The 53,789-nt window shown below is 68.0% G+C and carries 58 protein-coding genes (1 of these 58 running past the window's edge); 28 read left to right on the top strand and 30 right to left on the bottom strand.

Going from position 1 to position 53,789, the window contains the following annotated elements:
• A protein-coding gene (gene tesB / locus Q8S38_RS17295) for an acyl-CoA thioesterase II (protein ID WP_305681620.1) crosses the window boundary here: on the bottom strand, positions 1-658 show its 5' portion. Its footprint begins 212 nt before the window's first position; 658 of the gene's 870 nt are visible here — the first part of the coding sequence; the start codon lies at positions 656-658; its stop codon lies off the left edge, out of view.
• A gap of 155 nt (positions 659-813) precedes the next feature.
• Here tesB and Q8S38_RS17290 point away from each other — a divergent pair, with 155 nt between their 5' ends.
• Positions 814-2,061 carry a ubiquinone biosynthesis hydroxylase gene (locus Q8S38_RS17290; RefSeq protein WP_305681619.1) on the top strand — a complete coding sequence of 416 codons (1,248 nt, stop codon included), beginning with the start codon at positions 814-816 and terminating at the stop codon, positions 2,059-2,061.
• Positions 2,062-2,227: 166 nt separating this feature from the next.
• Here the strand turns inward: Q8S38_RS17290 and Q8S38_RS17285 are convergent, their stop codons facing one another.
• Together Q8S38_RS17285 and Q8S38_RS17280 are read right to left on the bottom strand one after the other, a co-directional pair.
• Positions 2,228-2,428, bottom strand: a complete 201-nt coding sequence (locus Q8S38_RS17285; RefSeq protein ID WP_305681618.1) for a Trm112 family protein — start codon at positions 2,426-2,428, stop codon at positions 2,228-2,230.
• A 41-nt stretch (positions 2,429-2,469) separates the two neighbouring features.
• Positions 2,470-7,317 carry an NAD-glutamate dehydrogenase gene (locus tag Q8S38_RS17280; protein WP_305681617.1) on the bottom strand — a complete coding sequence of 1,616 codons (4,848 nt, stop codon included), beginning with the start codon at positions 7,315-7,317 and terminating at the stop codon, positions 2,470-2,472.
• Between the two features lie 171 nt (positions 7,318-7,488).
• Between Q8S38_RS17280 and Q8S38_RS17275 the strand changes: the two genes are divergently transcribed.
• Entirely contained in the window at positions 7,489-8,037 is a 549-nt protein-coding gene (locus tag Q8S38_RS17275; protein WP_305681630.1) for a peroxidase-related enzyme, read from the top strand.
• Positions 8,038-8,402: 365 nt separating this feature from the next.
• A complete protein-coding gene (locus tag Q8S38_RS17270; RefSeq protein ID WP_371125910.1) occupies positions 8,403-8,771 on the top strand; it encodes a DUF2794 domain-containing protein in 369 nt (122 codons plus the stop codon).
• A 99-nt stretch (positions 8,772-8,870) separates the two neighbouring features.
• Here the strand turns inward: Q8S38_RS17270 and Q8S38_RS17265 are convergent, their stop codons facing one another.
• The 4 genes from Q8S38_RS17265 to Q8S38_RS17250 form a co-directional block, all read right to left on the bottom strand.
• Positions 8,871-9,401 carry a GNAT family N-acetyltransferase gene (locus tag Q8S38_RS17265; RefSeq protein ID WP_305681616.1) on the bottom strand — a complete coding sequence of 177 codons (531 nt, stop codon included), beginning with the start codon at positions 9,399-9,401 and terminating at the stop codon, positions 8,871-8,873.
• Positions 9,402-9,503: 102 nt separating this feature from the next.
• Positions 9,504-10,280, bottom strand: a complete 777-nt coding sequence (locus Q8S38_RS17260) for a Bax inhibitor-1/YccA family protein (RefSeq protein WP_305681615.1) — start codon at positions 10,278-10,280, stop codon at positions 9,504-9,506.
• Positions 10,281-10,500: 220 nt separating this feature from the next.
• Complete coding sequence (locus Q8S38_RS17255; RefSeq protein ID WP_305681614.1) at positions 10,501-13,086, bottom strand: ABC transporter permease; 2,586 nt, start codon at positions 13,084-13,086, stop codon at positions 10,501-10,503.
• 2 nt (positions 13,087-13,088) lie between these two features.
• Positions 13,089-13,817 (bottom strand): ABC transporter ATP-binding protein, encoded by a 729-nt coding sequence (locus Q8S38_RS17250; protein ID WP_305681613.1) that lies wholly within the window; start codon positions 13,815-13,817, stop codon positions 13,089-13,091.
• Between the two features lie 177 nt (positions 13,818-13,994).
• Between Q8S38_RS17250 and Q8S38_RS17245 the strand changes: the two genes are divergently transcribed.
• The 4 genes from Q8S38_RS17245 (at position 13,995) to Q8S38_RS17230 (ending at position 16,712) form a co-directional block, all read left to right on the top strand.
• Positions 13,995-14,603: an arylesterase gene (locus Q8S38_RS17245; protein WP_305681612.1), complete on the top strand. Its 609-nt coding sequence runs from the start codon at positions 13,995-13,997 to the stop codon at positions 14,601-14,603.
• 90 nt (positions 14,604-14,693) lie between these two features.
• Positions 14,694-15,749, top strand: coding sequence for an aldo/keto reductase (locus Q8S38_RS17240; RefSeq protein WP_305681611.1), 1,056 nt, complete (start codon positions 14,694-14,696; stop codon positions 15,747-15,749).
• Positions 15,750-15,840: 91 nt separating this feature from the next.
• Complete coding sequence (gene thpR / locus Q8S38_RS17235) at positions 15,841-16,419, top strand: RNA 2',3'-cyclic phosphodiesterase (RefSeq protein ID WP_305681610.1); 579 nt, start codon at positions 15,841-15,843, stop codon at positions 16,417-16,419.
• A 2-nt stretch (positions 16,420-16,421) separates the two neighbouring features.
• Positions 16,422-16,712 carry a 4a-hydroxytetrahydrobiopterin dehydratase gene (locus Q8S38_RS17230; RefSeq protein ID WP_305681609.1) on the top strand — a complete coding sequence of 97 codons (291 nt, stop codon included), beginning with the start codon at positions 16,422-16,424 and terminating at the stop codon, positions 16,710-16,712.
• Positions 16,713-16,721: 9 nt separating this feature from the next.
• Here the strand turns inward: Q8S38_RS17230 and Q8S38_RS17225 are convergent, their stop codons facing one another.
• A complete protein-coding gene (locus Q8S38_RS17225) occupies positions 16,722-17,396 on the bottom strand; it encodes an RluA family pseudouridine synthase (protein ID WP_305681628.1) in 675 nt (224 codons plus the stop codon).
• Between the two features lie 183 nt (positions 17,397-17,579).
• Here Q8S38_RS17225 and ftsY point away from each other — a divergent pair, with 183 nt between their 5' ends.
• From ftsY to Q8S38_RS17205, 4 genes are all read left to right on the top strand, one after another.
• A complete protein-coding gene (gene ftsY, locus Q8S38_RS17220) occupies positions 17,580-18,764 on the top strand; it encodes a signal recognition particle-docking protein FtsY (RefSeq protein WP_305681608.1) in 1,185 nt (394 codons plus the stop codon).
• A 44-nt stretch (positions 18,765-18,808) separates the two neighbouring features.
• Entirely contained in the window at positions 18,809-19,426 is a 618-nt protein-coding gene (locus Q8S38_RS17215; RefSeq protein WP_305681627.1) for a septation protein A, read from the top strand.
• 71 nt (positions 19,427-19,497) lie between these two features.
• A complete protein-coding gene (locus Q8S38_RS17210; protein WP_305681607.1) occupies positions 19,498-19,908 on the top strand; it encodes an MbcA/ParS/Xre antitoxin family protein in 411 nt (136 codons plus the stop codon).
• Positions 19,902-20,624 (top strand): RES family NAD+ phosphorylase, encoded by a 723-nt coding sequence (locus Q8S38_RS17205; RefSeq protein WP_371125911.1) that lies wholly within the window; start codon positions 19,902-19,904, stop codon positions 20,622-20,624. Before Q8S38_RS17210 ends, Q8S38_RS17205 begins: the two co-directional genes overlap by 7 nt.
• Positions 20,625-20,636: 12 nt before the next feature.
• On the opposite strand, the gene Q8S38_RS17200 is transcribed toward Q8S38_RS17205, so the two are convergent.
• Positions 20,637-20,864 (bottom strand): toxin-antitoxin system YwqK family antitoxin, encoded by a 228-nt coding sequence (locus tag Q8S38_RS17200; protein WP_305681605.1) that lies wholly within the window; start codon positions 20,862-20,864, stop codon positions 20,637-20,639.
• A gap of 11 nt (positions 20,865-20,875) precedes the next feature.
• Positions 20,876-21,661, bottom strand: a complete 786-nt coding sequence (locus Q8S38_RS17195) for an SDR family NAD(P)-dependent oxidoreductase (protein WP_305681604.1) — start codon at positions 21,659-21,661, stop codon at positions 20,876-20,878.
• Between the two features lie 197 nt (positions 21,662-21,858).
• Between Q8S38_RS17195 and Q8S38_RS17190 the strand changes: the two genes are divergently transcribed.
• Positions 21,859-22,233, top strand: a complete 375-nt coding sequence (locus Q8S38_RS17190) for a YkvA family protein (RefSeq protein WP_305681603.1) — start codon at positions 21,859-21,861, stop codon at positions 22,231-22,233.
• A gap of 7 nt (positions 22,234-22,240) precedes the next feature.
• Here the strand turns inward: Q8S38_RS17190 and Q8S38_RS17185 are convergent, their stop codons facing one another.
• Positions 22,241-23,215 carry an NADPH:quinone oxidoreductase family protein gene (locus Q8S38_RS17185; RefSeq protein WP_305681602.1) on the bottom strand — a complete coding sequence of 325 codons (975 nt, stop codon included), beginning with the start codon at positions 23,213-23,215 and terminating at the stop codon, positions 22,241-22,243.
• A 215-nt stretch (positions 23,216-23,430) separates the two neighbouring features.
• Between Q8S38_RS17185 and Q8S38_RS17180 the strand changes: the two genes are divergently transcribed.
• From Q8S38_RS17180 to Q8S38_RS17160, 5 genes are all read left to right on the top strand, one after another.
• Positions 23,431-24,042, top strand: coding sequence for a hypothetical protein (locus tag Q8S38_RS17180; RefSeq protein ID WP_305681601.1), 612 nt, complete (start codon positions 23,431-23,433; stop codon positions 24,040-24,042).
• Between the two features lie 173 nt (positions 24,043-24,215).
• A complete protein-coding gene (gene rlmN, locus Q8S38_RS17175; protein ID WP_305681600.1) occupies positions 24,216-25,439 on the top strand; it encodes a dual-specificity RNA methyltransferase RlmN in 1,224 nt (407 codons plus the stop codon).
• Between the two features lie 6 nt (positions 25,440-25,445).
• The gene (locus Q8S38_RS17170; RefSeq protein ID WP_305681599.1) at positions 25,446-25,934 is read left to right on the top strand and encodes a hypothetical protein; all 489 of its coding nucleotides are present in this window, start codon (positions 25,446-25,448) and stop codon (positions 25,932-25,934) included.
• Entirely contained in the window at positions 25,927-26,271 is a 345-nt protein-coding gene (locus Q8S38_RS17165) for a nucleotidyltransferase family protein (RefSeq protein WP_305681598.1), read from the top strand. The genes Q8S38_RS17170 and Q8S38_RS17165 overlap by 8 nt, the downstream gene beginning before the upstream one ends.
• Positions 26,271-26,630, top strand: coding sequence for a HepT-like ribonuclease domain-containing protein (locus tag Q8S38_RS17160; RefSeq protein ID WP_305681597.1), 360 nt, complete (start codon positions 26,271-26,273; stop codon positions 26,628-26,630). The genes Q8S38_RS17165 and Q8S38_RS17160 overlap by 1 nt, the downstream gene beginning before the upstream one ends.
• A gap of 2 nt (positions 26,631-26,632) precedes the next feature.
• Here the strand turns inward: Q8S38_RS17160 and ggt are convergent, their stop codons facing one another.
• Positions 26,633-28,387 (bottom strand): gamma-glutamyltransferase, encoded by a 1,755-nt coding sequence (ggt, locus tag Q8S38_RS17155; protein WP_305681596.1) that lies wholly within the window; start codon positions 28,385-28,387, stop codon positions 26,633-26,635.
• A 195-nt stretch (positions 28,388-28,582) separates the two neighbouring features.
• Between ggt and Q8S38_RS17150 the strand changes: the two genes are divergently transcribed.
• From Q8S38_RS17150 to Q8S38_RS17140, 3 genes are all read left to right on the top strand, one after another.
• A complete protein-coding gene (locus Q8S38_RS17150; RefSeq protein ID WP_305681626.1) occupies positions 28,583-29,140 on the top strand; it encodes a LemA family protein in 558 nt (185 codons plus the stop codon).
• 109 nt (positions 29,141-29,249) lie between these two features.
• The gene (locus Q8S38_RS17145) at positions 29,250-30,041 is read left to right on the top strand and encodes a TPM domain-containing protein (RefSeq protein WP_305681595.1); all 792 of its coding nucleotides are present in this window, start codon (positions 29,250-29,252) and stop codon (positions 30,039-30,041) included.
• Positions 30,041-30,646 carry a TPM domain-containing protein gene (locus Q8S38_RS17140; protein ID WP_305681594.1) on the top strand — a complete coding sequence of 202 codons (606 nt, stop codon included), beginning with the start codon at positions 30,041-30,043 and terminating at the stop codon, positions 30,644-30,646. The genes Q8S38_RS17145 and Q8S38_RS17140 overlap by 1 nt, the downstream gene beginning before the upstream one ends.
• A gap of 10 nt (positions 30,647-30,656) precedes the next feature.
• Here the strand turns inward: Q8S38_RS17140 and Q8S38_RS17135 are convergent, their stop codons facing one another.
• The 11 genes from Q8S38_RS17135 to acnA form a co-directional block, all read right to left on the bottom strand.
• Positions 30,657-31,412 (bottom strand): DUF1223 domain-containing protein, encoded by a 756-nt coding sequence (locus Q8S38_RS17135; protein WP_305681593.1) that lies wholly within the window; start codon positions 31,410-31,412, stop codon positions 30,657-30,659.
• Between the two features lie 67 nt (positions 31,413-31,479).
• Positions 31,480-32,484, bottom strand: a complete 1,005-nt coding sequence (locus Q8S38_RS17130) for a lipid A biosynthesis lauroyl acyltransferase (protein WP_305681592.1) — start codon at positions 32,482-32,484, stop codon at positions 31,480-31,482.
• 100 nt (positions 32,485-32,584) lie between these two features.
• Positions 32,585-33,607: a zinc-binding dehydrogenase gene (locus Q8S38_RS17125; RefSeq protein WP_305681591.1), complete on the bottom strand. Its 1,023-nt coding sequence runs from the start codon at positions 33,605-33,607 to the stop codon at positions 32,585-32,587.
• Positions 33,608-33,622: 15 nt separating this feature from the next.
• The gene (locus tag Q8S38_RS17120; RefSeq protein WP_305681590.1) at positions 33,623-33,907 is read right to left on the bottom strand and encodes a type II toxin-antitoxin system RelE/ParE family toxin; all 285 of its coding nucleotides are present in this window, start codon (positions 33,905-33,907) and stop codon (positions 33,623-33,625) included.
• Entirely contained in the window at positions 33,904-34,146 is a 243-nt protein-coding gene (locus Q8S38_RS17115) for a CopG family ribbon-helix-helix protein (RefSeq protein WP_305681589.1), read from the bottom strand. The genes Q8S38_RS17120 and Q8S38_RS17115 overlap by 4 nt, the downstream gene beginning before the upstream one ends.
• A 60-nt stretch (positions 34,147-34,206) precedes the next feature.
• A complete protein-coding gene (locus Q8S38_RS17110; protein ID WP_305681588.1) occupies positions 34,207-34,953 on the bottom strand; it encodes an SDR family oxidoreductase in 747 nt (248 codons plus the stop codon).
• On the bottom strand, positions 34,950-36,233 hold the full coding sequence (locus Q8S38_RS17105) for a beta-ketoacyl-ACP synthase (protein ID WP_305681587.1): 1,284 nt from the start codon (positions 36,231-36,233) through the stop codon (positions 34,950-34,952). Before Q8S38_RS17105 ends, Q8S38_RS17110 begins: the two co-directional genes overlap by 4 nt.
• 10 nt (positions 36,234-36,243) lie before the next feature.
• On the bottom strand, positions 36,244-37,371 hold the full coding sequence (locus Q8S38_RS17100) for a beta-ketoacyl-ACP synthase (RefSeq protein ID WP_305681586.1): 1,128 nt from the start codon (positions 37,369-37,371) through the stop codon (positions 36,244-36,246).
• Between the two features lie 2 nt (positions 37,372-37,373).
• Complete coding sequence (locus Q8S38_RS17095; protein WP_305681585.1) at positions 37,374-37,841, bottom strand: 3-hydroxyacyl-ACP dehydratase FabZ family protein; 468 nt, start codon at positions 37,839-37,841, stop codon at positions 37,374-37,376.
• A 180-nt stretch (positions 37,842-38,021) separates the two neighbouring features.
• The gene (locus tag Q8S38_RS17090; protein WP_305681584.1) at positions 38,022-38,303 is read right to left on the bottom strand and encodes an acyl carrier protein; all 282 of its coding nucleotides are present in this window, start codon (positions 38,301-38,303) and stop codon (positions 38,022-38,024) included.
• A 249-nt stretch (positions 38,304-38,552) separates the two neighbouring features.
• Positions 38,553-41,252: an aconitate hydratase AcnA gene (gene acnA / locus Q8S38_RS17085; RefSeq protein WP_305681583.1), complete on the bottom strand. Its 2,700-nt coding sequence runs from the start codon at positions 41,250-41,252 to the stop codon at positions 38,553-38,555.
• A 256-nt stretch (positions 41,253-41,508) separates the two neighbouring features.
• Here acnA and ccmA point away from each other — a divergent pair, with 256 nt between their 5' ends.
• From ccmA to Q8S38_RS17060, 5 genes are all read left to right on the top strand, one after another.
• Entirely contained in the window at positions 41,509-42,105 is a 597-nt protein-coding gene (ccmA, locus tag Q8S38_RS17080) for a heme ABC exporter ATP-binding protein CcmA (RefSeq protein WP_305681625.1), read from the top strand.
• Positions 42,102-42,770: a heme exporter protein CcmB gene (gene ccmB / locus Q8S38_RS17075; protein WP_305681582.1), complete on the top strand. Its 669-nt coding sequence runs from the start codon at positions 42,102-42,104 to the stop codon at positions 42,768-42,770. The genes ccmA and ccmB overlap by 4 nt, the downstream gene beginning before the upstream one ends.
• A gap of 108 nt (positions 42,771-42,878) precedes the next feature.
• Positions 42,879-43,640, top strand: coding sequence for a heme ABC transporter permease (locus tag Q8S38_RS17070; protein ID WP_305681581.1), 762 nt, complete (start codon positions 42,879-42,881; stop codon positions 43,638-43,640).
• 13 nt (positions 43,641-43,653) lie between these two features.
• Positions 43,654-43,827, top strand: a complete 174-nt coding sequence (ccmD, locus tag Q8S38_RS17065) for a heme exporter protein CcmD (RefSeq protein WP_371125909.1) — start codon at positions 43,654-43,656, stop codon at positions 43,825-43,827.
• Positions 43,824-44,444, top strand: a complete 621-nt coding sequence (locus Q8S38_RS17060) for a DsbE family thiol:disulfide interchange protein (protein ID WP_305681580.1) — start codon at positions 43,824-43,826, stop codon at positions 44,442-44,444. The genes ccmD and Q8S38_RS17060 overlap by 4 nt, the downstream gene beginning before the upstream one ends.
• 116 nt (positions 44,445-44,560) lie before the next feature.
• On the opposite strand, the gene purQ is transcribed toward Q8S38_RS17060, so the two are convergent.
• The 4 genes from purQ to purC form a co-directional block, all read right to left on the bottom strand.
• Positions 44,561-45,256 carry a phosphoribosylformylglycinamidine synthase subunit PurQ gene (gene purQ, locus Q8S38_RS17055; RefSeq protein WP_305681579.1) on the bottom strand — a complete coding sequence of 232 codons (696 nt, stop codon included), beginning with the start codon at positions 45,254-45,256 and terminating at the stop codon, positions 44,561-44,563.
• Between the two features lie 4 nt (positions 45,257-45,260).
• Positions 45,261-45,503 carry a phosphoribosylformylglycinamidine synthase subunit PurS gene (gene purS / locus Q8S38_RS17050; RefSeq protein WP_305681578.1) on the bottom strand — a complete coding sequence of 81 codons (243 nt, stop codon included), beginning with the start codon at positions 45,501-45,503 and terminating at the stop codon, positions 45,261-45,263.
• Positions 45,504-45,585: 82 nt separating this feature from the next.
• Positions 45,586-46,194, bottom strand: a complete 609-nt coding sequence (locus Q8S38_RS17045; protein WP_305681577.1) for a hypothetical protein — start codon at positions 46,192-46,194, stop codon at positions 45,586-45,588.
• Between the two features lie 13 nt (positions 46,195-46,207).
• Positions 46,208-47,002: a phosphoribosylaminoimidazolesuccinocarboxamide synthase gene (gene purC / locus Q8S38_RS17040; RefSeq protein ID WP_305681576.1), complete on the bottom strand. Its 795-nt coding sequence runs from the start codon at positions 47,000-47,002 to the stop codon at positions 46,208-46,210.
• 344 nt (positions 47,003-47,346) lie between these two features.
• Here purC and Q8S38_RS17035 point away from each other — a divergent pair, with 344 nt between their 5' ends.
• A complete protein-coding gene (locus Q8S38_RS17035) occupies positions 47,347-47,670 on the top strand; it encodes a DUF1476 domain-containing protein (RefSeq protein ID WP_305681575.1) in 324 nt (107 codons plus the stop codon).
• A 175-nt stretch (positions 47,671-47,845) separates the two neighbouring features.
• Positions 47,846-48,625: an HpcH/HpaI aldolase family protein gene (locus Q8S38_RS17030; protein WP_305681574.1), complete on the top strand. Its 780-nt coding sequence runs from the start codon at positions 47,846-47,848 to the stop codon at positions 48,623-48,625.
• A gap of 15 nt (positions 48,626-48,640) precedes the next feature.
• Here the strand turns inward: Q8S38_RS17030 and Q8S38_RS17025 are convergent, their stop codons facing one another.
• Positions 48,641-49,282, bottom strand: a complete 642-nt coding sequence (locus Q8S38_RS17025; protein WP_305681623.1) for a DNA-3-methyladenine glycosylase family protein — start codon at positions 49,280-49,282, stop codon at positions 48,641-48,643.
• A gap of 105 nt (positions 49,283-49,387) precedes the next feature.
• Here Q8S38_RS17025 and gluQRS point away from each other — a divergent pair, with 105 nt between their 5' ends.
• Positions 49,388-50,284, top strand: a complete 897-nt coding sequence (gluQRS, locus tag Q8S38_RS17020) for a tRNA glutamyl-Q(34) synthetase GluQRS (RefSeq protein WP_305681573.1) — start codon at positions 49,388-49,390, stop codon at positions 50,282-50,284.
• 9 nt (positions 50,285-50,293) lie between these two features.
• Here gluQRS and Q8S38_RS17015 read toward each other — a convergent pair whose 3' ends face one another.
• Entirely contained in the window at positions 50,294-51,211 is a 918-nt protein-coding gene (locus Q8S38_RS17015) for an AEC family transporter (RefSeq protein ID WP_305681572.1), read from the bottom strand.
• A 112-nt stretch (positions 51,212-51,323) separates the two neighbouring features.
• Complete coding sequence (locus Q8S38_RS17010) at positions 51,324-53,348, bottom strand: M23 family metallopeptidase (protein ID WP_305681571.1); 2,025 nt, start codon at positions 53,346-53,348, stop codon at positions 51,324-51,326.
• Positions 53,349-53,789 lie beyond the last annotated feature (441 nt).

Below are 53,789 nucleotides of genomic sequence, written 5' to 3'. Positions count from 1 at the left end.
ACACGGTCGTGCCATGGGCGATCAGGCTCGAATCCAGCAGCATCAGATCCGAGGCATAGGCCAGCACCGCCTGATGCACGGCCGGGTCGTCGGGCAAGGGCTGCATCGCCCTGATCCAGACGTGGAACCTGGGCTCCATCGCCTCGCCGGTGCCGGCATAACGGGCGACCTCGACCGGGCGGATCTCGATGGGCCGTTCGCGCTCGTAATAGGCGCGCACGGCCTTGGGCATGTTGGGGAGGATGCCGCGGTTCATCGCATCGCGATCGGGCAGATCCTCCGGCATCGGCACGTTGGGCATCGGCATTTGATGGTCATAGCCCGCCTCCTCGACCTGGAAGGACGCCGACATGGCGAAGATCGCCTCCCCCTTCTGGATCGCCAGCACGCGCCGGGTGGTGAAGGAGCGGCCGTCGCGCAGGCGGTCGACCTCGTAGATGATCGGAATCTCGGGGTCGCCGCCGAGCAGGAAATAGGCGTGCAGGGAATGAGGCTGGCGCCCCTCCACGGTCTTGCAGGCGGCATAGAGCGATTGCGCGATGACCTGGCCGCCGAAGACCCGCGGCCAGCCCACCTTGGGGCTGCGACCCCGGAACAGATTGCGTTCGAGCGGCTCGAGGTCGAGGATCGACATCAAGGAGTCGCTGATCTGGGACATGGTCGAAACGGCTCTGCTGACGGACGGGTTGACGGTCGAGCCGGCTTGGGCACACAGGACCGGCCGGTTTCCGCCGCATCAGCACCGACCCGTCCCGGATCGTCAAGCGGGGTGCGCGCCTCAGGTCACGCATCGCCGAGGAGGACAGAAACAGCATGGCCGTTCAAACGCAGCCGCGCGAGGCGATCGTCATTGCCGGTGGCGGCATTGCCGGGTTGACGCTCGCGCTCGCCCTCAAGCGGGCGATGGGTCCGAGCTTTGCGATCACCGTTGCCGATCCGGCCCTGGCTGGCCCCGAGCGCGCCGACAACCGGGCCTATGCGGTCGCCGCGGCGGCGCAGGCGATGCTGCAGACGCTCGGGATCTGGGATGCGATCGCCGCCAGCGCGCAGCCGATGACGGAGATGGTCATTTCCGACAGCCGCAGCGGCGACGTCGTGCGCCCGGTGTTCCTGACCTTCGACGGGGAGGTCGAGCCCGGCCAGCCCTTCGCGCATATGGTGGAGAGCGCGGCGCTTATCGCGGCTCTGACCGAGGCCTGTCGGGAGACGGGCGTCGCGCTGCGCGGCGAGGGCGTCGTGCAATACGCTGCCGACGACGGCGGCGGCACCGCCACCCTGACGAGCGGCGCGGTGATGGCGGTCCGGCTTCTGGTCGCGGCCGACGGCGCGCGCTCGAAACTGCGCGAGCAGGCCGGGATTGGCTGGGTCGGCTGGGATTACCGGCAAGCGGGGCTCGTCGCCACGATCGGGCATGAGAGGCCCCATGACGGCCGCGCCGTCGAGCATTTCCTGCCCTCGGGGCCGTTCGCGATCCTGCCGCTGCGCGATGGCGGCCGCCTCGGGTACCGCTCCTCGATCGTCTGGAGCGAGCGCACCGAGAACCTGCAGGCGCTGCTTTCGCTCGACGAGGACGGCATGCTGGCCGAGATCGAGCGCCGCTTCGGCCTCGAACTCGGCGAGATCGCACTGGAGAGCCCGGTTTCGGCGCATCCGCTCAGCTTCGGTGTCGCCAGGCGGTTCGTGGCCCCGCGGCTGGCGCTGCTCGGCGACGCCGCCCATGTGATCCATCCGATCGCGGGCCAGGGCCTCAACCTCGGCCTGAAGGACGTTGCCGCGCTGGCCGAAACGATCGTCGATGCGGCGCGCCTCGGGCTCGATCCGGGGAGCGAGGACGTGCTGGACGGCTATGAGCGGGCGCGCCGCTTCGATACGGTGGCGATGGGGGCCGTCACCGACGGCCTGAACCGGCTGTTTTCGAACGATGCCACGCCGATCCGGCTGGCGCGCGACCTCGGGCTCGGGCTCGTCGACCGCCTGCCGGGGCTGAAGCGCTTCTTCATCCGCGAGGCGGCGGGCATGGCGGGCGCGCCGCCACGGCTGCTGCGGGGCGAGGGGCTTTGAGCCAACTCGTACCGGGCAGGAAACGCGCGGTCATCCCGGGCTTGGCCCGGGATCCAACATCGAGCGCCGTCGAGCCTTAGGATGGATCCCGGATCAGCGCGGCTTCGCCGCTTGTCCGGGATGACGGTCGTGTTTCCCGTGAAACATGGTTGGGTCCAAGCGCTGCTCATCCCTCCAGCGGGCGCGCCTCTTCCGGCAGCATGATCGGGATGCCGTCGCGGATCGGGTATGCGAGCCTGGCAGCGCGGCTGACCAGCTCCTGCCGCGCGGCGTCGTATTCGAGCGTCGTCTTGGTCAGCGGGCAGACCAGGATTTCCAGCAGCTTGGGGTCGATGCGCGTGGTGGTTTCGGTGGCGAGTTCGGTCATCGGGTTTCCATGGGCTGTGCCGGTTCGGTGGATTTGAGCGTTCAGGTCGTCTTGCGGGGCAGGTCGGCCAGCATCCCGGCCGCCACCATCAGTTTCGGGAGCGACAGGCCCGAGGCGGTGATCGCCTGGACCGTGCTGCGGGTGCGATCGACATCGCTCTTTCGCTCTTCGAGCCAGCTGTCCAGCCGGCCGGTCGCGCCCTGGCCGGACGCGATCTCCCGCGTCAGGCCCGCTTGCGCGTCGGACAGGGTCTCGATCGCGCGTTCGCGGGCGAGGCGCTCATAATCATCCGTCGCCGGCACCGCGGCGGCGGCCGCGGCCAGCGCGGAGAGGCCGAATACCGCGTCGACGCCGAAATGGATCGATGCGACCTCGGCGAGGTCGCGTTTCGCCTGGTCGGCGATATCGACGATGTCGGTGGCCTGGGCCAGCGCCGGCAGGCTGGCGATGCGTGTCGCCAGAGCGGCCGGCACGCCCTCCGAGGTCAGCACGGCGATGCGCGCGTGCTGCGCCTGCGCCGCGGCGTCGGGCAACAGCCCGTCGAGCGCCGAAGCCAGCGTCGCGACGCCGGCCTTGTAATGGGCGACGGTCGGCTCGATCGTTCCCGGCTTCGCCACGCCGCGGCGGAGAAACCAGCGCATGCGATCGCTGACCAGCTCCTGGACGGCGGCGTAGAGGCCGAGCTGGATCTTGCCGGGCAGCTTCGCATCGAGCGCGTCGATCTCGCCGTTGAGCGCCATCAGGTCGAAGGAATCGCGGGCGATGGCATAGGCTGCGGCGATCGCGGGCACCTCCGCATGGGTCAGGGCCGAGAGCACGGGCACGAGCGCCGGGCCGCCGCGGTTGACGATGGCGTTGGCGAGCTGCGTCGCGACGATTTCGCGGCGCAGCTTGTGGCCGGCGATCTCGGGCGCATAGCGCTCGCGGAGCGCAGCCGGGAAATACCGGATCAGTTCGCTGTTGAGGTAGCGGTCGTCGGGCACGTCCGATTCCAGCAGCGCGTCGTGCAAGGCGAGCTTGGCATAGGCGATGAGCACCGCCATTTCCGGGCGCGTCAGGCCTTCGCCACGCTTTTCGCGCTCGGCCAGCACGGCATCGCTGGGCAGATATTCGACGCTGCGGTCGAGCCGCCCTTGGGTCTCGAGCGTCTGCATCAGATAGCGCAGCCCTGGCGTCGCGGCCTGGCCCTGGGCCTCCGTCAGCGAAAGGGCGAGCGTCTGCAGATAGTTGTTGCGCAGGACGAGCAGGCCGACCTCGTCGGTCATCTGAGCCAGCAGCGCATTGCGCGCCTCTTCCGGCAGGCGGCCATCCTTCACCGGCGCGGCCAGCGCGATCTTGATGTTGACCTCGACGTCGGAGGTGTTGACGCCGGCGGAGTTGTCGATCGCATCGGTGTTGAGACGCACGCCAGCCCGTGCCGCCTCGATGCGGCCACGCTGGGTCGCGCCGAGATTGGCACCCTCGCCGATCACGCGCGCGCCGATCTCACCGCCGCTGATGCGAATCGCGTCATTGGCGCGGTCACCGACCTGCGCATCGCTCTCGTCGGAGGCGCGGATATAGGTGCCGATGCCGCCGAACCAGAGCAGATCGACCTTCGCCTTCAGGATCGCGGTCATCAGCTCCGGGGGGGAGACCTCGGCCTTTGACAGACCCAGGAGGGTCTGGACGGCTGCTGAGAGCGGAATGCTCTTGGCCTGGCGGGAGAACACCCCGCCGCCGGCCGAGATCAGGCTCTTGTCGTAGTCCTGCCAGGAGGAGCGGGGCAGGTCGAACAGGCGCTGCCGCTCGGCCAGCGACTTTGCCGTGTCGGGATCGGGATCGAGAAAGATGTCGCGGTGGTCGAAAGCGGCGACCAGCTTGATCGTCGGCGAGAGCAGCATGCCGTTGCCGAAGACGTCTCCCGACATGTCGCCGACGCCCGCCACGGTGAAGGGCGTGGTCTGGATGTCGATGTCGATCTCGCGGAAATGCCGCTTCACCGCCTCCCAGGCGCCGCGGGCGGTGATGCCCATCTTCTTGTGGTCGTAGCCCTGGCTTCCACCCGAGGCGAAGGCGTCGCCGAGCCAGTGGTGCTTTTCCAGCGAGAGCGCGTTGGCGGTGTCGGAGAAGGTTGCGGTGCCCTTGTCGGCGGCGACGACGAGATAGGGGTCGTCGCCGTCATGGCGCACGGTGTCGGCCGGCGGAATCACCGTCTCGCCATCGAGATTGTCTGTGAGCTCCAGCAAGGTGCGCACGAAGATGCGGTAGCTCTCGGTCCCTTCCGCGAACCAGGCCGCCCGGTCCGAGGCCGGCGGCAGATGCTTGGGCACGAAGCCGCCCTTGGCGCCGACGGGCACGATCACCGCGTTCTTGACCTGCTGCGCCTTGACCAGCCCGAGCACCTCGGTGCGGAAATCCTGTGGCCGGTCGGACCAGCGCAGGCCGCCACGGGCGACCTTGCCGAAGCGCAGATGGATGCCCTCGACGCGGGGCGAATAGACGAAGATCTCGTAGAGCGGGCGCGGCAGCGGCAGCGAATCGACCCTCGCGCAGTCGTATTTGATCGAGATCGTGCCGCGCGGCTGCCCGTCGGGGCCGATCTGGAAGAAGTTGGTCCGCAGGGCGGCATCGATCAGGTTGACGAGGCGGCGCAGGATGCGGTCCTCGTCGAGGCTGGTGACCGCGTCGAGCGCGGTCTCGATCGCCCGGCGCTCGGCGTCGCTCTTCGCGGTACGCTCGGCTTCGCTCAGGCGCGGATCGAATTTGGCGACGAAGAGGGCGACAAGCCGCGAGGCGATGCCGGCATGGCGCGTCAGCGCATCGGCGATGTAACCCTGCGCATAGGGCGCGCCGATCTGGCGCAGATAGCGCCCGAGCGCGCGCAGGAGCGAGGCCTCCCGCCAGGCGAGGCCCGCCGCCAGCACGAGCTGATCGAAGCGGTCGGATTCGGCGAGCCCCCGGAACTGCGCCATCAGCGCGGCCTCGATCAGCGGATCGAGCCGTGCGAGGTCGATCTCGCCGTCGTCGGCGCGTTCGAGCGTCATGTCGTGGAGCCAGACGCGCGTCGTATCCGTGGCCTCGCCGGCGGCCGGCTGCGGCGTGATGTTGTAGGTCCGCTCGTTGACGACGCGGAAACCCATGTTTTCCAGTACGGGGACGCGGGCCGAGAGCGAGATCGCGACGCCGCGCGAAAACACCTTGAGGTTGGCGCGGGTCGCGGGATCGCCCTCGCGGCGGTAGAGGTTGACGGCGCGGGCGCGCTCCGGCGTCAGCTTCTGGAGGACGTCGATGTCGCGAAGCGTCTCGGCGGGCGAGAAGCGATCACGATAGGCCGCGCCGAAAGCCTCGGCATAGCGCTCCGCCAGGGCGCGGGCGGCGGGGCCGGAGCGCTCGCTGTCGAGAGCGTCCTTCAGCCCGTCGCTCCAGGTGCGGACGATCGCGGTGATGCCGGCTTCGAGCGTGGCGCGGTCGACCTTGGGCGTTTTGCCCTCGTCGCGGCCGATGATGTAATGGGTGCGGGCGAGCGGCCCCTCGGGATATGCCGGATAGGCCGCCGAGATGCGGCCCTGATAGAGGCCGGCCAGGAATTCGCCGACGCGACGGCGCACGCGGGTGTCGTAGCGATCCTTGGGAATGAAGACGAGGATCGAGACGAAGCGGTCGAATTCATCGACGCGTGCCAGCGCGCGGATCCGCGGCCTCTCGGTGAGCTGGAGGATCGACAGCGCGAAACTCTCCAGCGTGGCGGCGTCGATCTGGAAGAGTTCGTCGCGCGGATAGGCGTCGAGCACATTGTAAAGCGCCCGGCCGGAATAGCTCGCGGGATCGAAGCCGATGTTACGGGCGACGCGGGCGACCTTCAAACGCAGATAGGGAATCTCGAGCGCGCTGCCGGTATAGGCGTTCGCAGTCAGGAGCCCGACGATGCGCAACTCGCCGTCGAGCCGCCCCTCGGGGGTGAAGAGCTTGACGCCGACATAGTCGAGATGGACGCGGCGGTGGACGCGGCTCTTGACGTTGGCCTTGGTGATGATCAGGGCCTGCGGCTTGGCGAGGAAGGCCCGAATCTCGGGCGTGACGGCGACCATCTCGCGGTTCTTGCGCAGGATCTTGACCGCGGGGTCGCGCAGGATGCCGAGGCCCGAGCCCTCGATCGGATCGGCGGCGGCATCGCCATTGGGGAAGCGGTAGGCGCGGATACCGAGCAGGGTGAAGTTGTCGCCGGCGATCCATTCGAGGAACTGCAGCGCCTCGGTGACTTCATCCTCCGGCAAGGGGGGCGGGTTGCCGCGATAGGCTTGGATCACCTCGGTGATTCGGCCGCGCATCGCCGCCCAATCCTCGACCGCCAGCCCGACATCGGCATAGACGCGTTCCAGCCCGGCGCAGAGCCGGTCGCGGGCCTCGGGCGAATCAATTCGCTCGAGATGGATCTGGATCAGGCTCTCGCGGCGGGTGCCTTCCGGAGCGCGGCCGGCGGCTTCGCCGGCCAGTGACAAAAACGCACCGTCGGCGCCGCGCGCGACCGCGAGGATCGGATGCGCCACGAGGCGGGGCTCGTAGCCCTGCTCGGCCAGTTCGGCGAGCGTCGAATCGAGCAGGAACGGCTTGTTCTCGTTGACGACCTCGAGGATCGTGAGTTGGTGCTCGCGGTCCAGGCTGCTGAAGGCGTCGTCCCGGAAGCGGAGATTGATGGCTTGGGGGCTGCGGGGCGCCTGAAGATGCTCGTAGGCGGAGGCCGCAGCGCGAGCCAGCATGTCGGCCGGCAGGGCCTCGAGGTCCTCGGCGACGGCACGTCCGTAAAGCAGGCGGGGAAAGTCGGGCGGCATCGCCCCGGGCAGGCCTGCGGCGGCGGTCTCGATTGCGGAAACAGCCGCAGCCGTCGCATTGGTCACGCGCTTGCCCATGGTCCACCCCTGTTATTTTGCCCCAGCGATGACATAGGCTGGGACGCCTTTCAATTGCGGCGCGCAGCGGGGCGAAGACCCGGGCGACACGACAGGACATCCATGATGGTCAAACATGACAAACCGAAGCCCGGAGAGAGGCCAGCGCCGCAGGATGTCGATCCGCCGGCCATGGCGCTCGATCTCCCGCAAGGGCTTCTCTCGGCCGAGAACCAGGCCTATTTCGACAAATGTCTTGAAAAGCTCGGCTTCGTCCCGAACGTGCTGGTCGCCTATGCCCATGACGACGCCAAGCTCTCGGCCTTCGCCGCCTTCTACAACGACCTGATGCTGGCCCCGTCGGGCCTGTCGAAGCTGGAACGCGAGATGATCGCGGTCGCGGTCTCCAGTGTGAACCGCTGCTATTACTGCCTGACGGCCCATGGCGCGGCCGTGCGCCAGCTCTCGCAGGACCCCGTGCTGGGCGAGCTGATGGCGATGAATCATCGCGCGGCCGACCTGTCGGTTCGCCACCGCGCCATGCTGGACTTCGCGGTCAAGCTGACCGAGACGCCGCATCTGGTTGGCGAGGACGACCGGGCCAGGCTGCGGGGCGCCGGTTTCGGGGAGCGCGACCTGTGGGACGTCGCGGCGGTCGCGGCCTTCTTCAACATGTCGAACCGCATGGCCTCGGCGGTCGATATGCGTCCCAATGTCGAGTACCACCGACAGGCACGCTGAGGCGTGCGGGCACAAAGAAAAACGGCCGGCGCAGGGCGCCAGCCGCTGAGTTGGCCTCGACTGAGTGGCCCAGCCTCACCAGATCCACGGGGGGCTGGGGGGCTGACAAACCGAAGACCGATAAGACCGGGCCGTCGAGACAACTTCGCTATTTAACCCAAGCAACGGGGCGGTCGCTTGGCCGGATCGCGGCGAGAATGCGGCGGCTTTGACGAAGCCGTGATGTCCGTCCGGACGGCGGCGTGTTCGCCTGCCGGACCGGGAAAGCGACCTCGCCCGGATTGCTTGCCAGCACAGCATCGCGAGCGCATCATCGCGTGCCAAACAGCAAGGCGGCCCCGCGCGGTCGCCGGTCGGGAGGCATCATGAGCGAGAGCGACACGCCGCCATCGCAGCCGATGGGCGGGATCATTCCCTTCCCCGGTGCGGTCAAGCCGGCTGCGGTCACCTTCGACCGTCGTGAATTGTCGGAGCTGCTCAATCTCTACGGCCGCATGGTGGCCGCCGGTGAATGGCGCGACTACGCCATCGACTTCCTCAAGGATCAGGCACAGTTCTCGGTCTATCGCCGCTCGTCGGAGGTGCCGCTCTACCGAATCGTCAAGACACCGGCGCTGGCCAAGCGGCAGGGCGCCTATTCGGTGGTCGCCGCGACGGGGCTGGTGCTGAAGCGCGGCGCCGAGTTGTCCCGCGTGCTGCGCGTGCTCGACAAGAAGCTGAGCGTCGTCGGCTGAATTTTCCGACATTGCGAGCGCAGCGAAGAAATCCAGAAGGACTCGCTCTACGGCTCTGGATTGCTTCGCTGCGCTCGCAATGACGAGTCGGGCTCACGTTCATGGTGGCGTCGCGCTGCCCTCTCCCAAATCCTTCTGCATCAGCATCTGGTCGAGCCAGCGGCCATGCTTGAAGCCGACTTTTTCCGCGACGCCGATCAGGCGGAAGCCGGCCCGCTCGTGCAGCCGCCGCGAGCCGACGGAGGCGCCGGTCCCGTCGCCGATCACCGCGATTATCTGGCGGAAGCCCTCGGCCGTGCAGGCCTCTATCAGCGCGGCCAGCAAGGCACTGCCGATGCCGGCGCCCTGGGCGTCCGGCGCAATGTAGATCGAGTTCTCGACCGTCGAGCGATAGGCCGGACGGGGCCGGTAGGCGCTGGCATAGGCATAACCGAGCAACAGGTCGTCGCGCTGCGCCACGAGATAGGGATACCCGCCGGCCAGGATCGCTTCAAGCCGTCGCAGCATCTCGGCCTCGTCGGGCGCGTCGAGCTCCCAGGAGGCGGTGCCGTTGCGCACGGCGTCGCCATAGATCGCCGCGATGGCAGGAATGTCGGCGGGGGTGGCCGGGCGGATTGACGGCAGCATCATGCGCCGATCATCGCCATTCACACCCAAAAGAAAAGCCCCGGCCTTGCGACCGGGGCTCGTTGTCTGTGCATGTCCCACCCGGGTGAGGGGTGGGACCGCTGATCACTCCTGCTTGCTGCCGAACAGCGAGAGCAGCATCTGGAACATGTTGATGAAGTTCAGGTAGAGCGACAGAGCGCCGTTCACCGAGAGCTTCGCGGCCTCCTCCGGGTTCATGTCGGAGTAGAGGTACATCTCCTTCAGACGCTGGGTGTCCCAGGCGGTCAGGCCGGCGAAGACCAGCACGCCGATCGCCGAGACGGCGAAGGACAGGGCGCTGGACTGCAGGAACAGGTTCACCAGCGATGCGATCACCAGGCCGATCAGGCCCATGATCAGGAACGAACCCATCGCCGACAGCGACTTCTTGGTGGTGTAGCCGTAGAGGCTCAGCGCACCGAAGGTCGCGGCGGTGATGAAGAACACCTTGGTGATCGATTCACCCGTGTAGACCACGAAGATCGACGACAGCGACACGCCCATCACCGCCGCGAAGGCGAAGAACATGGCACGCGCGGACGAGGAGCTCATGCTCTCCGCCTTGAACGAGAAGAACAGGATGAAGGCGAGCGGCGCCAGCATCACGACCCATTTCAGCGGGCTGGTGTAGAGGGCGGTGCCGAGCGGGGTCAGCGCCGTGACCTTGCCGGTCGGCGAGACGCCGGCGATCGCCAGCATGGAGATGCCGATCGCGGCGAGGCCGGTGATGGCCAGGCCGATCGACATGTTGTTGTAGACGCCGAGCATGAACGAGCGCAGGCCCTGATCCATCTCGACGGCGCTGGTCTGCTGGGCGCGGCCGGCACCCCAGACTGGAGCATTGCGGTCGAAGTTGCTCATCGAGCGAGTTTCCCCTGACAGTGATTCCGAAGACGGCCATCGCGTCCGGCGATGCCCTGTCGTCGCACACAACCGTGGCGATGAACGGAATATGAGGGCGTTCGCCGGTTCTTACAAGGGGCCTTCATGGTTAAAAGCGGAGCCCCATAGAAACGCGACGCCCCATCCATGCAAAGTTACGCCCCTGTAATGTCTAGCGTGAGTCCTTTTCAGCTAGTCATCACAAATTCCGCAGATGAGAAGCTGGCGCTTTCGATAGTATTTTTAGCGTGCCAGTGAGCCCGAACAGGACAGTGACGCCGACAGCCGCAGTCGCGGCCAGTAACGCCCCGGTGGGGTCATTGACGAATTCGATCTTCATCACTTGCGTGACGACGCCCCAGCCCGCCAGAGCGCCTGCGACAACGCCGAACAGCGCCGAGACGAGGCCGATCGCGGCGTATTCAAGGGCGTACGACGAAAGTATGAAACGGCGTGTCGCGCCCAGCGTCTTCAGGATCATCGCGTCGTAAAGTCGCGCGCGCTGGCCGGCCGCCAGCGCACCGCCCAGGACGAGCAGGCTCGCGGCGATGGCGAGGCCCGATGCGCCGCGAATGGCGGTGGCGAGCTGGCCGACGATGGTGTTGACCGCCTCCAGCGCGTCCTTGACCCGGACGGTGGTCACGGTCGGGAACTCGACCGCCAGCCGGCGCAACAGGGTGGCGTCGGTGCCCCCGGCCGGGCCGTCGGCGGGTGTGATGGTGGCGAGATTGGTGTGCGGCGCGCCGGCGAAGGCGTTGGGAGAGAACAGCATCACGAAATTGATGCCGAGCGAGCGCCACTCGATCGCCCGCAGATTGGCGACGCGGGCTGTGATGGTCCGGCCGAGCACGTTGACGGTCAGGGTATCGCCGATCTTGAGCCCGATGCCGGCGGCGTTCTGCGCATCGAAGGAGACCAGCGGCTCTCCGCTGTAATCGGCCGGCCACCATTCGCCAGCCGAGACGCGCGACCCCTCGGGAATCGTCTGCGAATAGGTGATGCCGCGGTCGCCGTCGAGGATCCAGGCCGATTGCTCGGAGGCCTTGATGTCCTCGGCGCGGACGCCGTTGATCGAGACGATACGCCCGCGCATCATTGGCACGCGCGCCAGCGTCGCGCCCGGACGCTCCTCTTTCAGCACGGCATCGAAGCGGGCGGCGTCGGCATTGGGGATGTCGAGGAAGAAGAAGCTCGGCGCCTTCTCCGGCAGGGACTGTGTCAGCTGTCGGGTCAGGCTGGTGTCGATGAAGGCGAGCGCCGAGAGCAAGGCGACGCCCAGGCCCAGCGAAAGCACGAGCGACGGCGTCAGTGCGCCCGGCCGGTAGCTGTTGGCCAGCGCCATGCGCAGCGAGGGGTTCCGGGGCCTCGGCAGCGCCCGGGCGAGCGCCATCAGCCCCCAGGAGACGCCACGCAGCAGCAGGAAGATGCCGGTCATCACGGCCATGTAGATGAGCGCGATGCGCCGGTCATAGGCAAAGGCGAGCGCGACGCCGACGAGCCCGGCCAGCGCCAGCAGGCAGATCGCGATGTAGATCGCCCGCGGCCGGCGGGCGTCGGGCTCGATCTGGTCCCGAAACAGGGCCGAAACCGGCACGTCATGGGCCCGGCCGAGCGGCAGGATGGCGAAGACGAGCGCCGTCAGCAGGCCGTAAAGTGCGGCGACGCCGAGTTCGCCGGGCGCCAGGGTCGGCTCGAAGGGAACGGGCAGGACGGATTTCAATGCGGCGCCCAGCGCGAAGGGCGCGGCGGCGCCCAGAGCCAGGCCGATGGCGGTGCCGAGCGCCGCGACCAGCATCACTTCGGTGAGGTGGATCGCGACGACGCGGCCGCCGGTGGCGCCGACGGCCTTCATCGTGGCGAAGTCGAGCTTCTTGGCCTCGACGAAGCGGCGCACCGCATTGGCGACGCCGACGCCGCCGACCAGCAAGGCGGTGAGGCCGACCAGCGTCAGGAACTGTGTAAAACGTTCGAGATTGCGCTGGAAGCCGGGATTGGCGTTGGCGCGGGAGCGGATCTCCCAGCCGGCATCGCGCTGCTGCGCGCCGGCATCCGCGATCAGCGCGGCGAGGTCGGCATTGCTTGCGGCTTGCGGCGGCAGGGCGACGCGGTAGGTCCAGCGCACGAGGCTGCCGGGCTGGAGCAGGCCGGTCGCGCGCAGCGCCTCCTGCGAGATCAGGAGCCTCGGGCCGAAGCCGACGCCGGCTGCGATCTTGTCGGGTTCGGAGACGAGGTTGGCGCGCAGCTGCACGCGGGCGGAGCCGACGAGGACGACGTCGCCGGGCTTCAGATCGAGCCGGCCGAACAGGACGGGGTCGGCGACGGCGCCGAAGACGCCGTCTTTCACCGCCAGCAGCTCCGCGACGGGCGCATTCGGCTCGGCGACGAGTTCGCCGATACCGGGATAGCCGGAATCCACGGCCTTGATCTCGACGAGGGCGGCGCCCTTGTCGCCGGCATTGGCCATGCCGCGCATCGTGGCGATGGTCGAGACCGTGCCGCGGCCGGTCAGGAAAGCCAGTTCCTGCGGTGTCGCCTCGCGGTGGATCAGCCCGAAGGCGGCATCTCCGCCGAGGATGCGCCGGCCCTCGCGGGAGAGGCCCTCGGTCAGGCCGCGCGAGGCGGAGGCGACGGCGGCGATGGTCATGACGCCCAGCGCCAGGCAGGCGATGAAGACGCCGAAACCGCGCAGGCCCCCGCGCAGATCGCGCCAGGCGAGGCGGAAGGCCAGCGCGGCGCCAGCGGCGCGCGACGGCGGCTTCGGGAGGGGCTTGACCGTTCCGTGCATGATCAGGCCACCGCCGTCGCGGCGTCGGCCTGGGCCTGCGTCTCGATGCGCCCGGCACGCAGGCGCACCGTGCGGTCGCAGAGCGCGGCCAGCGAGAGGTCATGCGTGACGAGCACCAGTGTCGCGCCGCGTTCGCGCCGCAGGGCGAAGATCAGATCGACGATCGAGCGGCCGGTGGTTTCGTCGAGATTGCCGGTCGGTTCGTCGGCGACGAGGATGGCGGGGTCTGGAGCCACCGCCCTGGCGATGGCGACGCGCTGCTGTTCGCCGCCCGAGAGCTGGGCCGGGTAATGGTCCATGCGGTCGCCGAGGCCGACATTGCGCAGCTCGGCTTCGGCCCGGACGAAGGCATCGCCGGCGCCGGCGAGTTCGAGCGGCAAAGCGACGTTCTCGCGCGCCGTCATCGTCGGGACGAGGTGGAAGGACTGGAAGACGATGCCGATATGGCGGCCGCGGAAGACGGCGAGCCCGTCCTCGTCGAGCTTGCCGAGATCCTGGCCGGCGACCTTGACGATGCCGCTGTCGGGCCGCTCCAGGCCGGCCATCGTCATCAGCAGGGTCGACTTGCCGGAGCCCGAAGGGCCGACCAGCCCGGTCGCCTGTCCGGCGGCCAGCGACAAAGAAACACCCTTGAGGATATGGACGCGGGCGGCCGCACGCCCCAAACTAAGCTCGACATCCTGCAATTCGATCGCCGGCTGATCCGTCGGTGGGACGCGCGTATCGCTCATCATCCAATGATCCTGACTTCGATATCCATTACCGACCCTGCTCGCACGCAAACGCGGCCCGAGCAGGGCAAGCCGTCATGTCGTCCCCTAAAGCGGCGATATGGGCGCTGCCTGGCGCTTGTCCAATCTCTCTGCGCCGCTTTTCTGCTCTGTCTCACCGTGCTGCCGATCGCGACCATGGCCCAGACGTCCCCCCCGAGCCCCAGCCTCCCTGGCGCGCGCACGCTGAAACTCGTCGCGCTCGGCGACAGTTTGACAGCCGGCTACAACCTGCCGGCCAGTGCGGCCTTTCCGCCGGTTCTGGAACGGGCCCTGCGCGAGAAGGGCCATTCTGTCGAGATCGTGAACGCCGGCGTCTCCGGCGACACCGTCCAGGGCGGGCTCGATCGGGTCGACTGGTCGGTGCCGGACGGCACGGATGGCGTCATCCTCGAGCTCGGCGCCAACGACGCGCTGCGGGGGCTCGATCCGGCGACGACGCGTAAGGGCCTGGAAGCGATCATCACCCGGCTGAAGGCGCGGGGCATCCCGGTGCTGCTCGCCGGCATGTATGCCCCGCGCAATCTCGGCACGGAGTATGCAGCGCGCTTCGACAGCATCTATCCCGAGCTTGCGAAGGCGCATGGGCTGGTGCTCTACCCGTTCTTCCTGGAGGGCATTGCGGGCGACCGTGTGCTCAACCAGCCCGATCTGCTCCACCCCACGGCCGAGGGCGTTCGCGTCATCGTCCGCAACATCCTGCCGACGGTCGAGCGCTTCCTCGCGACGCTGCCGCCCAAGTCCTGACCCTCCCGCGGGCCGTCGCGCCCGTCGGACCGCCTTCCCCCATCTGCTCGACGCGCGCCCATCGCCCGCCGCTTCCGGAGTTGCTTCGCCATGGAATACCGCCGTCTCGGCCGCACCGATCTCCAGGTCTCGGTGATCTGCCTGGGAACCATGACCTATGGCGAGCAGAACACCGAGGCCGAGGGCCATGCGCAGATGGATTACGCGCTCGACCAGGGCGTGAACTTCTTCGACACGGCGGAGCTCTACTCGATCCCGCCCAAGGCGGAGACGCAGGGCTCGACGGAGCGGATCCTCGGCAGCTGGTTCAAGGCGCGCGGCAATCGCGACAAGGTCATCCTCGCCTCGAAAATCTGCGGGCGCGGCGCCAACACCTGGTTCCGCGACGACAAGAGCCCGACGCGTGTCACGCGCAAGCAGATCCGCGAGGCGGTCGAGAAGAGCCTCAAGCGGCTGCAGACGGACTATATCGACCTCTACCAGATCCATTTTCCCGAGCGGCCGATGCCTTGGGGCTCGAACCCGACGCGCTTCTCCAAGGCCGCCTTCGAACGCCCCGCGGACGAGACGCCGATCGCCGAGCAGCTCGACGCCTTCGCGGAGATCGTGAAGGAGGGCAAGATCCGGCATCTCGGCCTCTCCAATGAGAGCGCCTGGGGCACGATGAGCTTCGTGCGCGACGCCGAGACCCGCGGCGGGCCGCGCGTGCAGTCGATCCAGAATTCCTACAACCTGCTCAACCGCACCTTCGAGACGGCGCTGGCGGAGATCGCGATCCGCGAGGATGTCGGGCTGCTCGCCTATTCGCCGCTCGGCCAGGGCTTCCTGACCGGCAAATATCTCGACGGTGCCCGTCCCGCCGGTGCGCGCACGACGCTGTTCGACCGCGGTCAGCGCTACCAGACGCCGGGCGCGGAGGACGCGATCAAGCGCTACATGGCGCTGGCGCGCGACAACGGGCTCGACCCGGCGCAGATGGCGCTCGCCTTCGTGAACACCCGCGCCTTCGTCACCGCCAACATCATCGGCGCGACCTCGATGGAGCAGCTCAAGACCGACATCGCCTCGATCGCGGTCAAACTGTCGCCGGAGCTCGAGGCCGGCATCGACGCGATCCACCAGCTCGTCGGCAATCCCTGCCCCTGATCCGGGCTCGATCGAGGCGCTGCCCTGTCGGGCAGCGCCTGCCCGGCATTTCGTCTCGCCAGAGTCACAAAAAACTGGCACTGATTCGGACATGCCGAGGCTGTTCACAGCGCTTGAGATTCCCGCCGAGGTTGCCTCGGCGTTGACGCTGCACCGGGGCGGACTGGCCGGGGCGCGCTGGATCGATCCGGCCGATTATCACATCACGCTGCGCTTCCTGGGCGATGTCGACCGGCGCACGGCCAATGATCTCGACGAATTCCTCGGCGATATCCGCAGCTACCCGTTCGAGGTGACGCTCGATTCGCTGGGCACCTTCGGCGGCGACAAGCCGCGTTCGGTGTTCGCGCGGGTTCAACCGAATGCGCGGCTCACCGAGCTTCAGGGCGATCTGGAGCGGCTGATGCGCAAGCTCGGCCTGCCGGCGGAGAGCCGCAAATTCGTGCCGCATGTCACGCTGGCGCGGCTGCGCGATACGGCGCCGGCCGATGTGGCGCATTATCTCAGCCTGCACCCGATCGTGCGGCCAATCAGCTTCACAGCGCGGCGTCTCGCCTTGATGTCGTCGCGCGATTCGGTCGGCGGTGGGCCTTATGTGCTGGAGGCGGCCTATCCGCTGGGGCCGTCCTATCCCAACCGGCCGTTGCGGGGCGAGTTCCAGCGGAGATGAGCATGCCCAAGCGACTGGGGCCCGAGGCCCGCAACGAAGCGCTGACGATCCTGACCGGCTGGAAGCTGGCCGAGGGGCGCGAGGCCATCGTCAAGCGCTTCGTCTTCCGCGATTTCAACGAAGCCTTCGGCTGGATGACGCGCGTCGCGCTGCTGGCGGAGGCCATGGGTCATCACCCCGAATGGTCCAACATCTATCGCACCGTCGACGTCACGCTCGCCACGCATGATGCCGGCGGCCTGACCGAGCTCGACGTCAAGCTCGCCCGCGCCATGGATGCGCTGGGGAGCTGATCGTACTGGTCACGGAGCTGCGACGGGTCGCACCCAGCCGCAAGCCCTGAGCGCCGCCTCCATATGGGACGGCGGCGGCGCCTCGATCCGGATCGGCGGCTTCTTGCGATAGAGCGGCACGGTGATGGCGCGCGCGTGCAACTGCAGCCCCGGCCCGCCCTCGCGCGGTGCGTCGCCATAGATCTCGTCGCCGAGCATCGGCCAGCCCGAGGCGGCGCAATGGACGCGCAACTGATGGGTGCGGCCGGTCAGCGGTTCGAGTTCGAGCCAGGCGAGCGGGCCGGCTTCGTTCTGCCCTCGCCCCATCACCCGCCAGCGCGTCTGCGAGGGCAGGCCGTCGGGATCGACCTTCATCCACCAGCCACGGTCGGGTGCGCGCTTGCCCAGCGGCAGATCGATCAGCCCTTCGTCGCTTTCAGGGGCGCCCTGGACGATCGCCCAGTAGCTCTTGGCGATGGCGCCGTCGCGGAACATCTGGTTCAGCTCGGCCATGGCGCGCGGGTGGCGGCCGAGGATCAGGCAACCCGAGGTGTCCTTGTCGAGACGGTGCGCGGCTTCGGGCCGGCGCGGCAGGCCGAAGCGCAGCGCGTCGAGATGGTCGGTGAGGACGGGGATGACCCGGCGCTTGGCCTGGGGGCCGCGATGCGAGGGCAGGCCTGCGGGCTTGTCGATGACCAGCATCATCGCGTCGCGATAGAGCAGCGGGAAGGGCAGCGGCGGCTCGTCGCGCGGCGATCCGGAGGGGTGCGCGCCCGGGCTCGCTTGCGAAATTTCTGGTCGGTCGGGCGTGGTCATGGCATTGCGCTAGCGAAGGCCAACCTGCCGCGCAAGCACGCGCCGCTCCGCGGCGAGGCCACGGGAAGAATGATGAGCGAGAACGAACCGAAGAAGCGCGGCTTCTTGTCGAGATTGTTTGGCCTCGAGCCGGAGCCCGAGACGCCGCAATCCCAGGCGTCCGCGTCGCCCCCGACGGAGGTGCCGCCCGAAGCGCCGCTCGCGGACGCCCCCATCGCGCCCGAGCTGTTGACCGGCGAGGCCGGGCCGCTGCCGATCGCGATGCCGGAGCCGGCACCAGTCCAGGCTGCGCCCATACTGGCTGCGCCGATCGTCGCTGCGCCCGAGCCCAAGCGGAGCTGGTGGCGGCGCCTGACGGAGGGCCTGTCGCGGACCTCCTCGGCGCTGACGACGGGGATCACCGACCTCTTCACCAAGCGCAAGCTCGATTCCGCCACGCTCGAAGATCTCGAGGACATCCTGATCCAGGCCGATCTCGGCCTGGCGACCGCCGCGCGCGTCGCCAAGGCAGTCGGCGAGGGGCGCTACGACAAGCAGATCGAGCCCTCCGAGGTGAAGGCGATCCTGGCGCGCGAGGTCGAGGCGATCCTGAACCCGGTGGCGCAGCCGCTGGTGATCGACGCCACCAAAAAGCCGTTCGTGATCCTGATGGTCGGCGTCAACGGCTCGGGCAAGACGACGACGATCGGCAAGCTCGCGGCGAAATTCCGGGCCGAGGGCAAATCCGTGATGCTGGCGGCCGGCGACACCTTCCGCGCCGCTGCGATCGAGCAGCTGAAGGTCTGGGGCGAGCGCACGGGAGCGGAGGTCATCTCGGGCAACCAGGGAGCCGACGCGTCGGGGCTCGCCTTCGAGGCGCTGCAGAAGGCGAAGGCCGCCGGTACGGATGTGCTGTTGGTCGACACCGCCGGGCGGCTGCAGAACAAGACGGGGCTGATGGACGAACTCGCCAAGGTGGTCCGCGTCATCCGCAAGCTCGATCCGGAGGCTCCCCACGCGGCGTTGCTCGTGCTCGACGCCACTGTCGGGCAGAACGCGCTGAGCCAGGTCGAGGCCTTCGGCGATACGGCCGGCGTCACTGGGCTGGTGATGACCAAGCTCGACGGCACGGCGCGCGGTGGCATTCTGGTGGCGCTGGCGGCCAGGTTCGGCCTGCCGGTGCATTTCATCGGCGTCGGCGAGGGCGTCGAGGATCTCGAGCCCTTCTCGGCGCGCGATTTTGCCCGCGCGGTGTCGGGATTGGATGAAGCGGCGTGACGCTGAAGATCACAGACAGGACGGAACGAAACACGATGACCGACATGGCGCAGCCCCCGGCGGGCAAGGGCAAGTCCATCAACCCCCTGCTCAAGCTCGCGCTGGAATTCGGGCCGCTGGCGATCTTCTTCTTCGCCAATTCCTATGGCGACCGGCTTTTCGGCGTCGCGCCCGACCGGCGCATCTTCGTCGCGACGGGCATCTTCGTCGTCGCCTCGCTGGTGGCGCTGGCGGTCTCGCGCATTCTGATGGGCTACCTGCCGCGCATGGCGATGGTGAACGCCGTGGTCGTGACGGTGTTCGGCGGGCTGACGATCGCGCTGGACGACGCCTTCTTCATCAAGGTCAAGCCGACGATCGTGAACACGCTGTTCGGCTGCGTGCTGCTGGGGGGGCTTTATTTCGGGCGCTCGCTTCTGGCGCTGGTGCTGGAATCGGTGATGCAGCTCGACGAGGAGGGCTGGCGCAAGCTGACCCTGCGCTGGGGTCTGTTCTTCTTCGTGCTGGCGGCACTGAACGAGATCGTCTGGCGCACGCAGACCCAGGATTTCTGGGTCGCCTTCAAGGTCTGGGGCGTGATGCCGCTGACCATGGCGTTTGCGCTGGCGCAGACGCCGCTGATCCTCAAGCACGAGATCAAGCCGGCGAAGGCGAGCGAGTAACAGCCTCGTTGTGCGGCCTTGCCATTTGGCGGCATCATCATCATCTTTAGCCAAATGGCGGAGGATGGCTGATGGCCCTGCTGGAGATCGATACCGCGACGCGCGGCTTCGCGCCCGAACCCATCACCGACGACGAGGCGGCGGCGATGTTTCGGGCCGCGGTCAACCTGTTCCGGCTCTGGCGGCTGACGGATGAACAGGCTGCAACGCTGCTCGATATGCCCCCGCGCAGCTATGGCCGCTGGAAGGCCGGGCAGATCGGCCGCATCTCGCGGGACGGCAAGGCCAGACTCTCGAACCTGATGGGCATCCACAAGGCGCTGCGGATCATCTTCCGCGAGCCCCAGCGCGGCTATGACTGGATCCATGCTGCGAACGCGGTCTTCGCCGGGCGCTCGGCGCTGCAGGTGATGCTCGGTGGCAACCTCACCGACCTGATGCGGGTGCGGCGCTATCTCGACGACGAGCGGGGCGGCTGGTGATCGACCCCGGCGGCTTGCCGGTCACGGCGGTCCACTGGCGCGGGGCGGTGCGGATCATCCGCAGTCTCTTCCCGCCGATCGACCTGTTCGAGGACATCGCCGACCCGGCCGACTGGCCGCTGCTGCTCTCGGCCGAGCAGAAGACCAATCCGCGCCTGATGGAAACGATTGGCCAGCTCGACCTTGTGCCGCCCGAGCGGCGGGTGGCGGGGCCGGGTGCGACCTGGCTGATGGCGCCCTTCACCCATGTCAGCAGGGACCGCCCGAGCCGCTTCTCGGCCGGCACCTTCGGCGTGCTCTATGCGGGGGAGAGCTTCGAGACGGCGCTGTTCGAGACGGTGCATCACCATGCCCGCTTCATGGCGGCGACGCGCCAGCCGCCGGGCTGGACCTCGCAGTTCAGGGAAATCCGGCTCGAAATCTCGGCGCGGCTGCATGATCTGCGGGGATCGAGGCCGGAGTTCGCGGCGGCCCTCGAGCCGGATGACTATGCCGCGAGCCAGGCGCTGGGGGCGGCGCTGCGCGCGGCCGGCTCGGAGGGCGTGGTCTATCCCAGCGTGCGGCATGTGGGCGGGCAATGCGTCGGGCTGTTCTATCCGGACGGGGCCTCGCAGCCGGTGCAGGGCCGCCATCTCGACTATCACTGGAATGGCGAGCGCGTGGACCTTTATCGGGATCTCAGTGCCGGCAGGATCTACCGGATCGTACAGGCGTAGCGGCTTCGGTGATCACATCCCGCTGTTGCGCATCTGCGTGACCTTGTAGGGCTCGCCCCTGGCATCATACGTCGTCCATTCTCCGATCTGCTGGCCCTTTTGGAAATGGCCTGAGCGAAGTTTGGTCCCATCCTTGCGGAACCACTCCCAGTAGCCGGTCGGGACATCGTCGACGGTCTGGCCCCTCGCCCAGAGGCTGCCATCCTTGTGGAGCTTTTCGAACGGGATCGCGTCGGCCATGGCGGCCCTCCCTACTTCGCTGCCATCCTCAGCGCGCCGTCGAGCCGGATCGATGAGCCGTTGAGCATGTCGTTGTCGATGATGCTCTTCACCAGCGCTGCATACTCGGCCGGTTTGCCCAGCCGCGAGGGGTGCGGGACGGAGACGGCCAGCGATGCGCGCGCCTCCTCGGGCAGGCCGTCGAACATCGGCGTCTCGAACAGGCCGGGCATGATCGTCATGACACGGATGCCATAGGCCGCCAGTTCCCGCGCGATCGGCAGCGTCATGCCGGCGACGCCGGCCTTTGACGCGGCATAGGCGGCCTGCCCGATCTGGCCGTCCTGTGCGGCGATCGAGGCGGTGCAGATGAAGACGCCGCGGCCGCCATCGGCGGTGACGGGGTCGAGTGCGGCCAGCGCTGCTGCCGATTTCGCGATCATCCGGAAGGTCCCGGTGAGGTTGATCGCGAGCGCCTTCTCGAACAGCGCGCTGTCATGGGCGATCAGCTCGCCGGTCTCGCGCTTCTTCGAGACCATGCGGCGTCCCGGGGCGATGCCGGCGCAGTTGACCACGATGCGGGCGACCCCCTGGGCGGCGCGGGCCGTTGCCAGGGCAGCATCGACGGAGGTCTCGCTGGTGACGTCGCAGGCGACGAAGAGGCCGCCGATCTCGGCAGCAATCGCCTCGCCGCGCTCGGCATTGAGGTCGAACAGCGCGACCTTGGCGCCCTGGCCCGCCAGCATGCGCGCTGTCGCCTCGCCGAGGCCGGACGCGCCGCCGGTGACGATGGCGGCGACGGAGGAATCGAGCTGCATCGGCTTGTCCTGTCGTGGATGGCGACATCCGAGGCTAAGGGGTCGCCCGGGCGCGTCCAAGCCGGTTTCTTTGCACGCCCCGTTCGGCAGACCACTTGTGCGAGGTTTCCCGCAGGGCCACATCTTTCGACAGGGCGCAGACATCTCCCACAAGAGGATGATCGCGCTGTTCACCACGCGCCCTGAGGAGGGGCACCATGAGCGACGGTTTCACCTCCCGCTTCACCGAGGAGGAAATGGCGGCGATCCGCAAGAGCCTGCGCGACGAGGCTCGCTTCGGTTCGGAGTTCCTCGGCCGGCTGAAGCGCGTGGCCAAGCGCATCCCCTTCGCGGAGGATCTGCTGGCGGCGTGGTTTTGCGCGCGCGATCCCGTGACGCCGCGTCGCGTGCGGCTGACGCTGCTGGCCGCGCTCGGCTATTTCGTGCTGCCGGTCGACGCGCTGCCCGACATCATGCCTATCCTCGGCTTCACCGACGATGCAGCGGTGATCGCGGCCGCGCTGGCGGCTGTCGCCAGTTCGATCACGCCCGGGCACCGCGAGAAGGCCCAACAGGCGATGGCGGAGCTTTGAGGCTCCGTCACAGCGTCAGGACAACTTTGCCCTTGGCCTTGCGGTCGCCGATCAGCGCATAGGCCTCGACCCAGCGTTCGAGCGGGATCTCGGCATGGACATGGGCGCGGATACAGCCGTCCGCCGCCCAGGCGAGCAGTTTTTCCATGTTGGCGCGCTGGGCTTCCGGGTCGCGCCGGACGAAATCGCCCCAGAACACGCCGCGCAGGTCGCAGCCCTTCAGCAGCAGCAGGTTGAGCGGAATCCGGGGGATGGCCCCGCCCGCGAAACCCACGACGAGATAGCGCCCCTCCCAGGCCATGGAGCGCAGCGCGGGCTCGGCGAGGTCGCCGCCGACGGTGTCGTAGAGCACATCGACGCCGCGTCCCTCGGTCAGCCGGCGCAAGCCCGCCCGGATATCCTCCAGCGCATAGTCGATCGCCTCCTGCGCACCGTGCTCGCGGGCAAGCGCCAGCTTTTCGGCCGAGGAGGCGCAGGCGATGACGCGCGCGCCGAGCAGGGCGCCGATCTCGACGGCGGCGAGACCCGCTCCGCCCGCCGCGCCGAGGATGGCCAGCGTCTCGCCCTCCTTCAGCCCGGCGCGCTGGATCAGGCCGTGCATCGCCGTGCCATAGGTGACGAACAACCCCGCCGCCTGCGCATCGCTCAGGCCGTCGGGCACCCGAACGGCATTGTCGGCGGGGATCACGACGCGCTCGCGGGCGGCGCCGTAGCCGAGCCAGGCGGCGACGCGCTCGCCGATGCGCCAGCCGGTGACGCCCTCGCCGAGCGCCGCGACCGTACCCGCGCATTCGGCCGACGGCGAGAACGGCAAGTCCGGCTTGGTCTGGTAGCGATTCTCGATGATCAGCGTGTCGAAGAAGTTCAGCGCCGCGGCCTTGACCGCAATGGCGATCTCGCCCGGGCCCGGCTGCGGTGCGGCCATGTCGCGGATGACCAGCCCCTCGGCCGGGCCGTGGCTTTCGCAGAGCAGTGCCTTCATCGTTGTCCACCTGTCGCAGAACCGGCCGGGAGCTCGCGGCGCTCGGCGCTTCGCCGCGACTGTGCCATGCGTCCCAAGCCAGCGAAACGTCCCAACCCGCCCCCGGCATTCGCATTTTCGCCAGGATCGTGGCACTCTAGTGATCCTGCCTGCACCCGCGTGTCCTCAACGGCTGGTAAAGGCAGTGTTAAGATTTTTAATGATTGATGGCGGCCATGATCAGTTCGTTTCTCCGTGCCGGCGTTCCCGCCACGCCCCGTTTCACCGTCGCACTGGCCGTCCTGGCCGCCTGCTCCGGTCTCGCTCTCGCGCCGCTGTCCGCCTCGGCGCAGCAGCAACGGCCACGCCCTGCGCCGGCTGCTGCTACGCCTGCCGCTGCCGGACAAGGGCAGGCGATGCTGCTGGAAACGGCGGGCAAATGGCAGGCTTTCTCCTCGCAGCAGGGTCGCGCCAAGGTCTGCTACGCCTTGTCGAAGGCCGAGAGCCGGCTGCCGGCGAACCTAAGGGATGTCGAAGGGCTGCTCTTCGTCGCGACGCGGCCTGCCGAGGGCGTGCGCAACGAGATCAGCTTCGTGATGAATTTCGACCTCAAGGAAGATGTCGAGCATCAGGCGATCATCGGCTCCGAGCGTTATGCGCTCGTGGCCAAGGGCCAGAACATGTGGCTCAAGAATCCGGCCGAGGAACCGCGCATGCTCGATTCGCTGCGCAAGGGCGCCGGTCTCGAGATCAAGGGCACCTCCAAGCGCGGCAACCCGACAGCCGACAAATATTCGCTGTCGGGTATGAGCCAGGCGGTCAAGCGCGCCGAAGAGGCGTGCAGGTAAGTCGGGTCGGCCTTTCAGCGCCATGACCTTTGCTGCTCCCGGAGGAACCCCGTCAGGGGCAGATGCCGGGGATGACGGCAAGGTGAAGCCGGTGCGATTTCGCGGCTCGGCGTTCTCGTGCTATGAGCCGCAGCCATTCGGGCCCGTGACGCCCGACCCGAGCCAGAGTTCCGATGACCTTGTCCGTTCTTGAACCCGCCGCGACAGCGGCCGAACCCGTTTTGCAGCGCCTGTCGCTGGTCGGCCGCACGCGCGCCGGGCTGGCCGAGGCGCTGGCCGAGATCGGGATCCCCGAGAAGGAACGGCGCATGCGCGTCGGCCAGCTCTGGAACTGGATCTATCATTACGGCGTGCGCGACTTCGCGGAGATGACCACGATCGGCAAGGGGTTGCGCGGGGCGCTGGCCGAGCGCTTCACGCTCGACCTGCCGGAGGTGACGGCCGAGCAGATCTCGACCGACGGCACCCGCAAATGGCTGATCCGCATGGCCCCCACGGGCCCGCGCGACCGCGGCGCCGAGATCGAATGCGTCTACATCCCCGAGGTCGATCGCGGCACGCTCTGCGTCTCCAGCCAGGTCGGCTGCACGCTGACCTGCACCTTCTGTCATACCGGCACGCAGCGCTTGGTCCGCAACCTCACCACCGAGGAGATCGTCGCGCAGCTGATGGTGGCGCGCGACCGGCTCGGCGACTTCCCCAACCGCAGCGCGCCGGGCGGCGCCTTCGTGCCCAAGGATGGCGGGCGCTTCGTCTCCAACATCGTCTTCATGGGCATGGGCGAGCCGCTCTACAATTTCGACGGCGTGCGCGATGCCATCGACGTCATCTCCGACAATGAGGGGCTGTCGCTGGGTCGCCGCCGCATCACCGTGTCGACCTCGGGCGTCGTGCCGCAGATCGGCCCGCTCGGCCACGAGATGGGCACGATGCTGGCGATCTCGCTGCATGCGGTGCGCGACGACCTGCGCAACGAGTTGGTGCCGCTGAACAAGAAGTACCCGATCGCGGAGCTGATGGAGGCCTGCCGGACCTATCCGGGGCTGACCAACGCCAAGCGCATCACGTTCGAATACGTCATGCTCAAGGGCGTCAACGACAGCGACGCCGAGGCGCGCGATCTGGTCCGGCTGCTCAAGGGCATTCCGGCCAAGATCAACCTGATCCCGTTCAACCCCTGGCCCGGCACCAAATACGAATGCTCGGACTGGGACCGGATCGAGCGTTTTTCCGAGATCGTCTTCCGCGCCGGCTATGCCTCGCCGGTCCGCACGCCGCGCGGACGCGACATCCTGGCCGCCTGCGGCCAGCTCAAGAGCGAGACCGAGAAGCTCTCGGCCCGGGCGCGGCTGATGCTCGACCAGGACGATGCGGCCGCGGCCGCGGTGGCCCGCTGATTCGCCATGCTGCGCTGGCTTTTGCTGATTCCGTTTGCGCTGGTGATGGCGATGGCGGCCGGGCTCGTCGCGATGATGGCGGCGAGCGTCGTCTCGCCGGGGCTGGCGCTGTTGATCGGCGGCGGCTTCGAGCGCTTGCTCGACGCGCTGTTCGGGCTGGCGGACATGGGCATCGACCCCGGTCCGACCGCGCAGGCCGCCTTCGTGCTGCTCGGGCGGCTGGGTTTTGCGATCATCGTCGCGCCGGTCGTGCTGGTCGCCGTCGCCTGCGAGCTGTTCTCCCTGCGCAGCGGCCTGATCCAGAGCGGGTTGACCGGGCTGCTCTCGGCGCTGCTGCCATTGGGCATGCTGGGCCTGGCGCGCACGCCGAGCGGCGCCGAGGTCCAGGTCATCGGCGCGTTGGTGCTGGTGGGGGCTGCGGCCGGGTTCGTCTACTGGCTGATCGCTGGCCGCAGTGCGGGTGGCGAGCGGCGGATCCCAGATGCGAGTGGCTGACCCTGACATCTCGCCCGAGTTCCCATATATTCGGGTTATGAAACGCGACGACGTCCTGGCTCTGCTGAAGTCTGTAGAGCCTGCGCTGCGAGCGCAGGGCGTCGCAGCCTTGTATCTGTTTGGATCCCACGCCCGCGACGAGGCCCGCCCCGAGAGCGATATCGACGTCCTCGTTGATTTTCAGTCGGAGCGCGGCGTTGGGCTGAGCGAGTACATGGCGCCATATCATGTGCTGGAACGGGCTTTCCCAGGCGTCGATATCGGCTACGGCACGCGCGATGGTCTCGTCGCGCATTACAAGCCTCACATCGAAACGAGCGCCGTGCGCGTCTTCTGATGATGTCGGCCAAGCTGCCACAGGTTCGTCTCAGACACATCATCGACAGCATCGATGGCATTGTGGAGGCGACGGCGGGCCTCGAGGCGTCCGAGATCACGGGGAGCTTCGTTCTGATGCGCGCCTTGGAGCGCTCCGTTCAGATCATCTCGGAAGCTTGCAAGGAATTGCCTGCCGAGCTGCGGGCGTCCGAACCGGCCATGCCCTGGAGCGACATCATCGGCATCGGAAACATCCTTCGGCACGAGTACCATCGCGTGCGTGACGAGACGCTCTTGGACATTCTCGTGGTCCACCTCCCGGCCCTGAGGCGCGTCGCCACGACGATATTGCAGCGGCTGGAGCCCGGCCCGTCGTAAGGCTAATCCCCGATTGCAACACCCTCCCGGCGCCCATCCGCTCCCCCGACGAAGCCTTCCGGCATCTTGACGATGGCCTGGATGCCCGAGGTCATCTCGAGCAGGCGGACCTCGTGGCCCTTTGCCTCCAGCGCCGCCTTCCAGGCCTCGGCTTCGGTACCCTTCTCCAGCTCGGTCGGGCCGTTGCGGCTGCCGAAATTGCCGAGATCGACGGCGGCCTGCGGGTCCATCTTCCAGTCGAGCAGGGCGACCAGCGTCCTGGCGACATAACCGATGATCTGGCTGCCGCCGGGCGAGCCGACGACGGCATAGAGCCGACCGAAGGCGTCGAAGACCAGGGTGGGCGCCATCGAGGAGCGCGGGCGCTTGCCCGGCTCGACGCGGTTGGCGACCGGCTTGCCGTCCTCCTCGGCCACGAAGGAGAAATCGGTCAGCTCGTTGTTGAGCAGGAATCCGCCCGCCGTCATCAGCCGCGCGCCGAAGCTGTCCTCGATGGTGGTGGTCATCGACACCGCGTTGCCCTGCGCATCGACGACCGAGATGTGGCTGGTTCCGTTCTCGATGCCCTCCGAGGGGGCCAGCAGCTGCGCCCGCTTGTTGGGCGGCTCGCCGGCTTTCGCACGCCCCATCGAGCGTTCAGGGCTGATCAGACTGGCACGCGCGCGGATGTAGTCGCGGTCGATCAGCCCCGCCGTGGGCACGCCGACGAAGGCGGGATCGGCGAGATAGAGGTTGCGGTCGGCGAAGGCGAGGCGCCCGGCTTCCGAAAACCAGTGTGCGGTCTCGGCTCCAGGTCCCATCCGGGCGAGATCGCGGGTTTCCAGCATCCCCAGCATTTGCTGGATCGCCACCGCGCCCGAACTGGGCGGACCCATGCCGCAGAGGCGCCAGATTCGGTAGGCGCCGCAGACGGGCTCGCGCTCCTCGACGCGGTAGGCGGCGAGATCGGCTGCCGTCATGTCGCCGGGATTGGTCGCGTGGCCGGTGACCGTCGCGACGATGTCGCGCGCGATCTCGCCCTCGTAGAAGGCGACCGCTCCGCGCGCGGCCAGCGCACGCAGCGTCGCGGCGAAGGCGGGGTTGCGAAGGGTCGTGCCGATCGCCTTCGCCTGGCCGTCCGCGTCGTAGAAATAGGCGGCGGCGCGGGCGTCCTTCGCCAGATTCTTTTCGCCGGACAAAAGCCCGTTCAGGCGCGGCGAGATCGCAAAACCGTCCTCCGCCAGCTTGATTGCCGGGGCGAGAACCTGTGCCCAGGGCAGCTTTCCCCAGCGGCGATGCGCCTCCTCCAGCAGCTTCAGCGTGCCGGGCACGCCGACCGAGCGGCCACCGACCACCGCCTCGACGAAGCGCAACGGCTTGCCGTCCGGCCCGATGAAGCGGTCGGGCTTCGCCGCGGCGGGCGCGGTCTCACGGCCATCCAGCGTGACCAGACGCTTCTGCGCCTCGTCCCAGTGCAGCAGGAAGGCGCCGCCACCGAGGCCGGAGCTCTGCGGCTCGACAAGATTGAGCACGAGCTGGACCGCGATGGCGGCATCGACCGCGCTGCCGCCATCGCGCAGGATCTCGCGCCCCGCGGCGGCGGCCAGCGGATTGGCGGCGGCCACCATGAAGCGCTGGGCGGTGGCGGTGGCTTTCGCGACCTTGCCCGTCGCCGCCTCTGGCGCCGGGGCGAGCGGCTGAGCCGTGGCCGGCGCAACCATAAAGAGGAGCAGGGCGCAGGCCAGAATGCGGGGGCGGTGGCCGGGAAAAAGGGGCATGGGGCGATCATCCGCTGACGGGTGCTGCCGCCAGCCTAGCGCAAGCGGGCGACCGCGACATCTCCTCGCGTCGCTTGGAGTGCTGCCCTGCCGCGGCTAAGGTCGGCACATCTTCGTTTCCCGATCGTGCCAAGGGGGCCCGGCATGTCGCTTTCGTCCGTCTCGAATCTCCGCCGGCCTTTTGCCGTCGCCGCCATGGCCTTGCTCGGGCTGGTCCTGGCCGGCTGCGGCGTCAACAACGTGCCGACGCTGGAAGAAAAGGCCAAGGCGAGCTGGGGCGAGGTGCAGAATCAGTATCAGCGCCGCGCCGACCTGATTCCCAACCTCGTCGAGACGGTGAAGGGCTTCGCCGCGCAGGAGCGCGAGGTGCTGACCGCCGTCATCGAGGCGCGCGCCAAGGCGAGCCAGGTCAAGGTCGATGCGTCGACGATCACCGATCCGGCCCGGTTCAAGGAGTTCCAGGATGCGCAGAACCAGCTGAGCGGGGCGCTGGGGCGGCTGCTGGTCACGGTCGAGCGCTATCCGGAGCTGAAGTCGAACCAGAACTTCCTCGCCCTGCAATCGCAGCTCGAGGGCACGGAGAACCGCGTCGCCGTGGCCCGGCGCGATTACATCCAGGCGGTGCAGGCCTTCAACACCGAGATCCGCACCTTTCCGGGCGTGATCTGGGCGCGGCTGTTCTGGGGCGCCAAGGCGATGGAGAGCTTTGCCGCGACGGCGGGGGCGGAGCGGCCGCCGGCGGTGAAGTTCTGAGGGCGTTCGACAGGTCCGGGCCATGCTGCTGACCCAGCCGTCATGCTCGGGCTCGACCCGAGCATCTCTTGGGCGAGATTCTCGGGTCTTCGCTTCGCTGCGCCCGCGAATGACGGCTGTGTGCCTCGCTCTGCTGACGGCCTTGTTCGGTTCGCTCGCACTGGCCGCCGAGCCGTCCTACCCCGCGCTCTCGGGCCGCATCGTCGATGGCGCCAACCTGCTCGCGCCGGATGCCCGCCAACGCATCGAGGCCAAGCTCAAGGCGCATGAAGACAAGACCTCCGACCAGCTCGTGGTCGCGACCGTGCCGTCGCTGCAGGATGTCACCATCGAGGATTTCGCCAACGGGCTGTTCCGTTTCTGGAAGCTCGGCCAGGCCAAGACCAACAATGGCGCCCTGTTGCTGGTGGCGCCCAGCGAGCGCAAGGTCCGCATCGAGGTCGGCTACGGGCTGGAGGGGGCGCTCACCGATGCCCTGTCCAAGGTCATCATCACCACGGCGGTCGCACCGAAGTTCAAGACGGGTGATTTCACCGGCGGCATCGAGGCGGGTGTCGATGCGATCCTGACCATTCTCGCCGGCGATGCCGAGGAATGGCAGCGGCGGGCGAGCGTGCGCAGCGACGAAACATCCTTGGTCGACATCATCGCGATGGTGGTCATGATGGCACTGGTCCTGATCATCGTCGCTGCCTTCATCCGGGAGTTTGGCGGCACCGATGCGTCGCGCCGACACCGCCTGCGTAACGGGCGCTGGGTGACACTGCCGCAAAGTTCCGGCTGGAGCACGGGTTCGGGCGGAGGCTGGAGCTCGGGGTCCGGTGGGGGCTCGGATTCGAGTGGCGGCTTCTCCGGGGGCGGCGGATCTTCGGGCGGCGGCGGGGCTTCGGGAGACTGGTGATGGACGAGCAGGACCGGAATGCGATCGCGGAAGCCGTGCGACAGGCCGAGGGCGTCACGGCCGGCGAGATCGTCGTCGTCATCGACCATGCGGCGGCGAGCTATCGCACCGTGCCGGTGGTGATGGCGCTGACATTGGCGCTGTTCGTGCCCTGGCCGCTTCTGGCGATGACGGCGACGAGCGCGCCGCGGATCTTCCTGATCCAGCTGATCTGCGCGGTGCTGCTGCTGGGGACGCTGCTCTGGTATGGGCGCGGGGGCCGCTTCGTGCCGGGTTTCATCAAGCGCCGGCGCGCGCATGAGGTGGCGCTGCGCGAATTCACCGCGAGGGGCCTGACACGGACCCGGCAGCGCACCGGTGTCCTGCTCTACGTCGCACTGCAGGAACGCTATGCCGAGATCCTGGTCGATACGGGCCTCGACGGAAAGGTCGACCAGGCCGTGTGGGACGGGATCGTCGAGGCGACGTTGACTTCAGCCCGGGAGGATCGGCTGCGGGATGGGCTGATCGAGGCCGTGCGGGCGGTCGGCGCGGTGCTGGCGAATCACGCTCCGCGCAGCGCAGACGACGGGGACGAACTGCCCAACAACGTCGTGATCCTCTGAGGAGGATGGTTCAGCGCGGGCTGCGTGCCGCGCCCAGGATGGCGCCCGGCATCATGCCGTATTTCCCCGGCTGGTCGGCCTGGACGAGCACCACATAGCCGTCCGCCTCGGGGGCCTGTGTCGCCGCGAGCGGCGCCGTCAACACGGTCTTGCTGCCGTCCCAGTCGCCGATCCGCGTCATGCTGCGCACGACATTGGCGTAGGATACGGTCTTGCCCTGGTTCTCGCCGCGCACGATCGGCACCGTGACCAGCCGCGTCGTCGCCAGCACCCAGACACCGGCCTGGCGCGTCGAGGGCTCGTTCAGCGGTGCGAGACTGACCTGAAGCGAACCGGCCTCTTCCTTGACCGAGACCCTGGCGACGAAGCCTGTGCCGGGAGGGTTCTGCCCGGCGCGTTCGATCTCGGCCCTGTCGGAACCGACGACATGGGCCGCGCCGTTGATGACCGCCTGGGGCGTATAGACCTGCCCGTCGCCGCGCGCCTTGGCATAGACCTTCTGGCGCTTGGCGAAGCTGTCCTTGCCCAGCGTGTCCTTCCAGCCGAGATAATCCCAATAGGTGACCGGCAGGGTCAGCGCGATCAGACCAGGCTGCTTGGCCAGTTCGACGAACAGCGCATCCGCCGGAGGGCAGGACGAGCAACCCTGGCTGGTGAAAAGCTCGATCACCGCTTTTGGCGGGTTGGAATCCTCGGCACGCGCCATCGCACCGCTGACGATCAGCAGGGCGGCGGTGGCCGAAAAGAGGTGCGCGAGACGGGTCATGGCTTGAACTCGACGAGACTGTACATCTCAGGCGTTACCAAAGCGCCCCATTCGTCTCACTTGGAAATCACGTTGCCTTGAAAACAGGGATGGGCGCAACCGACACGCCCGCCCCTGCGGCCCCCGCCGCGATCATGTTCGGGCGCCAGCGCCGGTGCATCCAGAGCCATTGCTCGGGGTGTTCGCGCACCCAGCCCTCGACGACGGCCGTCATCATCGCCATGGCGCCCTGGACGTCGATCTCGCCGGCGGCGTCGCGCGGCAGGTCGAGCGGGGGCGTCAGCTCCAGCTTGAAGCGCTGGTTGGGCAGACGGATGACGCGCACGCCATGGACGGGGCATTCGAACCGGCGGGCGAATTTGCCCATGATGGGGTTTGTCAGCGCCGGGCGCCCCATGAAGGGCACGATGACGCCCCGGGTGAAGTGCTGGTCGATGAGCATGCCGAGGTGGCCATCGCGCTCGAGCACGCCCTGCATGGCGAAGGCGGCGCCCTGTTTGGCGGCCGCGAGTCCGCCCATGGCGCCAGAGCGGATCTCGTGGACGACCGCGGCAATGGCCGGGTCGTTCGGCGCGCGGAAGACGGCGGTGGTGTCGAGATCGTAGGCCTGGGCGCAGATCGCGGGCAGTTCCCAATTGGCGAGATGCGCCGAGAAGATCAGCCCGGGCTTCGCGTCGTCCTTGAGTCCGACGAAATGCTCGATACCCGCAACCTCGACGCGCGAGAACGCGTCCGGGTTGAGGTAGTCGTAATCGAACAGCGTCTTCAGATGGGCGTATTCGGCGGCGGTGCGGCCGAGATTCTCCCAGGCGCCGCGCGCGATCCGGCGAACCTCCGGTTCGGCCATATCGGGAAAGGCGGCGCGGATATTGGCCAGCGCGACGCGGTTGACCGGGATCAGCGGGCTCGCCGTGCGCAGGAGCCAGCCGCCGAGGTCGCTCGATCGTTCCGGCCCGAGCAGGCGCAGGAAGGCGAACAGGGCCCGGATCAGGCCGATCATCACCGCGGCGCCGGCGCGTGCGGCGAGTGTCTTCAATCGTCTCAAGACCGGCCCGGCCCTTCTTGACCCCATGCCTGCAAGGCCGGGCTGAAGCCGCGATTTGCGTCAGGAACGCGGTTTCGTCAAGTTTCCAGCACCTTGAAGGTGCGCCACAGCTGCCGTGCGACCGGCCTCAGAAGGTGACGACGACCTTGCCGAAGACCTGGCGGCCTTCCAGCCGCGCCAGCCCCTTCTCGAAATCCTCGAGCGGAAACACCGAATCGATCACCGGCTTCATGCCGGCGGCCATCTTGTCCAGCGACTGGCGGATGTTCTCGATCCGGCAGCCGAAGGAGCCGGTGATGCGGTATTGCTGCTGGAAGAGCTGCATCAGGTTGATCGTGGCCGACGCGCCCGAGGTCGCGCCGCAGGTGACGAGCCTGCCGCCGCGCTTCAGGCAGAGCAGCGAGCCGTTCCAGGTGTCGGCGCCGACATGCTCGAAGACGACGTCGACGCCCTTGCGCTTGGTGAGCTGGCGGATTTCGCCCTCGAAGCGCTCTGTCTTGTAGTTGACGACGTAGTCGGCGCCGAGCTCCTTGGCCTTGCGGCCCTTCTCGTCGTCGCCGACGGTGGTGTAGACGGTGCAGCCGATCGCCTTGGCCATCAGGATCGCGGCCGTGCCGATGCCGGAACCGCCGGCGTGGACGAGGACGGATTCGCCGGGTTCGAGCTTGGCATTGTCGAACAGCATGTGCTGCACCGTGCCGAAGCCGATCGGCGCGCAGGCGGCGTCCTCGAAGGAGACACCCTCGGGCGCCTTGACGACGAGGCGGGCCGCCTTGTTCAGGTACTCGCGGGCGAAACCGTCGATATGGAAGCCCATGATGCCGGCGACATTCTCGCAGAGATTGTCGCGGCCCTCGCGGCAGGCCTTGCAGTGGCCGCAGGTCTCGGCGCCATAGGCGGTGACGGTGTCGCCGACGGCGAGACCGGTGACGCCCTCGCCGACGCAGAGGATCTCACCCGAGGCCTCGACGCCGGCCGCCTGGGGCATCTTGCGCTTGGCGAAGGCCATGCCGCGAAAGCCCCAGACGTCGAGATAGTTCAGCGCCACGGCGCGAATGCGGATCTGGACCTCGCCGGCGGCGGGAAGCGGCGGCGGGTCGATCTCCTCGAGACGGAGGTCGCGGTCGCCGTGGAGTTGAAGTGAACGCATGATGAGGTCAATCTTTCAAAGATGGTCGGGCCAGGCTCTCGAGGTGTGGAACACGGCCAGGATTTCGATGCGACCGTCGCGGACGCGATAGGGAAGGATATAGGGAAAGCCCGACAGGACGAGTTCGCGTGTCCCGTCCACTCTCCCCGGACGCCCGATCTCCGGATGCTCGGCCAAGACCGCGGCCCTGGCTTCCATCGCGGCGACCATTGCGGATGCTGCGGCGGGACTTTCTTGACCGACGAACGCGAAAGCCTGGTCGATTTCACGCAGGGCGCGGCGGGTCCAGACGATCTTCACGCCGGCTGAGCCCGGTATTTCGTAAAGACGGCCTCCACATCTTCGTCACTGGCAAACTCGCCGCGGTCGGCCTCGGCGATGCCGTCCTTGATCCTGGCGATCTGCCAGGCGTTACGTTCGAGATAATCCTCGATCGCTTTGGCGGCGAGCCAACTGCGCGAGCGGTCGGTATCGGCGGCAAGCGCGTCGAGCTTCGCCAGCATCTGGTCATCGAGGCGAATCGTGAAAGCAGCCGTCATGGCGGTTCACTCCGGTTCGGATCGAACCAAAATAGGTCGCGTCTCGCGAAAAGTCGATTCTCAGCGGTGGACGCCGAGCTGCGCGGTCACGCCACCGTCGATCGGAATGACCGTGCCGGTGATGTAGGCGGCCGGTTCGCTCATCAGGAAGGCGGCGAGTCCGCCGACCTCGTCGGGTCGGGCGAAGCGCCCGGCCGGGATCTGCGCCTGCATCTTGTCGCGATAGGCGGCATAGGGCGCCATCATGTCGGTGTCGACGAAGCCGGGCGCGATGATGTTGACGGTGACACCGCGCTTGCCGGTCTCGACGGCGAGCGTCTTCGCATAGGAGATCAGCGCGCCCTTGGAGGCGGCATAAGCCGCGTTGCCGGGATTGCCGCGCAACGCCGCGACCGAGCCGATGGCGACGATGCGCCCCACGCGGGCGCGGATCATGGCGCGCATCAGGCTCTTGGCGAGGCGGGTGAAGGCCCAGAAATTGACCTGCATGGCGGCTTCCGCCTTGTCCTGCACCATCATCGCGGCCAACGAATCATAGGGTTGGCCGGCATTGTGGACGAGGCCGAAATAGCTCTCGCTTTCGCGGTCCTCGCAGAAGGCGTCCAGCGCCGCCTTGTCGGAAAGGTCGAGCGGCAAGGCCTGGATGGCGCGGCCGGGATGCGCGGCGGCGATCTCGGCGGCGAGCGCCTGCGCCTGCTCCGCCGAGGAGCGGTAGGTGAAGTCGACATCGTGACCGGCCGCGGCGAGCGCCCGGACGATGGCCGCGCCGACGCCCTTGGCGCCGCCGGTGACGAGAACTTTTGTCATGAGCGGGCGGGCTCCGCGGTCAGGACGAGGCTGGTGTTCTGCCCGCCGAAGCCGAAGGAGTTCGACAACACCGTCCGCACGCGGGCGTCGCGGGCGAAGTTCGGGACGACGTCGAGCGCGATCGCGGGATCGGGCGTGGTGTAATTGATCGTCGGTGGGATGCGGCCCTTGGCGATCGTCAGGAAGGAGATCACCGCCTCGACCGCGCCGGCCGCCGTCAGGGTATGGCCGATCATCGACTTGTTGGAGGACATCGGCAGGCGCGCCATGCGCTCGCCGAAGACGGCGGCGCAGCTCATCGCCTCCATCTTGTCGTTCTCGGGCGTCGAGGTGCCATGGGCGTTGATGTAATCGACATCGTCGGGCGCCAGGCCGGCGTCCGCCAGCGCATCCTGCATCGCGAGGATGGCGGGCTTGCCGTCCGGGCTGGAGCGGGTGCGGTGGAAGCCGTCGCCGCGCTCGCCGCAGCCGGCGACGATACCGAGGATGGTCGCCCCGCGCGCCAGGGCGTGGTCGTAGTCCTCCAGAACCAGCGCGCCCGCGCCTTCGCCCATGACGAAGCCGTCGCGGTTCTTGGAGAAGGGCTTGGCGGCGGCTTGCGGCGGGTCGTTCTGGGTCGAGAGCGCCGAGAGCAGCGAGAAGCGGATCAGCGCTTCGGCGTGGATCGAGCCGTCGGTGCCGATGCAGAGCGCGGCTTGCGTGTCGCCGCGCCGGATCGCCTCGACGCCCATCTGGATCGCGGTGGCGCCCGAGGAACAGGCCGTCGAGAGCGAGATCGGCGAGCCCCTGGTGCCGAAGGCGTCGGCGACATGGTCGGCGACCGCACCGAACAGGAACAGCTCGTGCTTGGCCTTGTGCTTCAGCGTCGCCGCTTCGCGCAAAAGCCCGTCGTAGTCGACATCGCCCTCGATCGACGCGGCGAGCTCCTGCTTCTGCGGCCATTCCATCTCGACCGGCGGCACGGCCATGAAGAGTTCGCCGGGGAAATCGCCGGGTTGACCGATCCCGCTCTGGCCGACGGCCTCTTCGGCAGCAAGCATGGCAAGCTTTTCCGAGAGTTCGGGGGCTGAAAACGGGCGATCGAACAGGAAATCAACGGTGCCGCCGATGGTGGTGCGCAGCCCCTGCGTCGGGAAGCGCTCGATGGCGTGGATACCCGAGCGGCCGGCCGTGAGGGCCTCCCAATTGGCGTCCTTGCCCTGGCCAAGCGAGGTGACGATGCCCAGGCCGGTGACGGCGACGATCGGACGGCCCTTGGAGTCGCGGTGTGTGTTGCTCATGGCTTCACCTTCACGCCTTGACCAGATGGGCGGCGCCCTCGCCGCGCCAATGGCCGGCGCCGGTGACGACGGCCTCTTTCGCCTGTCCCGCCGACAGGGCGGCGGCCGCGAGCGCGACCGAGATGGGGAAGGCTGCTTCCAGCGCGTGGCCGAGGAGATCGCCGGTGGCGATGCGGCGGGCCTGCGGCAGGCCGGAGAGGGCCGCTGCCTCCTCGCCCGTGATGCCGGCGGCGCCGGTCGCCGCCGACATGGCGAGGACGTCGGGCGATATCGCCCCGAACCCGCCGATCAGCGCCCGCAAGGTCGCCTCGACGGCGCCGAGCGTGCGCTTCGAGCGGGCGGCGACGACTTTGTCGAGCCTGGCGTGGATGGCGGCGCCACGGGCCGCGGCGCGTTCAGCCGATTCCAGCACCAGGAAGGCCGAGGCGCTGCCCGTGACGATGCCGGGCGCCGCTTCACGCTCAAATACCGGCGCGAAATCGCCCTTGCGCAGATAGCCGCCGAGTTCGAGCAGCAGCAGCATGTCGCGGCGCTCGGCATTGTAGGAGCCGCCGACCAGCATGATCTCGGTTTGGCCGGAGGCGATGCGGGCATGGGCGGTGCGGACCGCGTCGACCCCGGCCTGCTCCTCGCCCATGAAGGTGCGCGAGGCGCCGGTGATGCCGTGGACGATGCCGATGTTGCCCGCGAGCAGGTTGGACAGCTGCGCCAGGAACAGGGTCGGACGCAGATCGCCCATCAGCCGCTCGTTGAGATAGGCGCCGGGCGCGTTGGCGGAGCGCAGCCCTGTGAGGATCGCGCCATCGACGGCATGATCGCGCTCGCCGCCGCCCGCTGCGACGATGACCTGCAGCAGGCTCTTGGTCTCGACGTCGTCCTTGATCCCGGCGCCGTCGAGCGCAAGGCCGGCCGCATAGACGCCCAGCCGCTGCCAGGGCTCCATCTGGCGCTGGTCGGATTTCTTGGGGATCTGCCGGTCGAGTTCGAGCGCTTTCAGCGGATGGACCGGGTAGGGCGCGAAGCTCGTGGTATCGACGACCGGAGCCATGTGGCCGGCGAGCGCTGCCGCATGGGTCTCGATGCCTTCCCCGAGGCTGGAAGCGAGTCCGATACCGGTGATGACGACGCCGCGCTGCATGATCAGGCCTGTTCCGGCGTCAGGCCGATGGCGGCGAGGCGCGCCTCCATCAGGCTGCGCATGTCGGCGGGAAAGGGCATCAGGCGGAACCGCAGCTCCGCATCGCAGATCGGCTTGCCGTCGATCGCGATCTTCGCCTTGGTGGCGGCATAGCCCGAGCCCTCGATGACGAGTTCGGCCGTGATGTCGAGCACGGCATTGGGCTCGACGAAGGTGCGGAAGCGCGCCTTGTCGACCGTCATCAGGAAGGGCATCTGCGTCATGCCGTTCAGGGCCAGCAGCAGATAGCCCGAGGCCTGCGCCATCGTCTCGGTGAGCAGGACGCCGGGCACGAGCGGATGGCCGGGGAAATGGCCCTCGAAGACGGGGCTGGCATTCGCGGCCGGCACGGTCGAGCGTGTCGTGATCCGCTTCTCGCCCGGCTCGAAGGCGACGACGCTGTCGATCATGTCGAAATATTCGAGGCGCATGCGCTTCCGATCGTCGGTAACGGGGCGTCGAAGCCGGCTCCGACGCGGTTCTGCTCTAAACCCTGAGCCGGCACGGCTCAAGCCGGCGCCCGTCGCCAAAACAGGACGGCCCCCATGCGGGCTTGCAGACGATTCGTCCGCGCACCGGTATGGGGGCCGTGAGGGCGCCGGTGATGAAGCTCAGGCCGCCTTGGCGGCGACCAGATCGTCGATGCGCTTGCAGAGGTTTTCGAGCACGAAGTACTGCTCGGCCGGGGCCTTGCCCTCGTTGACTTCCTGCGTCCACTGTTCGAGCGGCAGCTTGATGCCGAAGGCCTTGTCGATCGCGAAGGCGATGTCGAGGAAGGCGAGCGAGTCGATGCCGAGATCCTCGATGGCGTGGCTCTCGGGCGTGATCTTCTCGCGCGGAATGTCGCAGGTCTCCGAAATGATTCCGGCGACCGTCTCGAACGTGGCGGACATGCGGGTGCTCCCGTCGTGATGATGAAGGCGGACGACATCCGGGCGCGGGTGTTAGCCCTGCGCCTGCCCCAAGCCCCCCGCCAAAGGATGACTGTGACGCCCCCATACACCGGGGGGCGGGAGAGGACAACCTTACCGGCAGCCAAGCACCAATGGCCAGGCAAGCCCGGCCATCTCCAGAAACAAGTCCCTGTTCTGCCTGCGGTTGGGGCCGCTCCTGCAGCGGCCCCAACGCAGGCCCGTCTGGTCTTACGCGGCGATGCCGCGCAGGACGTAGTGCAGGATGCCGGCGTTCTTGAAGTAGTCGATCTCGTCCAGCGTATCGATGCGGCACAGGATCGGCACATTCTTCACCGTGCCGTCGGCATAGGTGATCTCGGCCTCGAGCATCTGGCGCGGCTTCACCGTGGCCAGGCCCTTGATCGAGACGGTCTCGTCGCCCTTGAGGTCGAGCGAGGCCCAGCTGGTGCCCTCGACGAAGGTGAAGGGCACCACGCCCATGCCGACGAGGTTCGAGCGGTGGATGCGCTCGAAGCTCTGCGCGATCACGGCCTTGACGCCGAGCAGGTTGGTACCCTTCGCGGCCCAGTCGCGCGAGGAACCGTTGCCGTATTCGACGCCGGCGAAGACGACCAGCGGCACCTTCTCCGCCTGGTAGCGCATCGAGGCGTCGTAGATCGGCAGCTCTTCCTTGCTGGGATAGTGGATCGTGTAGCCGCCCTCGCGCCCATTGGGGCCCATCATGTGGTTGCGAATGCGGATATTGGCGAAGGTGCCGCGCATCATCACCTCGTGATTGCCGCGCCGCGTGCCGTACTGGTTGAAGTCGGCGACCGCGACGCCATGCTCGGAGAGATAGGCGCCGGCGGGCGAGGCGGCCTTGATCGAACCGGCCGGAGAGATGTGGTCGGTGGTGATCTTGTCGCCGAAGAGACCGAGGATACGGGCGCCCTTGATGTCGGTGACCGGGGTCGGCGTCTTGCTGATGCCCTGGAAATAGGGCGGGTTCTGGACGTAGGTCGAGGCGTCCTCCCAGGCATAGGTCTGGCTTTCCGGGGTCTTCACCGCCTGCCAATGGGCGTCGCCCTTGAAGACGTCAGCGTATTTCGCCTCGAAGATGGCGCGGGTGACGTTCTTGGCGATGAAGCTCTGGATCTCCTTGTTGGAGGGCCAGATGTCCTTGAGGAAGACCGGCTTGCCGTCCGAGCCCAGGCCCAGCGGCTCGGTGGTCAGGTCCATCTGGACCGAACCGGCGAGGGCGTAAGCCACGACCAGCGGCGGCGAGGCGAGATAGTTCGCCTGCACGTCGGGGGAGACGCGGCCCTCGAAATTGCGGTTGCCGGAGATCACGGCGCCCGCGATCAGGCCCTGTTCGTTGATGGCCTTCGAGATCGGCGCCGGCAAGGGGCCGGAATTGCCGATGCAGGTTGTGCAGCCGAAGCCGACCAGGTTGAAGCCGAGCTTGTCGAGATCGGCCTGGAGGCCGGCCTTGGCGAGATATTCGGCGACCACCTGCGAGCCGGGCGCCAGCGAGGTCTTGACCCAGGGCTTGACGGTCAGACCCTTGGCAACCGCGTTGCGGGCGAGCAGGCCCGCCGCCATCAGCACGGAGGGGTTGGAGGTGTTGGTGCAGGAGGTGATGGCGGCAATGACGACGTCGCCATGGCCGAGATCGAAATCCTTACCCTCGACCGGCACGCGGCGGGCGATCTCGCCGCCCTTCTTGTATTCGGTGTCCATCGCCGCCTTGAAGCCCTTGGCGACGCCATTCAGGTCGATGCGGCCTTCGGGACGCTTGGGGCCGGCCATCGAGGGCTGGACGGTCGAGAGATCGAGCTCGAGCGTGTCGGTGAAGACCGGATCGGCGGTCTCGATCGTGGCGAACAGGCCTTGCGCCTTGCTGTAGGCCTCGACCAGGGCGATCCGGTCGGTGCTGCGGCCGGTCGTGGTGAGGTATTCCAGCGTTTCGGCATCGACCGGGAAGAAGCCGCAGGTCGCGCCGTATTCTGGGCCCATATTGGCAATGGTGGCCCGGTCGGCCAGCGTCAGGTTGTAGAGGCCGGGGCCGAAGAACTCGACGAACTTGCCGACGACGCCCTTCTTGCGCAGCATCTGCGTGACGGTGAGCACGAGGTCGGTGGCGGTGATGCCTTCCTTCAGCGCGCCGGTCAGCTTGAAGCCGATGACCTCGGGCAGCAGCATCGACTGCGGCTGGCCGAGCATGGCGGCTTCAGCCTCGATGCCGCCGACGCCCCAGCCGAGCACGGCCAGGCCGTTGACCATGGTGGTGTGCGAATCGGTGCCGACGACGGTGTCGGGATAGGCCATCTCGACCTCGACGCCGTCGATGGTCTCCTTACGTGTCCAGACCGTCTGGGCGAGGTATTCGAGATTGACCTGGTGGCAGATGCCGGTGCCGGGCGGGACGACGCGGAAATTGTCGAAGGCGCCCTGGCCCCATTTCAGGAAGCGGTAGCGCTCGCCATTGCGCTCATATTCGAGCTCGACGTTCTGCGAGAGCGCCTTGGGCGTGCCGAACTCGTCGACGATGACCGAGTGGTCGATGACGAGATCGACGGGCACCAGCGGGTTGATCTTGGCCGGGTCGCCGCCCAGCGCGACGACGCCGTCACGCATCGCGGCGAGGTCGACGACGGCGGGGACGCCGGTGAAGTCCTGCATCAGCACACGGGCGGGACGGAAGCCGATTTCCTTGCCGGCGGTGCCCTTGTCGGTCAGCCAGGCGACGAAACCCTCGATGTCGGCCTTGAAGACCGAGCGGCCATCCTCGAAGCGCAGCAGGTTCTCCAGCAGCACCTTCATGGAGAAGGGCAGCTTCGAGATGCCGGCCAAGCCGTTCTGCTCGGCCAGCGGCAGCGAGTAATACTCATAGGTCTTGGCGCCGACGGTGAGCGTCTGGCGGCATTTGAAGGAGTCGAGCGAAGCCATGCGGGCTGATCCTGATCAAGGGGTTGCGGTCGCGAGCCGACAGACACCTTGCGGGATTGCCGGATCGAAGGCCTATTGCGCATGTCGCGCGCGCCGCCCCGGGAGTGCCCGAGCCCCGCGCCGGATCGGCGTGCGGCGTAGCCACGGGCTCTATAGAGCAATTCCAAGAAGCCCGCTACATGAACGAAGCGCGTTCTTGCGCGATCCTGACGCTCCGGAAGATGCCTGTCGCTTGACCCCCTCATCCGATCCGATCCTGACCCTGGAGGCCGACGCGCTGACCTGCCGCCGTGGCGGCCGGCTGATCTTCGCCGATCTTTCGTTCCGGCTGCGCTCGGGCGAGGCAATCGCGCTGACGGGGCGCAACGGCGCCGGCAAGTCGAGCCTGCTGGCGATGCTGTGCGGGCAGCTGCGGCCGGAGGCCGGGACGATTCGTGTTGAGGGCGCTCCCGATGTGGCGCCCGTCGAGCTCAGCCATGTGGTGGGGCATCGCGACGGGCTGAAAACCGCGCTGAGCGCGCATGAAAACCTCGCCTTTGCCCAGGCGCTGCTGGGAGACGCCGCGCTTTCGCCGGCCGAGGCGCTGGCGAAGGTAGGCCTGCCGCATGTCGCGGCTCTGCCGGTGGGATATCTCTCGGCCGGGCAGCGGCGCCGCGTCGCCCTGGCGCGGCTCCTGGTGGCGCGGCGGCCGTTCTGGCTGCTCGACGAGCCGATGTCGGCGCTCGACACCGCCGCGCAGGCGATGCTGAGCGGGTTGATGCGCGAGCATCTGGCACAGGGCGGAGCGATCCTGGCCGCGACGCATGGCCCGCTCGGGCTGGACGGCGTGCGCGAAGTGAAGATCGGGCCATGACCCGCGCCTTCCTCGCCATCCTGAAGCGCGATCTCGCGCTCGCCTCGCGAGCCGGGGGCGGGGGCGAACTCGCGCTCGTCTTCTTCCTTACGATCGTCGTGCTGGTGCCCTTCGCGCTGGGGCCGGACCTGAACCTTTTGTCGCGGATCGGACCCGCCATCCTGTGGCTCGGTGCGCTGCTGTCGATGCTGATCGGGCTCGACCGGCTGTTCCAGGGCGATGAGGAGGATGGTTCGCTCGATCTGATCCGCGCGTCCGTGCTGCCGCTGGAACTCGCCGTGCTGGCCAAGGGGCTGGCGCATTGGCTGACGACGGGCCTGCCGCTGGCGCTGGCGGCGCCGTTGCTCGGGCTCCTCGTCGCATTGCCGGGCGAGGCGATGCTGCCGGTCGCGGCGACGCTGCTCGTCGGCACACCGGCGCTCAGCTTCATCGGCGCCGGCGCGGCGGCGCTGACCGCAGGCCTGCGGCGGGGCGGGCTGATTCTGCCCGTGCTGGTCGCGCCCCTGACGGTGCCGGTGCTGATCTTCGGTGTTTCGGCGTCGAATGCGGCCCTGGGCGGGACCATTCCCTTCGCGACCCCGTTCCTGATCCTGTGTGCGCTGTCTCTGGCGGCGATCGTCGTCGGGACGCTGGCGGCGGCGGCGGCTTTGCGGCAGAGCGGGTGAACCGTTGGGGCTGCGACCCCATGCATGGGGGTGTCCGCATTGTCGCGGCCCGAGGCGGTTGCTACATGCTGACGCGACCAATGAAGAAGAGAGGCCACGCGCCGCGCCATGGCTAGCCTGATCGACCTGGCCAATCCGACGCGCTTCATGCGCTATTCGGCCGTGCTCCTGCCCTGGGTGGCCGGCATTGCAGGGGTTTTGCTGGTCGTGGGCTTTTATCTCGCCTGGTTCGTGGCCCCGGCCGACTACCAGCAGGGCGAGACCATCCGGATCATGTTCGTGCATGTGCCGGCCGCCTGGCTCGCCATGATGTTCTACACGATGATGACGCTCTCGGCGCTCGGCACGCTGGTCTGGCGCCATCCGCTCGCCGATGTCGCGCAGAAGGCCGCCGCGCCGATCGGCGCCGCCTTCGCCCTGATCTGCCTGCTGACCGGCGCGTTCTGGGGCAAGCCGATGTGGGGCACCTATTGGGTCTGGGATGCGCGGCTGACCTCGATGCTGGTGCTGCTGCTGATCTATCTCGGCATCATGGCGCTCTGGCGCACGCTGGACGAGCCGTCCCAGGCCGGGCGCGCGGTGGCGATTCTGACGCTGGTCGGCTTCGTCAACGTGCCGATCATCAAGTTCTCGGTCGATTGGTGGAACACGCTGCATCAGCCGGCCTCGGTGCTGCGGCTCGACGGTCCGACGATCCACGCCTCCATGCTCTGGCCGCTGCTGATCCTGGCGGTCGGGTTCACCGGCCTCGCGCTGGTGCTGCATCTGGTCGCGATGCGGGCCGAAATCATGCGGCGCCGGGTGCGTACGCTGACGATCCTGGAAGCGGAGCGGCTAGACCGGCTCTCGGCCGAGAGCGCGCCGGCATGAGCGGGGCACGATCATGAGCGATCTCGGGCCGCATGCCGGCTTCATCCTCGCGTCCTATGCCGCGGTCACGGTTGTGCTGGGCGGGCTGATCCTTTCGATCCTGCTCGACCACCGGGCGCAGACACGGGCACTCGCCGAGCTGGAGCAGCGCGGCATCGGCCGTCGTTCCGATCGGAGCCGTTCATGAGCGAGAGCGAGCACGTTCGGGTGGATGGGCCCGCGGAGGCCGCCCCGCGCCGCCGTTCGCCGCTTCTGTTCCTGCTGCCGCTGCTGCTGTTTGGTGCGCTCGCAGTGGTTTTCCTGGTTGGGCTGTTCGCGGGCGATGCGAGCAAGGTGCCCTCGGCGCTGATCGGTAAGCCCGCGCCGGCGATCACGCTGACCGCGCTGGAGGGCCTGCAGCGGGATGGCCGACCGGTGCCGACGCTGGCGATGGGCGATCTTGCGGCCGGACGGGCCACCATCGTCAACGTCTTCGCCAGTTGGTGCGCGCCCTGCCGGGTCGAGCATCCCTTCCTTGTCGCGATGGCGGAGTCGCCGGCCGTCAAGGCGGGCCGGGTCGCGGTCGTCGGCATCAACTACAAGGACGAAGCGGAGAACGCCCGGCGTTTCCTGGGAGCGCTCGGCAACCCTTATTCGGCCGTCGGCGTCGACCGCACGGGCCGCGCCGCGATCGAATGGGGCGTCTATGGCGTGCCGGAGACGTTTCTGATCGGGCCCGATGGGCGCATCCTGGAGAAGCATGTCGGCCCGCTCGATGCGCAGAGCGCCGGCAAGATGCTGGCGCGGGCGATGACGGGGCGGTGAGGTAAGCGCGTCATGCTCGGGCTGGTCCCGCGCATCTCAGGACGCGAAGCCATCGGTGCTTCCTTCCGGCCTGAGATTCTCGGGTCTGCGCTTCGCTTCGCCCGAGGATGACGGCCCTATGCCGCCTTCTTCCCGCCCATCAGGCTTTCGAACATCCCGCGCCCATCGGTGCCGCCGGTCAGCGAATCGATCAGGTTTTCGGGGTGCGGCATCAGGCCCAGCACGTTGAAGCCAGGCGAATAGATGCCGGCGATGCCGTTCAGCGAGCCGTTGGGGTTGGCGGCCGCCGTGACGTTTCCCTGCGCATCGCAGTAGCGGAAGGCGACCAGCCCCTCGCCCTCGAGCCGCGCCAGGGTTTCGGCGTCCGCGATGTAGTTGCCCTCGCCATGGGCGATGCAGACATCGACGACCTGACCCTTGGCATAGGCCGATGTGTAGGGCGTGTCGGCGCGCTCGACCGTGAGGTACTGGCGACGGCAGACGAATTTCAGATCGGCGTTGCGCATCAGGATGCCAGGCAGGAGCCCGGCCTCGCAGGCGATCTGGAAGCCGTTGCAGATGCCCAGCACGAAGCCGCCGCGGGCGGCGTGGGCCCGGGTCGCGTCCATGATGTTGGCGCGGCCGGCGATGGCGCCGGTGCGCAGATAGTCGCCATAGGAGAAGCCGCCGGGCAGCACGACGAGATCGGTGCCATCAGGCAGCTCGCTGTCGGCATGCCAGATGTGGGCGACGCTGGCGCCCGCCTGCTTCAGCGCCTTGGCGACGTCGCCGTCACGGTTGGAGCCGGGAAAGGTGATGACGGCGGCTTTCATCGGATCACGCCCCGATCTCGACGCGGTAGTTCTCGATCACGGTGTTCGCGAGCAGCTTGTCGCAGGCGGTCTTCAGCGCGGCTTCGGCGGCCGCCTTGTCTGAGCCCGACAGCTCGATGTCGAAGACCTTGCCCTGGCGGACCGAGCCAACACCGTCGATGCCGAGGGACTTCAGCGCCCCCTCGATCGCCTTGCCCTGCGGATCGAGCACGCCGGTCTTGAGGGTGACGGTGACGCGGGCTTTCATGGGGCTCTCCGGACGGGCTTGATCGGGCTGCCTTAACCGCGAATCGAGGCCGGCTCAACCGTTGCGCGCCGTTTCACGTGAATCAGCGGCTGCGCCATGCGGCCACCGCATCGCGGCGCGCCGTCGCGGCGTCGGCGGAGACCGCCAGCGCGACCAGCAGGCGTTCGGCCTCACGACCATGCAGGATGGCCGTCGTGGCGCTCTTGCCGGAGCCGTCGCTGGCGGCAATCTCGACGAGCAGGCCGGCGACGCCTTCGGCCTCGAAGCGCGAGACGCTTGTGGTGCTCTTGGGCGGCCCTTTCGGTCGCGCCGTCTTGCGCGTGCGGGCTTCGTCGGCGGGCGGCTTGGAGAAGAGACTGGCGAGCCGGGCCGGATCCGCGTTCAACGCCTGCTCGATTCGGGCAGCCTCGTCGCCGGAGAAGGCAATAACCGAGGCGAAACCCTGTTGCGTGCAGCTCGCGCGCGGGCAGAACACCATCGTCCTGGCCTCGAGACCGTCGTTCAGAACCCAGGAGCCGATCGGCAGGGGTTCCCAACCCTGGGAGGCCGGCAGTTCGGCGATGCCGAAGCCGAACCGCCCCGCGCAGGCTGAAAGCAGCAGCGCGCCGCAAAGCACCGCGGACACGACATGGAAACGGGAGCGCGAACGCTCCCGTTTCAAGATCGAAGACCTGCTGGTGCCGAAGCCCATGCGGGAGGCTGGCTTACTGGACGAGGCGCGGGCCGGCCGGACCGACCTTCTCGTTCTCGCCGAGGATCCCGAGGCGGCGGGCCACTTCGGTGTAAGCCTCGATCAGGCCGCCCATGTCGCGGCGGAAGCGATCCTTGTCGAGCTTGTCCTTGGACTTGACGTCCCAGAGCCGGCAGGAATCGGGGCTGATCTCGTCGGCGACGACGATGCGCATCATCTCGCCCTCCCAGAGACGGCCGCATTCCATCTTGAAATCGACGAGACGGATGCCGGCGCCGAGGAAGAGGCCGGAGAGGAAGTCGTTGACGCGGATGGCGAGCGCCATGATGTCGTCGATTTCCTGGGGCGTCGCCCAGCCGAAGGCGGTGATGTGCTCTTCGGAGACCATCGGATCGCCCAGCGCATCATTCTTGTAATAGAACTCGATGATCGAGCGCGGCAGCTGCGTGCCCTCCTCGAGCCCGAGGCGGGTCGAGAGCGAGCCGGCGGCGACGTTGCGCACGACGACTTCGAGCGGAATGATCTCGACCTCGCGGATGAGCTGCTCGCGCATGTTCAGCCGGCGGATGAAATGCGTGGGGACGCCGATGTCGTTCAGGTTGGAGAAGATGTGCTCGCAGATGCGGTTGTTGAGCACACCCTTGCCGTCGATCACTTCATGCTTCTTGGCGTTGAAGGCGGTGGCGTCATCCTTGAAGTGCTGGATCAGTGTTCCCGGCTCGGGACCCTCATAGAGGACCTTCGCCTTGCCTTCGTAGATGCGACGGCGGCGATTCATTGGGATATACCGTGGCTTGAGGAAATCCAAAGGTCGGCCTTTCTCTGGACGCGGGTTGCCCCGCGGCGGGATCTGGGCCCCTGATCAGCCGATCCTGCACGAATCCGTGCTGATTCCGACCAGGTTGGAATCAGCGTAGACCGCGCTGCCGGCCGGCTCAATGCGCCGGCGGCCGCGAGGGCCACCGTAGCGCCCGCTATATGGGCCTTCTGCACCGCAAACGCAACAAACCGGTCCGAGGCGCGCCCAAAGCCACGCCTTGGCGGGACGGTTTGATTCCGGGCTGGTCGTGTTCGCCCGGGCACCCTATATGGCTGCCAAGCTCGCTTTCCGCGCCCGCGTCGGGCCCGCTTTTTCACAAGAGGACAAAACGCATGTCGACCTTCGATCAGCGCAAGGATGCCTTCGAGAACAAGTTCGCCCACGACGAAGAGCTGCGTTTCAAGGCGACGGCGCGGCGCAACAAGCTGCTCGGGCTGTGGGCTGCGGAGAAGCTCGGCAAGGCCGGTCCCGATGCGGATGTCTACGCCAAGTCGGTGGTCGTGGCCGATTTCGAGGAGGCCGGCGACGAGGATGTGGTGCGCAAGGTCACCGGCGACTTCGCCGCTGCCGGCGTGTCGGTCGCCGATGCGGAGCTTCGGCGCGTGATGGCGGAGTTGCTGATCCGTGCGGCCGAGGAAATCCAGGCCGGCCGCTGACGCTCAGCTTGAGCAGAAGGGGTCCCGGGCCAATTGCGGCCCCTGACTTTCAAAAACGCAGGGCGAGAATGAAGCGGGCGCATGGGCGCCCGTTTGCATTTCCAGCCTTGCCCGGTCCAACGTGGCGCAGCCGCCCGCCGCATCAAGAGCGGGCCTGCAACGGATGAAACGCGCCATGCTCCCATCGACCGTCCTGTCGTCTCTCGCCGACCGTCTCGCCAAGGGCGACAGCATCGTCTCGGCCTGGTGCGGCCTGCCCGATCCCGCGATCGCCGGCGTGCTGGCGCGCGAAGCATTCGACGCGATCACGCTCGACATGCAGCACGGGCCGATCACGTTGGGAGACGTCATCGCGGCAATCCCGCTGATCAATGCCGCCGGCAAGCCGGCGCTGGCGCGGATCCCCGTCGGCGAATTCCAGAATGTCTCGAAACTCTTCGATTCCGGCGTCTCCGGCGTCATCGCCCCGATGATCAACACCATGGCCGACGCGCGCAGTTTCGCAGCCGCGTCGAAATATCCGCCGATGGGCGAGCGCAGCTGGGGCAGCTATGGCGGGCTCGCGGCCTCCGGGCTCGACCAGAACGGCTATCTGCGCGAGGCCAACCGCTTCTCGCTCTCCTTCGCGATGATCGAGACGCGCGAGGCGATGGCGATTCTCGACGACATCCTGGCGCTGGAGGGCATCGACGCCGTCTTCGTCGGCCCGTCCGATCTCTCGATCGCGCTCTCGGGCGGCCGCGAGGTCAATGCCTTGTCGGCCGAGGTCGACGAAGCGATACGCCATATCATCGCGCGGGCCTCTGCCGTGGGGAAGCCGGTCGCGATCTACGCGCAGTCGGCCGAGCGGGCGAAAGCCTTCCTCGATATGGGCGCGAAGCTCGTGACCGTGATGAGCGACACCGCCTTCCTGCGCAGCGCCGCCCAGTCCGCGCTGAAAATCCTGTCGCGCTGAGGCCTGCGATAGCGCTCAGGCATCGATCCCCTCGCGCGATTTGAGCGTGGCATAATAGGCCCAGAGCAACCGGGCCGCCACGCCGCGCCAGGGTCGCCAGGCCTCGGCCAGGGCCTCCAGCTCGGCGGCCCTGGGGCGCGCGGGCAGATCGAAGGCGACGCGCGCGGCTTCCTGGATCGCCAGATCGCCCGGCGCGAAGCCGTCGCGGTGGTGCAGGCAAAACAGCAGATAGATGTCGGCCGTCCACGGACCGATGCCCGAGATGGCCGTCATCAGGGCGTGGACCTGCTCCGGCGTCGCGTCGTCGAGGGCCTCGAACGCCAGTCGCCCTTCGGCGAGCGCGGCGGCAGTGGCGCGCAAGGTGCGCTGCTTGGGGCGCGACAGGCCCGACAACCGCATCTCCTCGTCGCTTGCCGCCAGAATGCGCTCCGGCGTCAGCGGCGCCAGCACCGTCTCGACGCGGGCCCAGACGGCACGCGCGCTGGCGACCGAGAGCTGCTGCGAGACGATGATGGCCGCGAGCCCGGGAAAACCGCCCTCGCGCCGGCGCAGCGGCGGCAGCCCCGTGCGCGCGATGATCGCAGTCCAGCGCGGGTCGAGCGCAGACAGCATGGTCATGCCCTGTTCGAGATCGGCGTCGCCGGTGATCTTGTGCATCATGCGTCCCGCTAGCCGGTTCCGATGCCTGTTGGCGTCAGCAGTGTCCGCGCTTGGCCGGTCTCGCGGCTTGGCCCTGCCCGCCTCCGACTCTAGACAAGAGCCATGCTCCCGTCCTCTCCCGCACTTGCGCAGCCCGTCTTCCGTTTCGCGCCGAGCCCGAACGGCCGGCTGCATCTCGGCCATGCGCTGTCGGCGCTGACCAATCAGCATTTTGCGGCAGCGATGGGCGGGCGCCTGCTGCTGCGGATCGAGGATATCGACCGGCAACGCTGCACGCCCGCGCTGGAGCAGGCGCTGCACGAGGATCTCGCCTGGCTCGGCCTTACCTTCGCGCCGCAGGTCAGGCGCCAGTCGGAGCATTTCGACGATTATGCCGCGACGCTCGACGAACTGCGTCGGCATGGACTGCTCTATCCCTGCTTCGGCTCGCGGGAGGCGGTGCGGGCGGCGGTTTGCGCGCAAGAGGCCGCCTCCGGCCGGCCCTGGCCGGTCGATCCGGATGGGGTGGCGCTTTATCCGGGGATGGGCCGCGCCCTCGACAAGGCGGAGGCGCAGGCCCGCATGGCGGCGGGCGAGCCGCATGTGCTGCGTCTCGACATGGGGCGGGCCCTGGCGATGGCGGCGGCCGGGCTGAGCTACCGCGTCTTCGATGCCAGCGGCTCGTCGCAGATCGTCGCGGCGCAGCCGGCGCGCTGGGGCGATGTCGTGCTGGCGCGCAAGGATGTTCCCGCCAGCTATCATCTCTGCGTGGTCGTCGATGACGCCCTGCAAGGCGTCACGCATGTCGTGCGGGGGCGCGATCTCGAGGCGGCGACCGACATCCATGTCCTGCTGCAGCGGCTTCTGGGCCTGCCGACCCCGCTCTACCATTTCCATGAGCTCTTGCTGGACGAAGCCGGGCGCAAGCTCGCCAAAAGCCGCCAGTCGGAGAGCCTGGCCGATCTGCGGATGCGCGGCCTCACCGCCGCGGCGCTGAGGCGCCAACTGGGCTTTGCCTGAGGGGCGCTGTCAGCCGACGCCGAGCCAGGTCAGCCAGGCGGCGGTCGTGAACAGCGACAGCAGCGTCGAGAGCGTGATCGCGCTCGAGGCATCGGCGACGCCCTGGCGATAGCGCTCGGCGAAGAGATAGGCGTTGATCCCGCAGGGGCAGGCGGCGAACAACACGGCGACGCCGGCCCAGTGAGCCGGCATGTCGAAGACCTTCGTCGCAAGCAGATAGACGATCAGCGGGTGAAGCCCGAGCTTGAGGGCGCTGAGGGCGGCGGGAAGCCCGAGGCCCGATTCCAGCCCGTAGCGGCGCATGGCGATGCCGAGGCTGATCAGCGCGCAGGGAACGGCGGCGGCCGAGATCAGGTCTATCAGCGTCCAGAACGGTTCCGGCAGGGTGCCGACGATGGGGCGGGCCAGCACGCCCAGAATGATCCCGATGATGATCGGATGGGTGAAGAGCCGCCGCAGCATCATCGGGACCGAGGCGCTGCGGCCCTCAGCGAGCAGGGTCGCGGCCGTCATGGTCACCGGCAGATGGACCGCCAGCAGCAGCCCGAGCGGCACTGCGCCGGCCTCGCCATAGGCCTTCAGGATCATCGGTACGCCGACGAAGACCGTGTTGGATTGCGCCGCGGCAAAGCCCGAGACGACGAGCTCGGGGCCCTTGCGCGCGAACAGGCGGCTCGCGATCAGCATCGCCAGCGCCCAGACGATCGCCAGACCGGTGAAATAGGCGATCCAGTAGCCCCAGGGCTGGGCCTGCGGGATTTCCGCCTTGGCCAGCGTCCTGAACAGCAGGCAGGGCACCGCCAGCACGAAGACGAAGTCGGACAGGCCCTCGCCGGTGCTCTCGCGCAGGAGTTTCGACCAGCGCGCCAGGTAGCCCAGCGCGATCAGGCCGAAGACGGGCAGGACGACGAGCAGAGCGGCGAGCATGGTGCGACACCGGCGGGGGCAGGAGGGACAGGTTCCTGCCGGTGTGGCCTCGCGGGGTGGAAGTCAAGCGATCCGTGCAGGCGCGAGACGCGCAAGAACCGCCGTCATGCGCTCAGCGCAGTTGTGCGACCGCTCCGCCGGCCCGCTCGATCAGACCCTGGATCTCGTCGCGCTGACGCTTGTACTCCGCCAGGGTCGTGCCCTGCAGCTCGCGGCCGCGCGGCACGCGGATCTTCATCGGATTGACGAAATTGCCGTTGACCAGAACCTCGTAATGCAGATGCGGGCCGGTCGAGAGACCGGTCGAGCCGAGATAGCCGATCACCTGCCCCTGCCGCACCTTGACGCCGGGCGCGATGCCCTTGGCGAAGGCGGATTGGTGCGAATAGGTCGTGACATAGCCATTGGCGTGCTGGAGTTCGATGCGCCGGCCATAGCCTGAATCCCATTCCGCCTTGATCACGGTGCCGTTGCCGGCGGCGAGGATCGGCGTGCCGATCCGGTTGGACCAGTCGATGCCGGTGTGCATCTTCGAATAGCGCATGATCGGGTGGTAGCGCATGCCGAAGCCCGAGCGCATCTCGCCTTCGGCGATCGGCTTGCGCAGCAGGAACTTCTTCAGCGATTTGCCGTCGTCGTCGAAGTAATCGATCAGCCCGTCTTCCGGGGCCTGATAGCGGAAGACGCGGCGCGTCTCGCCGCCGATGGTGAGGGAGGCCGACAGGATCTCCGCCCGCTCGCCCTCGTCCTCCTCGGTGAAGATCACCTCGAGAGTGTCGCCGCCGCGGACGCGCTGCTGGAAATCGAGATCATAGGAGAAGATGCGGACGAGTTCGTCGATCAGCGGCCGCGGCAGATCGTGACGCATGCCGGTTTCGTAGAGGCTCTCATAGAGCCGGGCGCCGCCGCCTTCATCGTCCTCGTCATCCTCGTCGTCGACCTTGCGCTGCGGGCGCTGCGGGCCGACGACGTCCTGCTTGGGCAGGACGACGGAGACGAAGGCGCCCCTGTCGTTGACGGCGACGGTGCCGTCGGGAAGGCCGTTGGTCATCAAGGAAACGCGGACGATCTGGCGGGCGTCGCCGGGATTGAGGCCCGGGGCATAGAGGGCCTGCAGAACCTGACCGTCGGGCAGCGGCGCGGTCCGCACCCGGCCGCCAAAGGCCTGCATCATCGCCCGGATCTGGTCGGGGGACGCCCCGGCCGCCCGCATCACCTGCTCGAAATTCTCGCCGCGCTTGGCCAGTAGCAGCTTTTCCTCGACGAGCGGCTCGCGGCTGGCGGCGATCGGCGTCTTGGGCGCATTGGTGACGTTCTCGGGCACGACGCGGACCTCGATGCCCGAGAAGCGGGTATCGGTCGACGGCGCATAGGACAGAAGGTCCTGGGCCGGCGCGGGCGCGTTGCCGAGCGTCCGGCTCAGCATCAGCTGCGGCGGAATCGGGAGGGCGCGCTGACGGCCGGCGCTGGCGAGGTTGGCCCGCTCCTCCTCGATCTGCGTGATGACCTCCGCGTCGCCGAGCTGCGGCTTACCCGCCGGTACCACGACATCGGCGAGGTCACGCTTGACGATGGTGACGTCGGCGTCCGGCAGTTCAAGAATCGGCTCGGCGTAGCGCTCGTTGGGCTGGCCACCTTCGGCGAAAAGCCGCAACGGATTGAAGGGCGGAATGTTGGTCGCGTAGACGCCCGTCGTCAGGGAGAGGCTGGAGGCCAGCCTGACGAAGGGCCGCACGCGGATGACCTCGCGATTGCCGACCCGCTGCGACATCGGCGCCCGCACCGAATGGCGCGCCGCCATCACCGGCTGATCGGCGACCAGCTTGTCGGCCTTGCGGGCCCCGCCGCCATCGCCCGCGGCCGAGGAGGCCCGCGCGGTCACGGCCTCGGGCTGTTCGGGAATGCCGGTGTCGCCGCGCATCGCCACCAGGATCGCGGCGCCGAGAAGCGCCGCGCCACAGGAGCCGACGAGCGCACAGGCCGCCAGCCAGCGCAGCGAGACACCGCGTCGATCGAGCGGCTGCTGGCTGGCGCCCTCGGGCTGGATTGGCGGTTCGATTCCGAGATCGACCAAAAGCGCCGCTGCCTCGGGGGCGAGCGGTTCGGCCGGCAGGGTGAACTCGGGATGGGCGTTCATCGTGAGTGGTCTGGCGATCCTGAGACGACGACCCCGGGCAAGTGGCCCGGGAGGACTCTGAGTGAACGAAACCCGCGAACAGGGCCCTGGGGGCGCCCCTCACAGCGAGAGGCGGCGCGGGAACCATGCCCGCGTCGCCGGCCGGAATCAATCCGCCCGGCCTGGAAGGTGGCTTTGCCGGGCGAATGCGGCTGTTTGCGGGCGACCCTCGCGCGCCGCGTACGCGCGCGCGCGAACATAATGTCGGGCCGGCCGGGAACGCGGGTGTTTGCGACGCGTCCGGCCGGACTGTCGAAAAACTTTCAAAAAGCGTGTTGACAGTTTGCGGGGGTGGCGCCTATAAACCGCACATCGAGACGGCGCCGCCGCTGAGCGGCGCCTCTTCTGCGCTCCACTAGGACGTTAGGCCTTGTAGCCGAGAGATCGGTTGCTTCGCCGTCT

It is taken from the genome of Allobosea sp., assembly GCF_030695125.1.
Lineage (GTDB): Bacteria > Pseudomonadota > Alphaproteobacteria > Rhizobiales > Beijerinckiaceae > Allobosea.
The sequence above is the reverse complement of the archived record's forward strand: the minus strand, read 5'-3'. Positions and strand labels throughout refer to the sequence as shown.

What these genes read in the sequence shown, in the direction of transcription:
- Q8S38_RS17110 (WP_305681588.1), bottom strand. Translation starts at nt 34,953, where the DNA reads ATGACAAAAGTTCTCGTCACCGGCGGCGCCAAGGGCGTCGGCGCGGCC.
- Q8S38_RS17025 (WP_305681623.1), bottom strand. Translation starts at nt 49,282, where the DNA reads ATGCACAAGATCACCGGCGACGCCGATCTCGAACAGGGCATGACCATG.
- Q8S38_RS17125 (WP_305681591.1), bottom strand. Translation starts at nt 33,607, where the DNA reads ATGCGTTCACTTCAACTCCACGGCGACCGCGACCTCCGTCTCGAGGAG.
- Q8S38_RS17150 (WP_305681626.1), top strand. Translation starts at nt 28,583, where the DNA reads ATGGCCTTGCTCGGGCTGGTCCTGGCCGGCTGCGGCGTCAACAACGTG.
- Q8S38_RS17265 (WP_305681616.1), bottom strand. Translation starts at nt 9,401, where the DNA reads ATGATGCTGCCGTCAATCCGCCCGGCCACCCCCGCCGACATTCCTGCC.
- ftsY (WP_305681608.1), top strand. Translation starts at nt 17,580, where the DNA reads ATGAGCGAGAACGAACCGAAGAAGCGCGGCTTCTTGTCGAGATTGTTT.
- Q8S38_RS17135 (WP_305681593.1), bottom strand. Translation starts at nt 31,412, where the DNA reads ATGACCCGTCTCGCGCACCTCTTTTCGGCCACCGCCGCCCTGCTGATC.
- Q8S38_RS17015 (WP_305681572.1), bottom strand. Translation starts at nt 51,211, where the DNA reads ATGCTCGCCGCTCTGCTCGTCGTCCTGCCCGTCTTCGGCCTGATCGCG.
- Q8S38_RS17185 (WP_305681602.1), bottom strand. Translation starts at nt 23,215, where the DNA reads ATGAAGGCACTGCTCTGCGAAAGCCACGGCCCGGCCGAGGGGCTGGTC.
- purQ (WP_305681579.1), bottom strand. Translation starts at nt 45,256, where the DNA reads ATGAAAGCCGCCGTCATCACCTTTCCCGGCTCCAACCGTGACGGCGAC.
- Q8S38_RS17285 (WP_305681618.1), bottom strand. Translation starts at nt 2,428, where the DNA reads ATGACCGAACTCGCCACCGAAACCACCACGCGCATCGACCCCAAGCTG.
- Q8S38_RS17105 (WP_305681587.1), bottom strand. Translation starts at nt 36,233, where the DNA reads ATGAGCAACACACACCGCGACTCCAAGGGCCGTCCGATCGTCGCCGTC.
- Q8S38_RS17230 (WP_305681609.1), top strand. Translation starts at nt 16,422, where the DNA reads ATGCCCAAGCGACTGGGGCCCGAGGCCCGCAACGAAGCGCTGACGATC.
- Q8S38_RS17250 (WP_305681613.1), bottom strand. Translation starts at nt 13,817, where the DNA reads ATGAGCGATACGCGCGTCCCACCGACGGATCAGCCGGCGATCGAATTG.
- Q8S38_RS17240 (WP_305681611.1), top strand. Translation starts at nt 14,694, where the DNA reads ATGGAATACCGCCGTCTCGGCCGCACCGATCTCCAGGTCTCGGTGATC.
- Q8S38_RS17270 (WP_371125910.1), top strand. Translation starts at nt 8,403, where the DNA reads ATGAGCGAGAGCGACACGCCGCCATCGCAGCCGATGGGCGGGATCATT.
- acnA (WP_305681583.1), bottom strand. Translation starts at nt 41,252, where the DNA reads ATGGCTTCGCTCGACTCCTTCAAATGCCGCCAGACGCTCACCGTCGGC.
- Q8S38_RS17010 (WP_305681571.1), bottom strand. Translation starts at nt 53,348, where the DNA reads ATGAACGCCCATCCCGAGTTCACCCTGCCGGCCGAACCGCTCGCCCCC.
- gluQRS (WP_305681573.1), top strand. Translation starts at nt 49,388, where the DNA reads ATGCTCCCGTCCTCTCCCGCACTTGCGCAGCCCGTCTTCCGTTTCGCG.
- Q8S38_RS17190 (WP_305681603.1), top strand. Translation starts at nt 21,859, where the DNA reads ATGAGCGACGGTTTCACCTCCCGCTTCACCGAGGAGGAAATGGCGGCG.
- ccmB (WP_305681582.1), top strand. Translation starts at nt 42,102, where the DNA reads ATGACCCGCGCCTTCCTCGCCATCCTGAAGCGCGATCTCGCGCTCGCC.
- Q8S38_RS17095 (WP_305681585.1), bottom strand. Translation starts at nt 37,841, where the DNA reads ATGCGCCTCGAATATTTCGACATGATCGACAGCGTCGTCGCCTTCGAG.
- Q8S38_RS17045 (WP_305681577.1), bottom strand. Translation starts at nt 46,194, where the DNA reads ATGGGCTTCGGCACCAGCAGGTCTTCGATCTTGAAACGGGAGCGTTCG.
- Q8S38_RS17255 (WP_305681614.1), bottom strand. Translation starts at nt 13,086, where the DNA reads ATGCACGGAACGGTCAAGCCCCTCCCGAAGCCGCCGTCGCGCGCCGCT.
- Q8S38_RS17060 (WP_305681580.1), top strand. Translation starts at nt 43,824, where the DNA reads ATGAGCGAGAGCGAGCACGTTCGGGTGGATGGGCCCGCGGAGGCCGCC.
- Q8S38_RS17140 (WP_305681594.1), top strand. Translation starts at nt 30,041, where the DNA reads ATGGACGAGCAGGACCGGAATGCGATCGCGGAAGCCGTGCGACAGGCC.
- Q8S38_RS17215 (WP_305681627.1), top strand. Translation starts at nt 18,809, where the DNA reads ATGGCGCAGCCCCCGGCGGGCAAGGGCAAGTCCATCAACCCCCTGCTC.
- Q8S38_RS17200 (WP_305681605.1), bottom strand. Translation starts at nt 20,864, where the DNA reads ATGGCCGACGCGATCCCGTTCGAAAAGCTCCACAAGGATGGCAGCCTC.
- Q8S38_RS17070 (WP_305681581.1), top strand. Translation starts at nt 42,879, where the DNA reads ATGGCTAGCCTGATCGACCTGGCCAATCCGACGCGCTTCATGCGCTAT.
- Q8S38_RS17210 (WP_305681607.1), top strand. Translation starts at nt 19,498, where the DNA reads ATGGCCCTGCTGGAGATCGATACCGCGACGCGCGGCTTCGCGCCCGAA.
- Q8S38_RS17145 (WP_305681595.1), top strand. Translation starts at nt 29,250, where the DNA reads ATGACGGCTGTGTGCCTCGCTCTGCTGACGGCCTTGTTCGGTTCGCTC.
- thpR (WP_305681610.1), top strand. Translation starts at nt 15,841, where the DNA reads ATGCCGAGGCTGTTCACAGCGCTTGAGATTCCCGCCGAGGTTGCCTCG.
- Q8S38_RS17090 (WP_305681584.1), bottom strand. Translation starts at nt 38,303, where the DNA reads ATGTCCGCCACGTTCGAGACGGTCGCCGGAATCATTTCGGAGACCTGC.
- Q8S38_RS17030 (WP_305681574.1), top strand. Translation starts at nt 47,846, where the DNA reads ATGCTCCCATCGACCGTCCTGTCGTCTCTCGCCGACCGTCTCGCCAAG.
- Q8S38_RS17275 (WP_305681630.1), top strand. Translation starts at nt 7,489, where the DNA reads ATGGCGCTCGATCTCCCGCAAGGGCTTCTCTCGGCCGAGAACCAGGCC.
- Q8S38_RS17180 (WP_305681601.1), top strand. Translation starts at nt 23,431, where the DNA reads ATGATCAGTTCGTTTCTCCGTGCCGGCGTTCCCGCCACGCCCCGTTTC.
- ccmD (WP_371125909.1), top strand. Translation starts at nt 43,654, where the DNA reads ATGAGCGATCTCGGGCCGCATGCCGGCTTCATCCTCGCGTCCTATGCC.
- Q8S38_RS17280 (WP_305681617.1), bottom strand. Translation starts at nt 7,317, where the DNA reads ATGGGCAAGCGCGTGACCAATGCGACGGCTGCGGCTGTTTCCGCAATC.
- Q8S38_RS17130 (WP_305681592.1), bottom strand. Translation starts at nt 32,484, where the DNA reads ATGGGGTCAAGAAGGGCCGGGCCGGTCTTGAGACGATTGAAGACACTC.
- purS (WP_305681578.1), bottom strand. Translation starts at nt 45,503, where the DNA reads ATGAAAGCCCGCGTCACCGTCACCCTCAAGACCGGCGTGCTCGATCCG.
- rlmN (WP_305681600.1), top strand. Translation starts at nt 24,216, where the DNA reads ATGACCTTGTCCGTTCTTGAACCCGCCGCGACAGCGGCCGAACCCGTT.
- Q8S38_RS17035 (WP_305681575.1), top strand. Translation starts at nt 47,347, where the DNA reads ATGTCGACCTTCGATCAGCGCAAGGATGCCTTCGAGAACAAGTTCGCC.
- Q8S38_RS17170 (WP_305681599.1), top strand. Translation starts at nt 25,446, where the DNA reads ATGCTGCGCTGGCTTTTGCTGATTCCGTTTGCGCTGGTGATGGCGATG.
- Q8S38_RS17115 (WP_305681589.1), bottom strand. Translation starts at nt 34,146, where the DNA reads ATGACGGCTGCTTTCACGATTCGCCTCGATGACCAGATGCTGGCGAAG.
- Q8S38_RS17195 (WP_305681604.1), bottom strand. Translation starts at nt 21,661, where the DNA reads ATGCAGCTCGATTCCTCCGTCGCCGCCATCGTCACCGGCGGCGCGTCC.
- Q8S38_RS17100 (WP_305681586.1), bottom strand. Translation starts at nt 37,371, where the DNA reads ATGCAGCGCGGCGTCGTCATCACCGGTATCGGACTCGCTTCCAGCCTC.
- Q8S38_RS17290 (WP_305681619.1), top strand. Translation starts at nt 814, where the DNA reads ATGGCCGTTCAAACGCAGCCGCGCGAGGCGATCGTCATTGCCGGTGGC.
- ggt (WP_305681596.1), bottom strand. Translation starts at nt 28,387, where the DNA reads ATGCCCCTTTTTCCCGGCCACCGCCCCCGCATTCTGGCCTGCGCCCTG.
- Q8S38_RS17225 (WP_305681628.1), bottom strand. Translation starts at nt 17,396, where the DNA reads ATGATGCTGGTCATCGACAAGCCCGCAGGCCTGCCCTCGCATCGCGGC.
- Q8S38_RS17160 (WP_305681597.1), top strand. Translation starts at nt 26,271, where the DNA reads ATGATGTCGGCCAAGCTGCCACAGGTTCGTCTCAGACACATCATCGAC.
- Q8S38_RS17260 (WP_305681615.1), bottom strand. Translation starts at nt 10,280, where the DNA reads ATGAGCAACTTCGACCGCAATGCTCCAGTCTGGGGTGCCGGCCGCGCC.
- Q8S38_RS17245 (WP_305681612.1), top strand. Translation starts at nt 13,995, where the DNA reads ATGGCCCAGACGTCCCCCCCGAGCCCCAGCCTCCCTGGCGCGCGCACG.